The organism is Butyrivibrio sp. TB, assembly GCF_900110805.1.
GTDB classification, from domain to species: Bacteria; Bacillota; Clostridia; order Lachnospirales; family Lachnospiraceae; genus Butyrivibrio; species Butyrivibrio fibrisolvens_C.
In genome coordinates, this window is record NZ_FOER01000002.1 from 173015 (window position 1) to 230685 (window position 57671).

At 40.4% G+C, this 57671-nt stretch carries 41 protein-coding genes, 3 tRNA genes, 1 pseudogene and 1 other annotated feature (2 of these 46 running past the window's edge); of the genes and pseudogenes, 31 read left to right on the top strand and 14 right to left on the bottom strand.

Translation table 11 applies throughout. The features are described from left to right. A protein-coding gene (locus tag BMX21_RS02080; RefSeq protein ID WP_092040742.1) for a glycoside hydrolase family 31 protein crosses the window boundary here: on the top strand, positions 1-117 show its 3' portion. Its footprint begins 1842 nt before the window's first position; the window shows 117 of its 1959 coding nt (coding positions 1843-1959); its start codon lies off the left edge, out of view; its stop codon occupies positions 115-117. Positions 118-209: 92 nt separating this feature from the next. After that, entirely contained in the window at positions 210-557 is a 348-nt protein-coding gene (locus BMX21_RS02085) for a hypothetical protein (protein WP_092040745.1), read from the top strand. A gap of 170 nt (positions 558-727) precedes the next feature. Here BMX21_RS02085 and BMX21_RS02090 read toward each other — a convergent pair whose 3' ends face one another. Further along, entirely contained in the window at positions 728-2353 is a 1626-nt protein-coding gene (locus tag BMX21_RS02090; RefSeq protein WP_177173890.1) for a sigma-70 family RNA polymerase sigma factor, read from the bottom strand. Between the two features lie 151 nt (positions 2354-2504). After that, entirely contained in the window at positions 2505-3134 is a 630-nt protein-coding gene (locus BMX21_RS02095) for a PBECR4 domain-containing protein (protein WP_092040751.1), read from the bottom strand. Between the two features lie 475 nt (positions 3135-3609). Here BMX21_RS02095 and BMX21_RS02100 point away from each other — a divergent pair, with 475 nt between their 5' ends. Next, positions 3610-4113 carry an RNA polymerase sigma factor gene (locus BMX21_RS02100; protein WP_092040754.1) on the top strand — a complete coding sequence of 168 codons (504 nt, stop codon included), beginning with the start codon at positions 3610-3612 and terminating at the stop codon, positions 4111-4113. Further along, the gene (locus BMX21_RS02105) at positions 4106-4900 is read left to right on the top strand and encodes a DUF4179 domain-containing protein (RefSeq protein ID WP_073390579.1); all 795 of its coding nucleotides are present in this window, start codon (positions 4106-4108) and stop codon (positions 4898-4900) included. The genes BMX21_RS02100 and BMX21_RS02105 overlap by 8 nt, the downstream gene beginning before the upstream one ends. Positions 4901-5124: 224 nt before the next feature. Here the strand turns inward: BMX21_RS02105 and BMX21_RS02110 are convergent, their stop codons facing one another. The 4 genes from BMX21_RS02110 to nudC all read right to left on the bottom strand — a co-directional run bounded on the left by BMX21_RS02110 (position 5125) and on the right by nudC (position 7553). After that, positions 5125-5799 (bottom strand): zinc dependent phospholipase C family protein, encoded by a 675-nt coding sequence (locus tag BMX21_RS02110; RefSeq protein ID WP_092040758.1) that lies wholly within the window; start codon positions 5797-5799, stop codon positions 5125-5127. 596 nt (positions 5800-6395) lie between these two features. Further along, a tRNA-Gly gene (locus BMX21_RS02115) sits at positions 6396-6468 on the bottom strand. A gap of 43 nt (positions 6469-6511) precedes the next feature. Continuing rightward, positions 6512-6584, bottom strand: a tRNA-Gly gene (locus tag BMX21_RS02120). A 150-nt stretch (positions 6585-6734) separates the two neighbouring features. Next, positions 6735-7553, bottom strand: a complete 819-nt coding sequence (gene nudC, locus BMX21_RS02125) for an NAD(+) diphosphatase (RefSeq protein WP_092040761.1) — start codon at positions 7551-7553, stop codon at positions 6735-6737. Between the two features lie 195 nt (positions 7554-7748). On the opposite strand from nudC, the gene BMX21_RS02130 reads away from it, so the two are divergent. Both BMX21_RS02130 and BMX21_RS02140 read left to right on the top strand, forming a co-directional pair. After that, the gene (locus BMX21_RS02130) at positions 7749-9050 is read left to right on the top strand and encodes a class I SAM-dependent rRNA methyltransferase (protein ID WP_092040764.1); all 1302 of its coding nucleotides are present in this window, start codon (positions 7749-7751) and stop codon (positions 9048-9050) included. 415 nt (positions 9051-9465) lie between these two features. Beyond that, a tRNA-Pro gene (locus BMX21_RS02140) sits at positions 9466-9539 on the top strand. A 209-nt stretch (positions 9540-9748) separates the two neighbouring features. Here BMX21_RS02140 and BMX21_RS02145 read toward each other — a convergent pair. From BMX21_RS02145 to BMX21_RS02155, 3 genes are all read right to left on the bottom strand, one after another. After that, on the bottom strand, positions 9749-11107 hold the full coding sequence (locus BMX21_RS02145) for an MATE family efflux transporter (protein ID WP_022755548.1): 1359 nt from the start codon (positions 11105-11107) through the stop codon (positions 9749-9751). Between the two features lie 172 nt (positions 11108-11279). Beyond that, positions 11280-13340 carry an endo-1,4-beta-xylanase gene (locus BMX21_RS02150; protein WP_092040771.1) on the bottom strand — a complete coding sequence of 687 codons (2061 nt, stop codon included), beginning with the start codon at positions 13338-13340 and terminating at the stop codon, positions 11280-11282. Between the two features lie 500 nt (positions 13341-13840). Then, positions 13841-15157, bottom strand: a complete 1317-nt coding sequence (locus BMX21_RS02155; RefSeq protein WP_092040774.1) for a Mur ligase domain-containing protein — start codon at positions 15155-15157, stop codon at positions 13841-13843. 242 nt (positions 15158-15399) lie between these two features. Between BMX21_RS02155 and BMX21_RS02160 the strand changes: the two genes are divergently transcribed. The 3 genes from BMX21_RS02160 (at position 15400) to BMX21_RS02170 (ending at position 18271) form a co-directional block, all read left to right on the top strand. After that, positions 15400-16263, top strand: a complete 864-nt coding sequence (locus BMX21_RS02160; RefSeq protein WP_034464403.1) for a DegV family protein — start codon at positions 15400-15402, stop codon at positions 16261-16263. 392 nt (positions 16264-16655) lie between these two features. Then, positions 16656-17594, top strand: a complete 939-nt coding sequence (locus BMX21_RS02165; RefSeq protein WP_278303641.1) for a nucleoside hydrolase — start codon at positions 16656-16658, stop codon at positions 17592-17594. 98 nt (positions 17595-17692) lie between these two features. Beyond that, entirely contained in the window at positions 17693-18271 is a 579-nt protein-coding gene (locus BMX21_RS02170) for an ECF transporter S component (RefSeq protein WP_092040783.1), read from the top strand. Positions 18272-18331: 60 nt separating this feature from the next. Here BMX21_RS02170 and BMX21_RS02175 read toward each other — a convergent pair whose 3' ends face one another. Further along, the gene (locus BMX21_RS02175; protein WP_092040787.1) at positions 18332-18976 is read right to left on the bottom strand and encodes an SDR family NAD(P)-dependent oxidoreductase; all 645 of its coding nucleotides are present in this window, start codon (positions 18974-18976) and stop codon (positions 18332-18334) included. A 275-nt stretch (positions 18977-19251) separates the two neighbouring features. Between BMX21_RS02175 and BMX21_RS02180 the strand changes: the two genes are divergently transcribed. Next, on the top strand, positions 19252-20526 hold the full coding sequence (locus BMX21_RS02180; RefSeq protein ID WP_143057194.1) for a hypothetical protein: 1275 nt from the start codon (positions 19252-19254) through the stop codon (positions 20524-20526). A 115-nt stretch (positions 20527-20641) separates the two neighbouring features. Here BMX21_RS02180 and BMX21_RS02185 read toward each other — a convergent pair whose 3' ends face one another. Continuing rightward, positions 20642-21682: a DUF3089 domain-containing protein gene (locus BMX21_RS02185; RefSeq protein WP_022755540.1), complete on the bottom strand. Its 1041-nt coding sequence runs from the start codon at positions 21680-21682 to the stop codon at positions 20642-20644. 200 nt (positions 21683-21882) lie between these two features. On the opposite strand from BMX21_RS02185, the gene BMX21_RS02190 reads away from it, so the two are divergent. Beyond that, positions 21883-22893, top strand: a complete 1011-nt coding sequence (locus BMX21_RS02190) for a GTP-binding protein (RefSeq protein ID WP_092040794.1) — start codon at positions 21883-21885, stop codon at positions 22891-22893. 257 nt (positions 22894-23150) lie between these two features. Next, complete coding sequence (locus tag BMX21_RS02195) at positions 23151-24347, top strand: glycosyltransferase family 4 protein (RefSeq protein WP_092040798.1); 1197 nt, start codon at positions 23151-23153, stop codon at positions 24345-24347. Between the two features lie 296 nt (positions 24348-24643). Here BMX21_RS02195 and BMX21_RS02200 read toward each other — a convergent pair whose 3' ends face one another. Further along, positions 24644-25600 (bottom strand): helix-turn-helix domain-containing protein, encoded by a 957-nt coding sequence (locus BMX21_RS02200; RefSeq protein WP_022755537.1) that lies wholly within the window; start codon positions 25598-25600, stop codon positions 24644-24646. A gap of 406 nt (positions 25601-26006) precedes the next feature. Between BMX21_RS02200 and BMX21_RS02205 the strand changes: the two genes are divergently transcribed. The 11 genes from BMX21_RS02205 to pgeF all read left to right on the top strand — a co-directional run bounded on the left by BMX21_RS02205 (position 26007) and on the right by pgeF (position 43355). Further along, positions 26007-26972 carry an ABC transporter permease gene (locus tag BMX21_RS02205; RefSeq protein ID WP_092040802.1) on the top strand — a complete coding sequence of 322 codons (966 nt, stop codon included), beginning with the start codon at positions 26007-26009 and terminating at the stop codon, positions 26970-26972. Positions 26973-26984: 12 nt separating this feature from the next. Beyond that, on the top strand, positions 26985-27941 hold the full coding sequence (locus tag BMX21_RS02210; RefSeq protein WP_022755535.1) for a carbohydrate ABC transporter permease: 957 nt from the start codon (positions 26985-26987) through the stop codon (positions 27939-27941). Positions 27942-28061: 120 nt separating this feature from the next. After that, the gene (locus BMX21_RS02215; RefSeq protein WP_092040805.1) at positions 28062-29810 is read left to right on the top strand and encodes a type 2 periplasmic-binding domain-containing protein; all 1749 of its coding nucleotides are present in this window, start codon (positions 28062-28064) and stop codon (positions 29808-29810) included. Positions 29811-30316: 506 nt separating this feature from the next. After that, positions 30317-31372, top strand: coding sequence for a glycoside hydrolase family 88 protein (locus BMX21_RS02220; protein ID WP_022755980.1), 1056 nt, complete (start codon positions 30317-30319; stop codon positions 31370-31372). Between the two features lie 68 nt (positions 31373-31440). Then, on the top strand, positions 31441-33369 hold the full coding sequence (locus tag BMX21_RS02225; protein WP_092040809.1) for a 1,3-beta-galactosyl-N-acetylhexosamine phosphorylase N-terminal domain-containing protein: 1929 nt from the start codon (positions 31441-31443) through the stop codon (positions 33367-33369). A 109-nt stretch (positions 33370-33478) separates the two neighbouring features. Continuing rightward, positions 33479-34111, top strand: a complete 633-nt coding sequence (locus tag BMX21_RS02230) for an L-rhamnose mutarotase (protein WP_092040813.1) — start codon at positions 33479-33481, stop codon at positions 34109-34111. 201 nt (positions 34112-34312) lie between these two features. Beyond that, a complete protein-coding gene (locus tag BMX21_RS02235; RefSeq protein WP_092040816.1) occupies positions 34313-35233 on the top strand; it encodes an alpha/beta hydrolase in 921 nt (306 codons plus the stop codon). Positions 35234-35266: 33 nt separating this feature from the next. Continuing rightward, positions 35267-36796, top strand: a complete 1530-nt coding sequence (locus tag BMX21_RS02240; protein WP_092040819.1) for a glycosyl hydrolase family 28 protein — start codon at positions 35267-35269, stop codon at positions 36794-36796. Positions 36797-37062: 266 nt separating this feature from the next. After that, complete coding sequence (locus BMX21_RS02245) at positions 37063-38691, top strand: zinc ribbon domain-containing protein (RefSeq protein ID WP_092040823.1); 1629 nt, start codon at positions 37063-37065, stop codon at positions 38689-38691. Between the two features lie 71 nt (positions 38692-38762). Next, positions 38763-39004 (top strand) — a binding site (T-box leader). Positions 39005-39051: 47 nt separating this feature from the next. Then, positions 39052-42273: an isoleucine--tRNA ligase gene (gene ileS, locus BMX21_RS02250; protein ID WP_092040827.1), complete on the top strand. Its 3222-nt coding sequence runs from the start codon at positions 39052-39054 to the stop codon at positions 42271-42273. Positions 42274-42470: 197 nt separating this feature from the next. Beyond that, positions 42471-43355 (top strand): peptidoglycan editing factor PgeF, encoded by an 885-nt coding sequence (pgeF, locus tag BMX21_RS02255; protein ID WP_092040831.1) that lies wholly within the window; start codon positions 42471-42473, stop codon positions 43353-43355. Between the two features lie 193 nt (positions 43356-43548). Here pgeF and BMX21_RS02260 read toward each other — a convergent pair whose 3' ends face one another. Further along, positions 43549-44688, bottom strand: coding sequence for an RNA-guided endonuclease TnpB family protein (locus BMX21_RS02260; RefSeq protein ID WP_092040834.1), 1140 nt, complete (start codon positions 44686-44688; stop codon positions 43549-43551). Between the two features lie 253 nt (positions 44689-44941). On the opposite strand from BMX21_RS02260, the pseudogene BMX21_RS20000 reads away from it, so the two are divergent. From BMX21_RS20000 to BMX21_RS02285, 5 genes and pseudogenes are all read left to right on the top strand, one after another. After that, positions 44942-45097: pseudogene (locus tag BMX21_RS20000) on the top strand (transposase); the annotation flags it as partial. Between the two features lie 165 nt (positions 45098-45262). Then, positions 45263-46651, top strand: coding sequence for an SGNH/GDSL hydrolase family protein (locus tag BMX21_RS02270; protein ID WP_092040837.1), 1389 nt, complete (start codon positions 45263-45265; stop codon positions 46649-46651). Between the two features lie 146 nt (positions 46652-46797). Beyond that, positions 46798-49278: a glycogen/starch/alpha-glucan phosphorylase gene (locus BMX21_RS02275; RefSeq protein ID WP_022753722.1), complete on the top strand. Its 2481-nt coding sequence runs from the start codon at positions 46798-46800 to the stop codon at positions 49276-49278. A gap of 336 nt (positions 49279-49614) precedes the next feature. Beyond that, on the top strand, positions 49615-51909 hold the full coding sequence (locus BMX21_RS02280; RefSeq protein WP_092040840.1) for a hydratase: 2295 nt from the start codon (positions 49615-49617) through the stop codon (positions 51907-51909). A gap of 118 nt (positions 51910-52027) precedes the next feature. Continuing rightward, positions 52028-53611, top strand: a complete 1584-nt coding sequence (locus BMX21_RS02285; protein WP_092040844.1) for a glycoside hydrolase family 9 protein — start codon at positions 52028-52030, stop codon at positions 53609-53611. Positions 53612-53947: 336 nt separating this feature from the next. Here the strand turns inward: BMX21_RS02285 and BMX21_RS02290 are convergent, their stop codons facing one another. Further along, a complete protein-coding gene (locus BMX21_RS02290; RefSeq protein WP_092040848.1) occupies positions 53948-54682 on the bottom strand; it encodes a lysophospholipid acyltransferase family protein in 735 nt (244 codons plus the stop codon). 224 nt (positions 54683-54906) lie between these two features. Here BMX21_RS02290 and BMX21_RS02295 point away from each other — a divergent pair, with 224 nt between their 5' ends. The 3 genes from BMX21_RS02295 to BMX21_RS02305 all read left to right on the top strand — a co-directional run. After that, positions 54907-56241, top strand: coding sequence for a dihydroorotase (locus BMX21_RS02295; RefSeq protein WP_092040852.1), 1335 nt, complete (start codon positions 54907-54909; stop codon positions 56239-56241). 107 nt (positions 56242-56348) lie between these two features. Next, positions 56349-57146, top strand: a complete 798-nt coding sequence (locus tag BMX21_RS02300) for a dihydroorotate dehydrogenase electron transfer subunit (RefSeq protein WP_092040855.1) — start codon at positions 56349-56351, stop codon at positions 57144-57146. 148 nt (positions 57147-57294) lie between these two features. Continuing rightward, on the top strand, positions 57295-57671 hold the start of the coding sequence (locus BMX21_RS02305) for a dihydroorotate dehydrogenase (protein WP_022753716.1). The gene runs 529 nt beyond the window's last position; the window shows 377 of its 906 coding nt (coding positions 1-377); it begins with the start codon at positions 57295-57297; the stop codon falls past the right edge of the window.

The window sequence follows — 57671 nt, forward strand, 5'->3', positions numbered from 1 at the left end:
CTTGCTGTTCCTGCAGAGCGAACAGAAAAGATAGACTATACTGACTTAAAATACGAATGCTTCGAATGTGAAAAAGGTGATTATGAGCTGTTTGCGGATGACGGTATTTCAAGGTAAAATACTCTTTGGAGAATGGAAATGGAAAAAACTAAGATAGGCAATATCAGAAAAATAGTTCTTTCTGTGCTTTTAATTTTTGTATATTTGGCATGATCACTTATAGTAAGGAAGCCTTTGGAAATACAAAGATCATTTCGCAGGAAGTGGTTATTATTGACAAGTATGAAACCGGAAATGGTGGAAAAACCGGAAATTCCTATTATATGAAAGGTATCAATGATAATGGGGAATATAAAATTCCGGGAGATAAGTATGATATCGGAGATACTGTGACTGTATATCAGAATCCGAATTCTGCAAACGCAAAAGGCAGTGATCCTCAATGGTATACTTCAGCTGAGTATGCCAAAGGAACATCAACTGCCGGATTTGTTTTCTTTACGGTGCTGGCGATAATCGATGCTGCATTTCTCTATTACAATAAAAAGGCAAAATAGAGCGTAGTTTTTTGAAAAATTGAAAAGGAAGATGTTCAGATGCACATCTTCCTTTATTCATCACTTGTCCTGAGACGCTTTTCTTTCTTTTTTCATAGCAAGGTATTTATCCTTGATATCCACGGGAACATCTAAATCAAGCCGGGTACGTTGACTTTGGTGTTCTGTATTTACTGAGGAAGTCTATCCGAAAATACAAGCAGATTTGCTGTTGCCTTCTCTGTTTGAGTGAGAGGTTTGTACTCGCCGGAATCATACAATTTATCTAATACAATCATAGCAATAGTATTATCAACATACCATTTTACAAATTCAAATACTATGAAGTCCTGCATCTGTGGCGGATAATTCTTGGCAAGCATAACAGCCTGCTCTATAGCAATCTTTGCAAATTCATCAAGTTGTTCCTTCTCGGGAAATGGGATTAAGGCATCAAACTCTTCCATGGTTTTCTTGACAACCAGCACATTTAGTCTGCCATCATCTGTTATAAAACCTCTCTCACGAAGACGCTTGAACTTTTCTTCATTTGCCTTGTTGTCCTCGATGTCACCGCAGATTACTTCATATATGGCATCGTAATCCGTATTGAGGTTGTTTTGCCACATTCCTTTACGAGTAGAAAATCTGCTGTCGTATGACCAAGCTTTGACCATTGGATATTTCCAGGAATTCCGCGTCATTGAACCGCAGCCCGAGTAATCTCTGGTACTTTCTTCTAGGATTGGTTTAAAGTCAGGATCAATAATCTCCGACTTAAGATTTACAGTAACATAGTATTCACCGCCATCAAGCGTTTTAATAAGGTATGGAGACACGTTTTTTACAATAGGCAAGTCGAATTTATTAACGATGGCATAAAATATGGCTGTAGCTTCAAAAAGCTCTGGGTTGCCACCTGGAATATAAACATCTGAAAGCTTTTTAATTGCTTCCTTTACTTTTGGAACATAGCTTTTCAGTATGCTATTTGCAACTTTTATCTTGCTCTTTAGTATCTCTTCTTCCTGCTTCAGACTGCGCTCCCTTGGAGTGAATTTCACATATGTGGTATATCTTTTCCCGCTTGTTTCTACCAGGAAGCCATTCTTTGCAAGGAATGCAATTCTATCTTCCAAATATACAGGTGTCATGCCCATCTCTTCTGCAATTCCTTCCTTGGTTTTGGGGCTGTCATAAACGCTGTATACAATATTAAGGTTTATCTTGTCGTCCAAATAAACCTCTGGGCCACCTTTACTACCCGGTTGTCCATTATGATCAAAACAGATAGCCTCGATTGGTGAGATTCCCAAACTTCCTACTTTTCGTTCCATAGAAAAATTCTCCTTCAAATCGTTTCTAGCCTTATTCAAGTGCCATTTTATTGTTCCTTCCGAAAGATCCTCTTCAGTTGCTATTTTCTGAATAGATTTTCCTTCGTAATAAAATGAATAAATGATCTGTCGTCTTTTTTCAGAAAGAAAGCCAATCTCCTGGCGGAGTTTCTTGAGATCTTCATCTTTTTCTCCGAGATTGTAGTTGTCGTAATAAGGAATCTCCATTCCGTCCAAAGAAATGCCTTGGTGCTTTTTGGTGCTATTTACATATTTCGCATATGTATGCTCGCAAATGCGCCAAACATAGCCTTCCACGTTGAATACTTCATTAGCCTCAAGTAATGATAAATACACTTCTTTTACCATCTCTGCCGCAAGTTCTTCCGATTCCTCAAGGGAAAATGCTTTCTTTACTGCAAATCCGTAGATTTTTGGAGAGTATTCTATTATAAGTTTGTCTGCGTTTTCCTTGATCATACTCATTCCCCAACATATCATTTATCCGTACCAGCGCTGTACGGATATATAGTGTAAGAAAAATAAAAAAGGTTGGTGAAAAAAATAAAAAAATTTCAATTAAGTGCAAAGAATATTAGTGAAAATCATAACCACAACAGAATTTAAATCTTTATTCAGAGAAGCTCTTTGCTCTGAATAATTCCACTACTTCTCCGGAAGAGATGTATTTTTTCTGAGCACATAATAATGTCCATTGCGTCTGATATTTAGTAAAGTCCCTTTTATCTTCAGGAAATGCTGTAACATTCACATATACTTCAGCCATATCTTTGTTTTTAAAGAAAATAAACAAGCGAATAGGCTTTTCCAAAGAGCTTTCAACCAATAAATTTGCATCGATAGTTGTATAAAACTCTTTTACTAATTTCCATCTATCAAAATCATACCAACGTTGATTTTCAAAATGTTCAATATGGTCCTTTAAGCTTATACATCCATCTAATCTGGCATCTACATGATTACCTTCAAAAAATAGCGATTTTGAAATATGATCATATGTATAGATTGTCTCTTGGGGATTATTGTTGTCTATAGATTTCAGTACTGAATTAAAAATATCTTTATGCCTTACTGGAAAAGCTATATCTTCCAACTTATGCAATCCACAAATATGAAACCAATTATCTTCTGAAAAGATAATCCTTATTTTCCTTGTCTTTCCCTTACGACCTAAAACAACTATGTACTCATAGCCTAACAATTCTGAGTACTTTAATGCGCTCAATGCTAACTTATCCATTTTCCTCCCAAAAAAAATCAGAGCCCATACATAAGCATGGGCTCCGATTTAATGACATTTTCTTTCGATAGTAAACTATCTAGCTGGATTGTGGCCTGAATGTCAAACCCTTCAGTAAGGCTCCTGTTATCACCCTTTTCCAGCGGGGCTATAACTTTCATCACCTGAACGGGGTCTCATGTACCTCGTTTTCTTTGATTTATATATATCATTTTTTTTTCGGTTTGTCTATGATAAATCAATAAATACACTTAAATTCTCATCCATTGAAATGTGAGCATTTTGCGTTGCAAACGCACTGTTTCCAATTGTCAAGATAATTACAGTAAATTTTCTATAATTTTAATGCAAAAGCTATACGATGTGCACAAGATAGTATTTTTTGAAAAATTTTTTGATGAGTGATAGGTTTTTTAGATGTAAATCGTATTATAGTTAGAAGGCCTTCTAAAAAATACAGAAAGAGAGTTTTGTCATGGAGGAAAAAGAAGCAAGGCGGATATTGGAAACATATGCTGACATGATACTTAGGATCAGCTACAGCTACCTACGTAGGACGGTAGATGCAGAGGACATCTGTCAGAATGTAATACTGAAATACCTGTCCTCCCACCAAAGATTTGATAGCCGTGAGCATGAGAAAGCCTGGATAATCAGGACTACAATCAATGCCTGCAAGGACGTGAGAAAGAGCACTTTCTTCGGAAAGATTATCGGACTTGATGCGGTGCCGGAAAGGGCTATACCGGAGGAACCGGTATCTGTACTCACAGAAGAGCTTAAGAAGCTCCCGGCAAATTACAGGATAAGCATCCATCTCTTTTACTATGAAGGGTATACCATCAAAGAGATCGCTCAGATTCTTGGAAAAAGAGAAAATGTCGTAGCAAACTATCTCTCAAGAGGCAGAAGAAGACTTAAAGAAGCGTTATCAAAGGATTCTCGTTTTTCTCCAAAGGAAGGTGAAGCATATGAATGATCAGATTAAAGAAATCTACAACAGCTCCATGAATGAACTCCATTTCTCAGGACATACAAAAGAAAAGATGTTTCGCAATATAAGCGAACAATATTCAAGACAAAGTGGAGGAATGATTATGAAGGCAAGTTTCAGACTAAAGTCAGCAGCTATCGTTGCTGCAGCATGTGTATTGCTTGTCGGAGGTACTGCGCTGGCAGCAAGTGGAATAGTTTCGAGCATAGTAAGCCATAACAGGATTGGTAGTGAAACCACAACATATGTGGACATCTCAAAACTCGAGAATGATATAAATATGGATGTGCTTACAGTTGAGCGTTTTGATAATGGCTTCACCTTCAGAAGCGCTGAAATATTCGATATGTCAGATTACAGTGAAGATGGAGCCAAAATGGCTGATGCTTCCGGCCTAGACATCACATATTCAAAGGATGGACTACCGGATATCTACCTGGACATTGAGCCTGTCAGCACCATAAGGAATGATGAAGACACCTCAATGGAAACAAGAATGGTTGGAGATGTTGCTGTAAAATACAGCCTGGATGAATATCTTTTCCTTCCGCCTAACATGGAAGGACAGGTATCACAGGAACTCCTTGACAGGATGGAAAACGATGATCATTTCTTTATTAGCTATGGTTCAGATCAGGAAGAAACACAGATGATTACAAACCTTATATTTGATGTTAATGGCGTTCACTACTGTCTCATGACTTTCGATACAACTCTTACTGTTGATGAGCTATTCGATATGGCTGAAGAGCTTATAACTGAAGGAAAATAAAAACATAACTTCTATAGGAGAGCTGCCTGTAATGGGTGGCTCTCTTTGAAAGAGTACTGGAAGAAAAAGAGAATGACAAGGACACTTCCTCTCTTACAGTCACAAGGTATAGACAGGTTTGGGAACATGCGGGTTTCCAGCCGTCTGCATAGGCTTATCACACACTTATACACACAATTGAATAGTGACGAGCAAGAATTGCAAGTATTCCATGATATAATTTATTATCTACGATAGAAGTCATCAATAAATATCTTTTTTATCACTGTTGGAGCTTTTTCAATTAGAGCTATAGTATTCTCAATCGTACAGATGCTATTCTTCTCAATTGTATCTATATCCCATTTCTTAAATTCAAAATCAAATAATTGATTAATTCTGTTTTCGAATATAGAATCATCATAAATATTGGGAATTGAGTAAGAACGACCTTTTTTAAGAGTATCCACTAAACGTTTGTCTTTGGAATATTCCCGGAACAAATAGTAATTCACACAATAGCTTTCATATGAAAACTGCTTTTTCTTCTCTGCTATTTCATCTTGCGCTAAGGATTTATAAAAAGGAGCATATATCTCGCTATTGGAACATATATCTGTAAGAACATGAACTATGTATCCTAGAAAAAAATCTCTATCATACTTAAAATAATTGTTAAAATAAAATTCTTTTATGCTATCAAGCCATTCGTCATATTCCTTTTCGCTTGCTACCTCACCCCATTTTAATCCGTCAGCAAAAAGATGACTTTTTTCTTTCAACTCTGGTGAATAATTAGGGTTTGCATGCACGGCATCAGGTGCGATAGAACCAACTATATATGTATCATAGTCTATTGGACAATCAAAAAATCCTAATACCTTTTCCGCTATCAAAATATGCGTCATAGTGTAGGCCATAGGTTAAATCTTCCTCCATATTAATCCGATGATTCCTATAACTCTTCATCCATGTTCGCTACATCATCAATCCTATTTTCAATCATATCTATCTCATTATTCAGCTCGTCTATCCTGCTCTCTATATCGTCTAACTGACCATCCGCTGTGTCTATATCACCTGGAATCATTGTTCCTATAGGGCAATTGTTTTGTTTAATATCGCATCCATCACCAAAGCACAAGTTTTGCTATGCTTGGTATTGTAGTAGTATAATTAGCCCTTTATTAGTAGACAGGTGCTGTATCTGCTGAGTGTAAGTAAGGAAAGGCTTTATTGGTTTCATGTGTCGTCCTTAAAAAGTGTTATAAAAACAGAAAAGAAGGGCCCGTGGGTCCTTCTTCCGATCGCAGGCATCGCGAGTTTCTGCGACCTGATCACTAATATTATAATATCCGTTTAGAACTTGAATTACAATATCGTAATTTTTGACAATGTCAAATATATTGTCAAAAAAACAGATAGTTTTAGACCTGTTTTGTCAAAAATACAAAAAATAGTGTGAGCATACGATTCGATAAAAAAAGAGATGATCATGTGATCATCTCTTTACACGAGCGATAGACGGGGCTCGAACCCGCGGTCTCGACCTTGGCAAGGTCGCGCGTTACCAACTACGCCACTATCGCGTTTATTAAGTTGAACAAACAAAAGATAAGCTTTTATTTGAAGAGCGATAGACGGGGCTCGAACCCGCGGTCTCGACCTTGGCAAGGTCGCGCGTTACCAACTACGCCACTATCGCATTTATTAAGTTTTGTCGGCTGCGTGTTTCGCAGCGACAAAAAGTATATTACCGCAATTGGAATTGAGTGTCAACACTAAAATTTAAAAAATCCAGATTTTTTAAATTTTTTATCAGCCCCCTTATGGAAGCCTGTAGCTTGCTGAAATGTCAAAAGAGTTTATGCTTAAAAGCCATCATCATTTCAGCAGTAAGACTTACGTGCTCTTTGTCTTCTTCAAGGTCATCCCTATGTACCCACTCGGCGGTCTTAAGTTCGGAAGCATCCATCGTAATAGTACCGTCGCCATCAAGCTGGCAGTAGTAGCCAAGCAGAAGATCTGATTCAAAGCCCCAGGGCTGGCTTTTGTAATAGCGGATATTCTTGACTTTAAGTCCGACTTCTTCCATGACTTCACGAGCTACAGTTTCCTCTGCGGTTTCGCCGATCTCGCAGAAACCTGCTATAAGAGCAAGGCCTTTATATTCACGTCCTGCATATCTTGTGACAACTATCTTGTCACCATCTGTTACAGCTATGATGACAGCAGGAGATATGCGGGGATATATGATGTTACCACAATCAGGGCATTTTAGAGCTCTTTCTTTGTTATATATAATAGTCTTAGAGCCGCATCTTCCGCAGAAGCGGTTATTGGTATACCAGGTATGAAGGTGATAAGCTGTCATGCCGGCGAAGGCAAAGAGCTTATTATCAGTACGCCTGAGACTTTTTAAATCTGTATAGTAGAAGCCTTTCGGAGAGATATCTTCATCACCAAGATACAGGTAGTTGTATTTATTGTTGATAGTGAAGAGAAACTGAAGCTTGTCATTCCCGATATCGGATACTTTGGGGCATGTAATACTATCTCCATCATCTCTTACAAGGATCTGCCTGTTTTTGAAAATAAAGACGTAATCATCCGACGAAGGCTCTCTAACTACATATTCATTATGAAAAATTGATGGTGCTATATCCTGTATCATATATTAACCTCATGTCGCGAGCATAGAAAGTGGCTGATAGTTCAAATTGGTGGAGCTCGCGGCGCCAATTCGTTTTGATAAGTTTGAAAATGGACTATCCGATAAAAAGTTAGTAGAATAGTTGTGTAAAAAAGAAGTTTGAGTATAGTATTATAGTCCAATTCTTTTGTTTAATATAGCACAGAAAGGTTTAACATGAGTAATACAATTTCCATATCAAATGCAAAGATTATTTTGAAAAAAGGCGAGGGCCGCACTATTAAAGCAGGAGGCCTTTGGGTTTTTGATAATGAGATAGCCAAGGTTACAGGAAGTTATGAAAATGGTGATATTGTTGAAGTTCACGATTTTGATGATTTCTTCCTTGGATATGGTTTTATCAATGATATATCCAAGATAAGAGTCCGCGTGATGTCAAGAAAGAAGGACAACAAGGTTGATGAAGCTCTTATAAGAACCAGGGTTCAGAATGCATGGGATTATAGAAAGGCCATATACGGATTTGATGGCAAGCTCTTCAGATACGAAGGTGTAACTTCTGATTCCTGCCGTCTTATATTTGGCGAGGCAGATTTCCTTCCCGGGATCACAATTGATAAGTTTAACGATTGTCTTGTTATAGAGTCTCTTGCACTTGGTACTGACAAGATGAAAGAGATGATAATAGATCTGTGCAAAGAAGTTCTTGAAAAAGACGGCATCAAGATCCGCGGAGTATATGAAAGAAGTGATGCCAAGGTTAGAGAACTTGAGGGACTTGAGCGTACCAAGGGTTTTATCGGAGCTGAGTTTGATACAAATGTTGAGATAGTAGAGAATGATATCAAATACATAGTTGATGTTAAAGACGGCCAGAAGACAGGATTTTTCCTTGACCAGAAGCTCAATCGTATGTCTATAAGACCTCTTTGTAAGAATGCAAGGGTTCTTGACTGCTTCACTCATACAGGTTCATTTGGCCTTAATGCTATGGCAGGAGGAGCTAAGTCTATATTATCAGTAGATGCCTCAGACCTTGCCATAGATCAGGCTATGGAGAATGCGCGTCTTAACGGATTTGATGCAAGAAAGTATGAAGGTGACAGCGTCCCTTTAAAAGACGAAAGCGGCGTTGCAGGATACAAGTGCGCAGATATATTTGACCTTCTGCCTTCTCTTGAAAGAAGCGGAGAGCTCTATGACGTAGTAATCCTTGATCCTCCTGCATTTACCAAGTCACGTGCTTCTATCAAAAAGGCTGTAACAGGATACAGAGAGATCAATATAAGAGGTATGCGCCTTGTAAGAAATGGTGGATATCTTGCAACATGTTCCTGTTCTCACTTCATGGACGAAGACCTGTTCCTTAAGACTATCAAGGAAGCAGCTAGAGATGCACACAAGCGCCTTCGCCAGATAGAGTTCCGCCAGCAGGGACCTGACCATCCGATACTGTGGGCTAATGATACATCATATTATCTTAAGTTCGTGATCTTCCAGGTTGTGGATGACATGTGAGAAGTATCTTCTAAAAACGATTCCGGGTATGTCATCTGATTTTGTGTATAAATCAGATGACATACCCGGAATGAGCATATGTATTAAATTGGATAATCATAATAACTTTCAAAAGATTTTATATCCACTTTTAGTCAAAAAAGTGCTTGACACTGCATACATACTTGTTGTATGATTCTAAATGCTGTTGAGATGGATGTTTTTTGAATTGCATATGATTTTTATTTGATTTATTGATGTCTCAGCAATACCGAAAGGATTTCAAAGCGGGCTTCATGTACTTCGGATGATTTACAGATGCGCTGCAGCACGATTTATATTGTTCCACCCTTTCAGTGCAGTATCCTTTCGTTTATATATAGCGTGGTATCGCTCGTATATCAGAGCGTTGTATATAAATCTATATTTTATCTATCGGGGTGTGGCTCAGTTTGGTAGAGCGCTACGTTCGGGACGTAGAGGCCGCAGGTTCGAATCCTGTCACCCCGATTTTTTCATGCTCAAATTTCTCTTTTTTATCATTTCCCATAAAACACTTACCGCATAATTTTGGCAATATAATAGAAGCCTTGACATAAGATTATTGGATACTTGGGGGATGATTTATTCACAGGTTGATTTAAGCTTTAAATCGCTGACATATTGATAAAGACTGTAATATGTACATTGTAGGTATATATTACAGTCTTTTGTGTTTCTTACATTTTCTTTACAGTTGAGCTATATACAATTTTGAAAAATACCAAAGATAGGATAAATGAGACTACTTCAGATATAGGGAAGGCGAGCCATACTGCATTAAGATTGCCTGTAAGTGATAGCAGATATGCAACAGGTATAAGTACCGCCAGCTGTCTGCCTATGGATACGAACAGTGAATAAATGCTCTTGGCAAAGGCTTGGAATATGGAGCCCATAACAATTGAGGCAGCAGCAACCGGGAAGTGTACGGCTATGATCCTAAGTGCCGGTATTCCTATTGCAAGCATATCATCTGATGCATCAAACATTTTTAGTAGTGCCCCCGGGATGAGCTCAAATACTATGGTTCCGACAAGCATGATAGTAATAGCAAGAGCAAATGCAAATTTTAAAGAATCATCAATTCTCTTTTTGTTCCTGGCTCCATAGTTATAAGCAAGAACAGGTATGACACCATTGTTCATACCAAAGATAGGCATGAAGAAGAAACTCTGAAGTTTGAAATATACGCCAAATACAGCAGCTGCGGTTGTTGAAAATGCGATCAGGATCTGATTCATAAGATAAGTCATGATTGATCCTATTGACATCATGAGGATGGAAGGAACTCCTACCATATAAATCTGTCCTATGATTTCAGCTTTGGGTTTAAATATATTAGAAAGTCTGATCTTGATATCATGGTTGTATTTGATATTAAGTATAAGTCCTACAACAGCTGCTATGCTTTGACCCAGTACTGTTGCATATGCTGCACCTGCAACTCCGAGCTTGGGACATCCAAGAAGACCGAAGATCATGATAGGGTCGAAGATGATGTTGATAACAGCGCCGGTCAGCTGAGAGATCATACTATATACTGTTCTTCCTGTTGATTGAAGGAGCCTTTCAAATGTAACCTGACAGAAGAGTCCAAGTGACAGGGTAGCAACTATTCCAAGGTATGCTGCGCCGTCTTCGATGATGGCAGTGTCGCTTGTCTGTGAAGCGATAAAAGCTCTGGAACCGAAAATACCTATAATAAGGAATACAACGAAGTTCATGATAGTAAGTAGTATTCCGGTATTAGCGGCAGCATCAGATCTGTCATATTTTTTTTCACCAAGTGATCTTGATAATAATGAATTGATACCAACACCTGTTCCTGATGCAAGTGCTATCATCAGGTTCTGCATAGGGAATGCAAGTGTTACAGCTGTAAGAGCATTCTCACTGATCTTAGCAACGAAGATGCTGTCTACAACATTGTAAAGAGCCTGCACCAGCATAGATACCATCATGGGCAGGGACATTGAGATAATGAGCTGTTTGACAGGCATTACGCCCATCTTGTTTTCTTTTCTTTGTTCTGACATGTTTTTTACTCTCCTTAATAACCTAGACAGTATAACATGATTTTGTTCAGATGGCATATAAAGAATCGATATAAAACAAAAAACATTCTTAGTGGAAATAATAAAAGGACGGAGTTAGCGGATTTCTTGCAATGCAAGAAATGAACCGCTGACTCCGTCCTTTACTTTTATTTTAGTGTACTGAAGTTTCTATTGTTGTTCCGATAGATCCGCTACCCTGAATGCCGAATTCTATGCTACTTCCTTCCGGAATAGTGGAATTCCATTCTACAGGAGTGATCACATAGTAGTCACCTTGTTCTTCGATGTTGACATTCCAGCTTGCTGTGATATTAACATCGCTCTTTTTTACAGCTACTGTCCATGTATTAACTGTGCTTCCTGTGTTAGATACCTTGAAGTTAACCTGATATCCGCTGCCCCAGTTGTTGATGGAATATTCAACGCTAAGGCCTGTAGATGCAGGCTGTTCCTGCTCCGGAACTGCAGGAGTTTCGGAAGGAGTTTCTGCAGGAGTTTCTGAAGGTGTTTCGGCTGGTGTCTGAGAGCTGCCGTTATTTACCTTCTCAAACTGCCACTGCTGATTGGATCCGCCGTTGTATGTCCACTGGCATACATTTGTGCCATCATCTGTTTTCTTTTCGTATACATCAAGATATTTTGCAGCATCAGAACACTTGGTTCCGATTGTATATACGCCGCTTACATCAGTGTTCTTGACTATAAACTGCTGAGCTGTTCCGCCGTATGCACTGTAGATACCTACATTGGTTCCGTCATCGTTCTCGCCATTAGCTACGTCCAGCATTACATTGCCAAGCTTGTTTGTAAGGGTGATATATCCGTCTGAAGTATTAGTAACATACCATTTCTGACCATCAACTCCTGAACCTGTCTTGATGACAACGTTCTTCCAGCCATCTGCGTTATCAGCATCTACTGTAAGATATTTCTGGGAAAGTGTGTTTTTGATATAGTACCATCCGTCTTCAATAGTAGCTGTCTGGTTGTTGTTTGAAGGTGTAGGTGTTGGAGTTGGAGTAGGGGATGGCGTTGAAGATCCCTGTCCTATTACTTCTTTATATGCCTGGATAACCTTGGAGTATGCAGGCTTAGCATTACCTGGTGTGTAGAAAAGAAGAGGAGCTGCATTGCTTATCCATGTTGTCTTGTCGGAAAGTCCCCACCATGTAACACCGGAGATATTACCACCGCTTTTCTTGATGCTGTTGATGTTCTTGAAAAGGTTGTATGCGTAGTTTGCAAGATCTGTATCACCTTTGTTGGTGATATCAAGCTCTGTTATCTGAACTTCAAAACCTGCATTAACAAAAGACTTAAGTGCAGCTGTATAGTAATCAACTGATGGGAAATTAGTTCCCAGGTGAGACTGCATTCCGACACCTGCGCAGACTTTTCTGCCATCATTGATATAGTTAACAAGTTTGATTACGTCGTTGACTTCCATGTACGTATTGTAATCATTATAAAAAAGCTTAACTGAATCTGTAAGTTTGAAGTATGAAAGTGTGTCATAAGCATAATTGAAAGCTTTCTTGACATAAGAAGCGTTGGTCTTGTTGCTGCCATAGACTGCTTCCCATCCTGAGTTAGAAGCGTGAAGGATCTCGTTGGCAACGTCCCATGCATATACAACGCTTCCGTACTGGTTTGTATATACGTGATTCATTACTGTCTTAACATACATCTCAAGACGGGCATCCATTGTGGATGAGTTAACAAAACCAGATCCTGCATTGAAACCATTTCTGAAGAACCATGAAGGAGTCTGGGAGTGCCATACAAGAGTATGAGCTCTCATCTTAAGACCATTGTTGTAGCAGATCTTCATAACTTCATCTACTGTATTGAAGTTGATCCTTGGAACATAGCTTTCTTTGTAGTTGTCAGGGATGTAGTAACCCTGGCTTTTGGCCTGTGATACTGAGATAAGAGTAGGTGATCCGCCAAGAAGAGCATCCGGCTTCATCTCGTTTTCAAGAGTGATACTGTTATAATCTTTTTTTAATGTAGCAAGTGTATTCGCATCCTTGAGCTGGTAGAGATTGATACATGTTCCGGAATAACCGTAAGTGGCTCCGTAAGTGCTTAAAAGAGAATCCTGTGCTGCATATGCACTTATCGTGGATACAGAAGCTGTCGCACATACCAGAATCAGCATGAGCATGATCTTTGCAACGATGCTGTATAACTTATTAGCTGCTTTTTGCATTTTGTAATCCCCCTCCTGTTTGATTTGGAGTTGTAAAAAGAAGTGTCAGGCGTATATAACAGATGCATCTGTAATAAGGCCTGAATTTAGAATGTTACTGTGCTCGAGCACCCTCATTCTAGCAACAATCAATGCTTCGAACTTCCTAAAAATTGCGCTCTTGTTTCTATATATTGCGATTAATGTAATATAGATATTGACAATTTGAACATTTACAACAAAACGTGTAATATTATTTTGAATATGTTGCACAAAAGCATTTGAGAATATGGGGTAAAACGGTGTGAAATAAGGGATTTTGCGCTATTGTGGAAGTATACTAAAAATATACATGGCTGTTTGTGAAAAAGCGACAATATTAAGAACGATGTAAAAGTTTGTAAAAACAAATCGATTTATGTATGGTTGCAAGAGCAAAATGACCTCCGGTGACGGAGGTAAGAAACCATTTTTGTGTCCTAAAATGGTCTCTTACCTCCGTCACCAGGGGGCATCGTAGCTTAAGAGAACTCTTTTCTTAGCCACAGATCTGCAGGACCTGCGGTCATAAGTATTATAAGATAACCTTCACTTAGATGAGTTTTGATATTTGCTGACAGGTCATCATCAAGCTCGGCTATTTGTGCTTTATCTTTGACGTTAAGATCATCTATGAATTCGCCTGGGGTTATTATCCTTAAGGATTCATCCTCTCTTGTGAGATATGTCGGGAGCCAGTAAACTTTATCTGCCCCGTCAAAAGCGTCCTTGTACAGATGGCGAACTTCATGCTGACGGGTATTCTGGTGAGGCTGATATACTACTACAACGCCTTTTTTGCCGGTTTTAGCAGCTTCCTCTATGGCTATCTGAACTGTTGACTTAACTTCTTCAGGATGATGAGCATAGTCTGTATATATACCATCTGTAATACGTTCGAAACGTCTTCCAACGCCCGGGAAGCTATTTAGTACATCAGCAATCTTCTCATCAGGAACATTTTTGCCAGTAGTTTTAAGCATTCTCTTTATTGCTTCAAAAGCTGTTGTAGCATCCTCACGTCTCGCACTTCCGGATATAGTTATATTTTTATTAATGCCTTTGATGATATTTAATGCTTTGCTTGCTTTCTCAAAATGATCAATAGCATGTCTTGCAGCATCCGGCGTTCCAAAGATGACTTCAGATGACTGATCTTCAAATCTTAAAAAAGCATCTTCGTAGTCTTCTCTTGTCTTGTAGATGTCAGGATGATCATATGAAACGAATGTTATAAGAGACAGCCATGGATCAAAGTTAAGGAAATTCCTGTCATATTCATCAGCTTCATATATAAAGAATTTATCCCCTTCCTTATAAGAACCTGAGGGAGCAAATCCCAGTGTTGTTCCCACAAGGTATGAAGATGGAAGGATAGGGTGGTTATTGTCATCTACAAGCTTGTTAACAGCCCATATAAGCATTGATGTAGTAGTAGTTTTGCCATGTGTTCCGGCAACGGCTACCATTTTAAGACCAAGGTCATTGACGAGTTTTGCGATAAGTTCATCTCTTTTGGATACTTTTATGCCGCTTTCTATAGCAGCAACAAGTTCCGGGTGATCTTTGGGAAGTGCAGAAGTATAGATGAACCAGTCGATTCCCACTTCATTCATCTTTTGTTTAAAATATGTTCCATCCTGCTCACCGACATAGTATTCTATGTTTGCTTTTTCAAGTTCGGGTGCAATAGCACCATAGCTTCTATCTGAGCCATAGACATTAATACCGGCTCTGCGGGCCATAAGTGCAAGAGGTCCCATACCTGTTCCGGAGATTCCGGCTATATATATATTCATAAAGATATCCTTCTTTCGAAATATTATTGCGTATATGAAAATATCGCTTCAAAAATCATATCATATCTGGAAAGTTTGTCCACCATCTGACCTGATACGTATCATAACGCCGGTAAGTCTATCACCTGGAAAACGTTAGTTGCATCAGACCTTTATAAGGCAAAAAATTTGAAGCAAGCTTGAATTAAAGAATAGAGTCTTTTATGATAAAAAGAAAAAGATTAATAAAGGAGTGTATAACCTTGGCTTTTTTAACATTTGTCGATGGCAGTGCCAATCTTCCTAAGGAATTACTTGAGGGCATAAATGTCCTGCCCTGTGACTATCTTGTTAACGGAGAATCCAAAACATATACAGGAGATCTGGAATCTTTTGATGCACATGCATACTATGAGGGATTAAAAAAAGGCGATAAGATTCAGACCAGCCTTCTTAATACAGCAACTTTCCTTGATCACTTCACACCTCTTGTCAAAGAGGGCCACGATATCATATATATCAGCATGAGCTCCGGAATAAGCGGAACTTATAACGCTGCTATAAATGCCGCTGATGAACTTATGGAGGAGTATCCGGAGAGATTCGTTCATATTGTTGACTCCCAGGGATGCGGTTTTGGTAGTGGAATTCTAGCCATGAAAGCGGCGGATTTGAGCCGTCAGGGCGTGGATGTAAGGGAAGCTGCCAGGATAGTTGACGAGGCTGTGCCTCATGCCTGTCAGTATTTTACTGTGGATGATCTTAACTTCCTCAAAAATACCGGACGTGTCAGCGGTGTAACAGCAAGTATCGGAACTGTTCTTAATATCAAGCCTATCCTCTTTGGAGACAAGACAGGACATATCATATCCTGTTCCAAAGTTCGAGGCCGCAACAGTTCTATATCTGCAATTGCCAAAAAATATCAGGAAAAGAGAATGGATACTCCCGATCAGACTGTATGTATCTCTCATGGTGACTGCCTTGAAGATGCCAAGACTCTCGAAAGACTTGTTAAGGAAATAAATCCTGCTGCAAAAGTTACTATAGCATCACACGAACCATTCTCAGGCGCTCATGTAGGCCCGGGAATGCTGGGACTTTTCTTCTGGGGCACAGAGAGATAAGATGACGGAGTTGCCAAAGGACAGCAAAACCTTAAAAAGCCGTCCAAGTGGGAAGTCTGAGTTAGAACTTATAAAAACATAGTATAAAAAACTCTTGTATTAATTAACGAATTGTTGTAGAATACAATCCGCAACAACGACAGTTCATTTGTACCTTCCTGTCGATAAACAAAACCAGGACTACGTTAGGATAAGTTGGAAATAAAGCCGTTTTTATAGCATGTTTTAATAAGAGTTATGACTTACTCTTATATTAGAACAAAGATGCGATAATATATGTCCTATAAGTGGTTCTGCATATATGCAGGGCCACTTTTTTAGTGCGCCTAGCGGCGCACGCTTTTTTTCCAAAATAGTTTTATGCGTTATCCAAGCGCGATGAGAGGTTTATTTTGAAGAAGATTATTATTGACTGCGATCCCGGAATTGATGATTCACTTGCTATAATGCTGGCTTTGCAAAGCCCTGAGGTAGAAGTTGTCGGTATTACGATAGTTGCCGGTAACGCTCCTTCAAAGATGGGATTTGAGAATGCCAAGAAAGTATTGAACTTCCTTGGAAGGCTGGATGTGCCTGTGTATGTAGGCGCCGACAAGCCTAGAGTCAGAGACTATGTCAATGCTCTTGATACTCACGGAAGTGACGGACTTGGCGAGAGTTTCCTGCCGGAAGTTGAAGGACAGTCTATTCCTTCTAAGAGCGCAGTAGATTTTCTTAAAGAGACCTTGAGAAAAGGGAATGTATCTGTTGTGGCACTTGGTCCTCTGACCAATCTGGCACAGCTGATCGATGAAGATCTTGATGCTTTTCTTGCTATAGAAAGACTTGTGTCTATGGGAGGCAATTTTAGAAGCCATGGCAATTGCTCTCCTGTTGCGGAGTACAACTATTGGGAAGACCCTGACAGTGCTAAGGTTGTGTATAACACTCTCTATGAAAATGGACGCATGATCGAAATGGTCGGTCTTGATGTTACAAGGAAGATAGTGCTGACACCAAATATCCTTGAAGATATGAAAAAGGCAAATCCTAAAGTCGGAGACTTTATAGAGAAGATTACCTGGTTTTATTTTAAATTCCACTGGGAATGGGAGCACATTAGGGGATGTGTGATAAATGATCCTTTGGCTGTTGCGCAGTTTATAGATCCCGGAATTTTAAAAGGTATTGAAGCTTATACAGATGTAGAGACCGGTGGCATAAGCCTTGGACAGACTGTAGTGGATTCTATGGGCTTTTATCGCAAGACAAGCAATGCACTTGTCTATACAGATGTGGACGTTGATGCTTTCTGGGATATGTTTTTTAACAGGATACTTTCTTTATATTAAAGTTTGAAAGTGTTCCACTTTCAAACCCAAATTGATGGCGCGAGCTCCATCAATTTGAACCATTAGCCACTCGCTTAGCTCGTGACATGAGGTTAAAAATGGAGCGTATGAAAATGAAATACAACGTAAAAAAACTGACAATTATCGCTGCAGCTGTAGCAATCAACATCGTAGGAAGCAAGATAGCTCTTGTGCTAAGCCTTCCTATATTCCTTGACAGCATAGGAACAATGCTTGCAGCATTTACACTTGGACCAGTAGCAGGCGGTCTTACAGCACTTGTAGGAGGACTTATATGCGGCGTTACAGGAGATGTATATGCTATATACTTCTCACTTAGCGGTGTGCTTATGGGTGTGATCGCAGGATTTTTGTTCAGAAACAAGAAAAAAGATCCGGTTTCGATTCTTTGGAAGACTTTTCTTGTAGTGCTGCCTGCATCTATGCTTTCAGCATGCATTGAGACATTTCTTTTTGGCGGAATTACATCAGCTGTATTCACTACATTTGTAGTACAGGTTCTGTCACAGACAGCACTCAAACTATTTGGAGGTGCATTCCTTACACAGCTTGTAACTGACTATGTAGATAAACTTGTTGCTAATTTCCTTGTAGCTGCATGTGTAAAAGTACTCCCAAGCGGATTTATAGATTACAAAACAAGAACAGCAGAATAAGAGAAGGTTTTTATAAGTATATCGGCACATCCATAAATGTAGATGGATGTGCCGATTTTTTTACCAGATAAAATTAGATTTTAGCTGTTCACCGTTGTCGATAAGAAGGTCCTGACCTGTCATACTTTTGTTGACATTGGTGAGATAGTAAGCAAGTTCTGCAATCTCGTCAGCCGATGCCCAGCGGTGCAGGAGAGTCTCATTAAGGCACTGCTCCATAAGATCCGGATCATCCATGATATGAGAATTGAGTGGAGTATATACTCCTCCCGCGGATATACTGTTAGATGTAGCTCCGTACTTGGCCAGTCTTAGTGCGGTATTTTTCATGTAAGTAACCACGCCGCCTTTACTGGCAGCATATTCAGGGAATTCCGCACCGTTTGATGCACTTGATGAAGCCATGAATAGGACAGAATGTATGCTGTTTGTAAAAGCATATTTTTCTGTAACTGCTATCGTAGCTTTCAGATTGGTATCAATCACACCTGGGCCGTCCTGAATTCCAGCGTTATTGATAAGAACCTCCACATTGTCTATGTCAGGAAGTTCGCTTGTGATATCAACTATCATATGAGTATAAGAGCTGTCCTTAAAATCTGTATCCTGTATGTCAAAACCTATAACTTCATGTCCCATTGAAACATACTTCCTGGCACATGCAAGGCCTATTCCCTGACTGGTTCCCGTAATCAGTATTCTCATAAATTAACCTCATGTCGCGAGCAAAGCAAGTGATTGATTTGCTTCTATTATTACAATCTTTGTCTTCTTGATTTATAAGCAGAAAGACTGAGTTATATATTTTATAATAAGTAAAAAATGATCCGGAAGCAATTGCTATAAGATATCAGGAGGTTTCAAACTGATAGGTATACTATTTTTGGCTAAAAAATTGTATGGGTATATAATGAGGTAGGTGTCAAAAGTTCCTTTGGACCCTTACAAATACTTTAATATAGAAAGGATGGAATTAGTATATGAAAAAGAAAATGTTAAGTAGTATTGCAATGTGTCTGTCAATGGCACTCGTCCTTCCGGGGTGCTCTGGTTCTAAAGGTCAAGAGGATGCTAGTGTTTTGGCTTCTGAAAATGCCGTGACTGATAATTCTGCTGAAGATAAGAATTCATCTGCAAGCGACGCTACTAATGAAACTGTTGATAGCTCTTATGATCCTTCATCGTTCAATGTATCTGATGTATATGAGGCTCCTTCACAGGAATCTTCCGTGGATATATCAGGCTGTGATACCTTCACTCAGATAGTAGATAAGCTTGAAGATGGTAAGGGATATGCTAATGTAACTATAGGTGATGCTGATGTACTACTTGTGTCGAGCGGAACTTATGAATGGGAAGAGGGAATTTATGCTGCTATAGACGCAGACATTTTTATCTATAAAGATGGAGCCCCTCAATATCTTGGAAGTGTATGCGCAGGTGGAACTGCATATCCGTTAGAAGTAGCGGATGGCAATCTGTACGTTGGCGGCAACCATTTTATGACCAAGTATACAATTGATAGCGAAAATATGGTCGAGCTTGAAGAGGCATATGTCAGCTATGACACAGATGGCAATGACACATATTATTATAAGACCTGCAACAGTCAGTTTGAGGATTATGATGAGGAAACTGCCAAGAGCCGCTTTGACGAACTTTTTGCAGAACTTGATAATGTAGAGGTTATAGAATTCCAGCCTGTAGGAGGCGCGTCTTCAAGCAGCCAAGTGCCGGCTTATGAATATCCGGGACCGGAACTTTTTTATACTGTACTGTATGATTATATGATCGATGAACTGTCTAAGAACTATTCAGATTATGACGTATGCATCCCTTGCCCTGTTATCATATCAGAAGATGAATCTGATAAGGATGATATCAAGGTTTATGGCAACTTCTGGATCTTCAATTATAATCTTAATGGAGACGTGCTTGAGTGTACATCAGGTGGTTCATATCCGGGATGTATACATCTTAAGAGCACCGATGAAGGTTATGAAGTTATATCTATGGATATAGTAGAAGACGGCGCTGACTTTGATGAGAGTGCCAAGAAGATATTTGGCGATCTGTATGATACATTTATAAAAGACGGCGAAGATGAAAATGTAAGAGAAGAGATAAGAGCTCAGATAATCGCTAACTATGTGGCTGCAAATGGCCTTAATATCACATCTTATCAGGATTACGGATGGGATCCGGTAGCGCTTCCTGAAGAAAACATAGATTCATTTTATAGTACTCTGGACTAAGCTTTGATAAAGAAATAAAAACTTCCCACTTGCCAAACTGACTCCATCTTCTGGAGCTGTTTTTGTCATAGTGGGAAGTTTTTGATTTAGGAAAAATATTTATGGCTTAATGAACTTATGCAGCATTATCTGTAGCTTTTTTCTGAAGAAAAGCCTCTGTACGCTTTTGGACATTCTCCTGAAGATTTACAAAAAATAGGAAATTGTCATATAGGTGAAGACTTCCTTCCGGGAAAATAGAAAGTACCGGAGGATATTCATTTACATCTATATCAGTTACAATAAGAGTCCCCCTTACAGGATCGATGTAAGCCCCGTATCTGCCTTGATCTACTGAGAGGATAGCACCTGTTTTACTGTCCTGAGTTACGCTGCCCTTATTGAGTGATCTGTCGGCAGGAGCTGTATCTGTGCTCCAGGTAAGAGGATTTATAGAGATTGCTTTTGTGCCATTAGGGACTATTATAGTATCTGTAACGCCGAATGCTTCGCAGTCATAGCTTACTACAACGCCGGTATCTGTCTCGCCTGTAGCGGGGACTATCTGAGGATACTTTAAGATCATATCCTCTGTCATGCACCAGCCGATAGCGTATACAGCTATAAGGTTATCTCTAAGATAGGATGCTCTTTCACCTGATCCGCCGTAATACTCTTCAAGTATCCTGTAACACATGTCTGCACCTTGAGAGAAACCGGCCAGAATCAGTGGACGTCCGTTGTTTTTGTGCTCCAGATAGTATCTGAATGCTGCAGAGACATCCATGTAAGCATTGTTCATAACTGTATCTCTTGCAGCGCTATCCTCCATAGAATATACATTTATAGAAGCCTGCCTGTAATAAGGAGCATAGATTCTTGCAGTATTAGCATATATGGCTTGTTGCTGATTCATTGCATTTCTGAAGATCTTTTTAAAAGCCGGAGTGATCGCAGAATTGGTCTCACTTTTGGTATCAACAGTAGGAGCAACTATGAATACATCTACGCTGTTTTCGGGATAGGCTCCATCGTATAGCCAGTTATCCTGTCTGGAATAGTCAAGAGAACTTGTAAATGGAAGGACATTGACGGCATATGCGTTGATAGCTATGTGCGGATAGATAGTAAATAATACGATCAGTGATAACAGAATCAGTGATATTTTTTTCTTCATAGAGATACCTGCCTTTCGTATATTTGAAAGATAAAAAGTATACTAACTAAAAAACATACTGATAATATAAAGTGTACCATATTTTGAATATAAAATATCAATAAGCAAACAATATAATGACAACTATTTAGATGCCGATAATCATTGCATTATGATATCATTAGCAGTAGTGAGTTGTTGATAAATTGCGAGGAAAGATAATGATTAAAGTTGATCTCATAACCGGATTCCTTGGTTCGGGCAAAACAACATTTATAAAAAAGTATGTCAGATTTTTGAATGATCAGGGGATCAAGATATGCATACTTGAAAATGATTACGGTGCTGTCAATGTAGACGTAGCGCTGCTTGAAGACATAAGAAGCGACATGTGCGGCGTTGAGATGATAGTCGGAGGTGACGGACGAGAAGCCCACCAAAGAAGACTTAAGACCAAACTCATAACGCTTGCTATGTCAGGATATCAAAGAGTTATCATTGAGCCTTCCGGGATATTTGATATGGATGAATTTTTTGATACCCTTTATGAATCCCCCCTTGATAACTGGTATGAGATAGGCAGTGTCATAGCGATAGCATCAGCAGATCTTGAAGATAACCTCTCTGAAGATGCAGATTATGTCCTTGCATCTGAAATAGCTGATGCGGGAATAGTAGTATTGTCCAAAACAGAAGATGTATCGGATGAGCAGATCACAAAAGTCAAAGAGCATATCAGAACTGCCTTACTTGGAATAGGCGTTAAGAGGCAGGATATATTCAGATCAGCAGAAGCTTTTGATAACTTTTTTATTAATAAAAAGGCAGATGGGCTATTAGATGATGACTTTAGAAGGATAGCTTCGGCAGGCTATGTACATGGAGATTATGAAAAAAAGCAGCTGTCCATGACAGGCTCCGGTGCTTTAGGAAATGATGGCGGTTCATTTTCAAATCTGTATCTGTTTGGAGTCACGCTTACAAAAGATGAGCTTATAAGTAGTATTGATAAAGCTATTAATGATCCCAAATGCGGACACATCATCAGGATCAAAGGCTTCGCCAAAGATGGTGCTGAAGGATATATAGAAGTTAACGCAACAAGAGAAAAGCTAAGCATAAATCATATCTCTAATGCCCAGGAAGTAATCATAGTCATAGGAGAGAATCTAAGCTCTGATAAGATAAACAATTACTTTCCTACAGCAGATTTTGAAAATTTGCTAAAATAAGTGCGAAGTTTGAATGTCTAATTTAATAATCGCTTCTTCTACTTACAAAAAATACACCAGCCCTTGCGGCCTTGGAGATTCAGAAAAAACTATATGTTTTTTGAATCGCCATGGCTGCAAGGGTTTCTACACATTTTTTTATGAAATTTTGGCCTATATAGCAGATGTGATACAATATAATATAGGACTTTGACATAAATGCAAGTTGCACATGTCGGCTCTATCCTAAATACAACTTGGGAGACGCTCTATATATTATGAAATTCCTATTTGTTTCGAATTATATCAATCATCATCAGATCCCTCTGTGCGAAGCTATTATGAGGATAATTGGTGATGAGAATTTTATATTTGTTCAGACCCAGCCTATGGAAGAGGAAAGAGTTCGCATGGGATGGGGTGTTGATGTGTCATCTCTGACCTATCTTAAGATCTATGATAATGACAAGATATTCACTCTCAATGCAATTAATGATTTTGATGTAGTAATGCTTGGATGGACTGAGAATGATGAAGTAAGGGAAGCTTGTCTTAAAAGAGCTGATAGCGGAAAGCTCCTACTTCGGATGAGCGAAAGGATATATAGAGAAGGTCAGTGGAAGGCAATATCCCCTAAAGGCCTTATCTCAAAATACAAAGAACATATCAGATTTAGAAATAAAAAAGTATATATGCTTTGTAATGGAGCCTATGTTGCCTCTGATTTTGCTCTTATAGGTGCATATCCTAATAAGATGTTTAGATGGGGATATTTTCCTGAATACAGAGAATATACCAAAGAGCAGATGAGGAATATGAAAAGGATGGAGGACAACAAGACACCACGTATCCTGTGGGCCGGAAGGTTCATGGACGGTGTCAAGCATCCGGAATTTGCCCTTGAACTTGCTGCATATTTAAAGGAGAAAAACTATTCATTTCATATAGATGTGGTTGGAGACGGAGAGATGGGGGATGATCTTCACTACTATGTCGATGAGAACAGACTTACTGATGTTGTGACCTTCCACGGCTTTCTCCCTCCGAGCAGAGTAAGACAGATGATGGAAGAGGCTCATATATATCTGTTTACAAGTAACAACCTTGAGGGCTGGGGCGCTGTTGTTAATGAAGCTATGAATGCAGGCTGTGCTGTTGTAGCAGGCTCCATGGCAGGCGCAGTCCCATATCTTATCAAAGATGGAGAGAACGGCTACATCTACAATGCAGAAGACCTCCAAAGCTTCCTGAATAAGGCAGAAGATCTGGTCAGACACCCATCCAAGCAGCAGAAGTTTGGCAACAATGCCTACGATACCATCACAAGCCTGTGGAATAGCAACATTGCCGCTAGACGTCTTATAGACTTCTGCACAGCTATGCTCAAAGATAAAGAATACATAGCCCCAAACGACGGCCCCATGAGCTACGCCCCAATAATAAAACCATACATCAATCCTGAAAAGCCGCTATAGCTATACAAACTTTTCGCTGGGACGGATCAGTATCCCGATAGCATTTGTAATGGGTGGGCAGTATATAAAACGTTGCCACACTTTTTAATCGTTTTATAAAATTCATGAGCGTGATAGATGGAGCCTTTTATTCTGCCCGGGGTCCGCATGCCCCCGCGAAGCGAGTTTCGGACCCCAGAATAAAAGGTTCCAGATATCATGCCATGAATTATAAAACGATTAACAGTGTGGCAACGTTTTATATACTGCCCACCCATTACAAATGCTATCGGGATACTGATCTATCTATACAAGCCTTACCTGGTCCCCTGCCTTACTGATGGAGGAACCATCCAGCCGGCAAACTTCATGATGGAACGGCTCTGAGTTGCAACAACTTTCTTGCGCCAGTCTCTTGGCGCTTCTCCAAAATCTTCCAGAAAATGACGATTAAAACTTGATAATGAGTGAAAACCTACTTCATCAGAAATGTTGAGAATAGGCATCTCTGTTGTGCGTAGAAGAACAGATGCCTTCTGAACTCTGATGTGATTAAGGTATCTAAGTGGTCCGTCCCCAACTATAGCAGTGAACAAGCGCCTGAAGTGAGTTGGTGACAAGGAACACATGGCTGCCAGATCTTCCATTACAAAATCTTCCATGTAATGCTCCTGGATATAGTCGATAGCAGGTGCGATAACAAGGGCATTCTCGTGAGGATGCTCGCTTGCTGTTAGTTCATACTCTTTGTATATAGGGAAAAGCTTGACTATGAGCGCCATAAGTAAACCTCTTACTGAGAACTCATAGTTGCTGCCTTTTCTTCTAAGTTCGCAGATCGCGGCTGTTACAAGGTTGTAGATATCGGGATATTCTGACCTTGGAAGTATCCCATAATAGTTGTGGATCATCTTGTTGAGCTCTGCTGAGTGCTCCAGAGCGCTTAAAGGGAATAAAGGCTCAAGAAGAGACTGTATATCAACAAATATATAGGACCATTTGCTGGCACATCCCGGATCTGAATATGTGGTATGGGATATGTTGTTGGCTACGATGGTGACATCTCCCGCGTGAAATGAACGCTTCTCACCCATAAATTCCATGGTACCGCTGTCTGTCTCGCATAGTCCTATTTCAAGGCAGTTATGAAAATGAAGAGTACCTGAAGGAATATCAGAGATCCTCCACTGTTCTCCTGAAAGAAGTAATACCGGAAAATATTCCGGTAGATCATAGCTTCTGAATTCTATTGTTTGCTGCTTTGATTTGGGCATATTGTCTAATACCTCCATGTGAATTCACTATCAAGTATATAATATGACGGAAAATAAAGTAAAGTTTTGATAATGCATTTCTGACCGAAAAAATGAACGAAAATCAAAATAATTTATTGTATATTAAATTAAAAATGCAGGTAAAAACATGATAATCAACAAAAATCACTAACAAATTTAGTAAATAATAGACAATAGTTGGTGATTTTGATTTTATTATGGTTGAAAATGCATAGTTTTTGTGGATGAAATGAAGTGAATAAATGACCATATAACCATACAATTGAAAATGTAATAAATGTTCGTCTGATCCGGCATGATCTAGCTGGAATTATATAATAGCTATTTGATATAAATTTATACAATTAGTATATTGGTTTCTGATATTCTTGGAGGAGGTTTCATAATGGGTAAAGGTAATAAGGCGGTAGCAAAGACTGTACCGCAAGTAAAGACAAGCTGGAAAAAAGCGTTTAAAAGAGACTGGCAGCTATATCTGCTATTGATTTTTCCGCTTGCCATGGTTTTTCTATTCAACTATGCAGCGTATCCGGGGCTGAGAATGGTATTCATGAACTACAAAGTCATGAAGGGTTACAGCGGAAGTGACTGGGTAGGCATGAAGAACTTCGTGGATCTGTTCACCGGAACTTCAAGTGCAAGGTTCTTCATGGCTCTTAGGAATTCAATAGTATTTAACCTTCTGGATCTTGCTCTTGGATTCCCGATGCCAATAATACTTGCAGTCATGCTCAACGAGCTAAGATTTCCAAAATACAAAAAGGTAACACAGACAATTCTCTATCTGCCACATTTCCTTTCATGGGCAGTTATCGGTTCCATCGCACTTACGATGTTCCGTACCAATACAGGTCTTATCAACATGACACTTACAAGTCTTGGTTGGATAGACCAGGGTATTCCTTTCCTTACTGAGAAGTTTCACTGGGCTGTAACTTATCTGCTCATCGGTGTATGGCAGGGAATGGGATGGGGATCTATCCTATATCTTGCAGCAATAACAGGTATAAGCGGTGACTTGTATGAAGCAGCTATGATCGATGGCGCAAACCGCTGGCAGAGAATATGGCATATCACACTTCCCGGAATCCGTCCTACAATCGTAACTCTTCTTATCATGAACCTTGGACGTCTTATGGGATCAAACCTTGAAAGACTTGTAGCACTTGACAATGCTCTTGTAAGAGATTTCCAGTATCAGCTGGCGGTATACATATATGATTACGGTTTTTCCGGTCAGCACTATTCTATAGGTACTGCAGCTAATCTGTTCCAGTCACTTGTCGGTCTTGCAATGGTACTGATCGCAGACAGAGTTGCCAAAGCTCTTGGCGAAACAGGGCTTTTATAAAGGAGGACCAAGATGGATACAGCGGTTTTTAAGGGAGGCAAGGTAATGGCCGGCAAAAGAAAAGATAAAGAAAATGATATCTCTGCAGGTGGAAGCAGGGCTATCAGCAAGCTTCACATAAGTGATGTTGTAATAGTACTGATAATAGGAATCTTATCACTCACATGTCTGCTTCCATTCTGGCATGTAGCAGTAAAGTCTATATCATCCAATGCTGCGGTTGCTGCAAAGTCTGTATATCTGTGGCCCATAGATGTAACTTTAGATGCATACAGATCCATCATTGAAGATGGAAGTATGACTCATTCAATGATCTATAGTGTAGAAGTTACTGCAATCTTTACACTTCTTGGTATGATCGTATGTACCTGCGCAGCATATCCTCTTTCCAAGAAGAGACTTAAGGGAAGAGCAGTTATAACATTTTTACTGATGGTTCCTATGTACTTTGGTGCAGGTAATCTTCCTACATACCTTTTGTATAGTGACCTTCATCTTCTTAACACAATGTGGGTTCTTATATGGCCACTTATATACTCAGCTTACAATATGCTGATCATGAAGAACTATTTTATATCAAATATACCGGATGAGCTTGAGGAGTCAGCATTCCTGGATGGAGCTTCAAACTTACAGATCCTGTTCAAGATAGTGCTTCCTCTTTCTAAGCCAATCCTTGCAACACTGACTCTCTTCTATGCAGTAGGTCGTTGGAATGCTTACGGCGACAACATGTACTATATCAGAAGTAATGAACTTAAGATGGCTCAGTACAAGCTCTACGAGATGATCTTAAATGCTCAGGAAGCAGCTTCTACAGCTCTTACAGAGGCAACCAATGTGACATCTACACCTGAAGTACTTCAGGCAGCATCAGTTATGTTCGTAACAATACCGATCATCATCATCTATCCTTTCGTTCAGAAATACTTCGTAAAAGGAACTATGGTTGGTGCGGTAAAAGGTTGATTTTTGACAATATCCTTGCCGTCCATGGCAAGGATGGACAATTGTCAAAAAGTCAACTGTGCTCCAAGCACGAGGCTAAAAAAGTAAATAATAAAGTCTTTATTAAAAGGAGGATTTTATATGAAAAAGAAAATGCTAAACAGAAGCCTTGCTATTGCAATGAGTAGTGCAATGGTAATGGGCGCGCTTGTTGGATGTTCCAGTTCAACAGGGGAGAGCGGAACAGACACACAGACATCACAGGACACGACTCAGAAGGAAGCTGATAATTCAGCTACTGTAACTGAAAGCGGAGAGCAGGCAGCAGAAGGCACAGGTATTGACTCCTGGCAGCCATTTGCAGATAACGTAACTATTCAGATCCCTGTATATGACAGAGGCGGCGAAGTAGATGTTACCAACAACTACTGGACACAGTGGGTACAGACCAATTTTGGTGACAAGTACAACATCACAGTTGAGTTCGTAGCAATCCCTCGTGGAGACGTTCTCAATGCATATGCTAACCTTGCTAACGCTCAGGATCTTCCTACAATCCTTATGGAATACGACTTCCCTAAGCAGGCACAGTGGGCTGATGATGGATATCTTCAGGAACTTGATCTTGAGAAGTTCAAGACTGTAGCTCCTAACTACTATGCAATGATGGAAGAGCAGGGCAACCTTGACTACACAGATCTTAACGACACAACATATTTTGCTCTTGCAGAAAGACCTTATTCACAGAACACATACAACTACGTAACATTCTATCGTCAGGACTGGCTTGATCAGATCGGCATGGAATATCCTACAACTTGGGATGATACTCTTAAAGTTTACGAAGCTATCAAGGAAGCTGGACTTTCTGAATATCCTGCAGGCGGAACCAAGATCTCTGGTGCAGGTGTAGACCAGAATTATGGCTATAGAAAGAACCCTCAGGATGAATATGAGTGGGCTACAACAGGTGATTATGCTATCCCTGCTCTTTCTACAGAGGCTCAGAAGAACCTTCTTAAGAGAAGAAACGAACTTTACAACCTTGGATATTTCAATCCTGACTTTACACAGAGAGAAGCTACAGATGGCGAAGCTGACTTCATCGCAGGCAATGCATTTACATACTCAGCTTATATCGCTCCTTCAATCTCAGTTCTTGATTCCTTCTATGAGACCAATCCTGACGCACACCTTTCAATCGCTGTATGTCCTGGTCTTATCGAGGATACAGGCTCTGATGGAATCTCAACAACCAATGCATATCGTCCTAACAACAACTTCGGTATGATGATCGGCTTCTCAGCCCTTGCTTCTGAAGATCAGATCACAGCAGCTATGATGTACATGGAATGGATGCTCGCAGGTGAAGTTGATGGTACAAGTGCTCTTTTCACAATGCAGTATGGTATCGAAGGTGAGACTTTCGAATATGATGAGAACGGATATCCTGTAATTACTAACAACACAGAAGGCGAGTATGCTATGGCCAATAACAACAAGGATTACTGGTGCGTAGCAGTTGAGTCCAAGACACTTGGTTCTATCGAAGATGATATCAAGCTCAACATGCCAGTTAACTATCCTGATTCTGATGAGTGGTATCAGCAGATCCTTGATAACTACAACGGAATGGAAGCAATGGTTGATAGCGGTGTCATCCAGCCTGACTGTAACTTCGCTGTAACTCTTACATCTGTAACAGATAACCAGGAGACACTCCTTGGCCTTTATGAAGAGTTTGCTTCTAAGCTTGTAGTTGCATCAGAAGATGAGTTCGATACTCTCTATGAGCAGTTCAAGCAGGAGTACCTTGATGCCGGATATCAGGCTATCATCGATGAAAGAGGTGAAGCTTACAATAACGGCATGACCTCCAAGATGAAATAATATGTTTTCATACTTACCCTTTCTTAAATAAATAAACAGCTCCATCTTTGTGACAATCACATTTCAAAAAAGAAGATCCTCGGGCTAAATCTTGGAGTGGCCCGGGGATCACTTTAAAAAGAGTAAACGAAGTGTAAATGCTAAGTGTGTGAATTTAATTGTTATGATATATCTTTTCTTTATGTTTTAAATAATGACTATAAATACAAAATCAAATAATAGCGTTAAGTAATAAGTGTAAAGTTTGAAAGTGTTCCACTTTCAAACCCAAATTGATGACGCGAGCTCCATCAATTTGAACCATTAGTCACTCGCTTTGCTCGCGACATGAGGTTAATGATGAATAAAAACAGTGATTTTCAGCTGGTTAATGGAACCTACAGCTGAATGTGCTGCAAAAGGTAACTTTCGGAATCTTCTTTTTTATAGTCATTATTTAAAAAATAAAAAAAATGATATTTGATTCAGAATTACATATAGCGGTATTACTACCTGAGAGGAGAATGATGACATCACTTGAATTCGACCAAAAGATCGTAGAGGATACGATCGATCATATAGTTGACAAAACAATGAGCATGGACCTTACATGGGACTGGCCTTGCGGAGTAGCATATTACGGAATTGCCAAAGCCTATGAAGTTACTAAGAAAAAAGAATATCTTGATGTATTAAAAGACAGAATAGATGAATATGTAGATGAGCTTGGACTTCCTAAGGTATGGACAGTCAATACCTGTGCTATGGGACACTGCCTTATAACGTTATACGATGCGACAGGTGATAAGAGATACTGGGACATCGTAATGAGTAAGGTAGATTATCTCGAAAATGAAGCTCTTAGATTTGGTGATAATGTTCTTCAGCATACAGTATCAGCCAATAATGATTTCCCGGAGCAGTGCTGGGCAGATACTCTTTTCATGGCAGCTTTTTTCTTATTAAGAGTCGGAGTTCATGAAAAGGATGAAGATCTTATAAATGATGCGCTGAATCAGTACTACTGGCATATAAAGTATCTGCAGGACAAGGATACAGGCTTTTATTATCACGGATATAACAATATCACCAAGGATCATATGTCAGGATTCTATTGGGGAAGGGCCAATGCCTGGGCTGCATTTACTATGTCGCAGGTAGGTCATATCCTTCCGGAAGCATATCTGTATCCGCAGTTTCTGGACATAGTAGGATCACTCAATGAACAGTTATCAGCTCTTAAAACGGTTCAGACTGAGAACGGTCTATGGCGTACTATCTTGGATGATCCTGAGTCATATGAAGAGATATCAGCATCTGCCGGAATAGCTGCAGCAATGCTTTCTAAAGGTAATCCACTTCATATCAAATATATAAATAAATCGATCAAAGGTATACTTGCAAACATATCACCTCAGGGCCGTGTTATGAATGTGTCCGGTGGAACAGCTGTGATGAAAGACAGGGATGGATATAGGAATATAAGCCGCGATTGGATGCAGGGCTGGGGGCAGGGACTGGCACTTGCATTTCTGGCAGGCCTTCTTGAATACGGCAATCTTAGAAGCGACGGAGCACTTTGATCTTAAAACCGGAAGTTTCTGCTGCAAGGGAGAGACTTATCATCATAAAACGACGAGGATAGATAGTTATGACCAATAAGCTGAAGGGGAGTTTTACATTACCGGGTGAATCCGGATACGAAGATCTTACTCTTAAGATGGCAGAAAAATGGGGAGCAGATGTTATAAGAGACAGTGATGGAACGCAGCTGTCCCCGGAAATATTAGAAGCAGGATATGACATATATTCTACAGTTTGTATCATAAGAGACCATAACGACTGGATCAGAAAACATCCATCCAACATGCAGCAGACTTTTTTGCAGAGTATGCCCAAGATCGCCGAGGGTGATTTTCTGTCAATACATCTTCTTGACGGCTATTTTACACAGCAGTTTGAAGTCAACCAGAGTAAGGAATCTGTAGAGCTGTGGCAGGTTTTTGACAGGACTACGAATATGGAAGTCCCAAAGCGGTTGTGGAATTATGAGAAGGAGCTTGATCATGTGGTGATCAAGACTACAGAGCCTTTTCATGAATATACAGTTAACTTCCTTGCATATCGTAAGTGGGAAGAGATCAACATGTACAATCATGTGACCAATAACTGGACATCAGAGCATCTTATACCTGTTGACCCAAGATCTGATGAAGCGCAGGAATACCTCTACAAGTGGATGGACAACTGGTGCAAAGAGCATCCGCTTACCAATGTAGTCCGTTTCACCTCTATGTTCTATAACTTTGTATGGATCTGGGGATCTGATGAAAGAAACAGAAACCTCTATACTGACTGGGGCAGCTATGACTTCACTGTAAGTCCTCTTGCACTTGAGCAGTTCAAGAAGCAGTATGGATATGAACTTACATCAGAAGATTTTATCAATAAGGGCAGCAATCACCCGACTCATATGCCACCTACAAAAAAGCTTCTCGATTACATGGATTTTACCAATCAGTTTGTAGTATCTTATGGCAAAAAACTCGTAGACCTGGTTCACTCTTATGGCAAAAAAGCCTACGTCTTCTATGATGACAGCTGGATAGGAGTTGAGCCCTATTCTAAGAGATTTGAAGAATTCGGATTTGACGGACTTATCAAGTGTGTCTTTAACGGATATGAGGCAAGACTTTGTGCAGGAGCTAAGGCTAATACTCATGAGCTTCGCCTGCATCCATATCTTTTCCCGACAGGTCTTGGCGGAGCACCTACATTCTCAGAAGGCGGTGATCCTGCAAGGGATGCTGCAGTGTACTGGAACAGGGTAAGGCGTGCACTTCTACGTGAACCTGTAGACAGGATAGGTCTTGGAGGGTACCTGCATCTTGTAGAAGATCAGCCTGAGTTTAATGATTACATAGAGAAGGTTGCAGATGAATTCAGACTTATAAAGTCTTTCCATGCAGAGGGAAAACCTTATACTCTTCCCTACAAGGTTGCTGTGCTTCATAGCTGGGGACATCTTCGCAGCTGGACTTTGTCAGGACATTTCCATGAGACATATATGCATGACCTTATCCATATCAATGAGGCCTTAGCGGGGCTTCCTGTGGATGTTAAGTTTATAAACTTTGATGATGTTATTGATGGAGCTTTAGATGATGTTGATATCCTTATCAATGCAGGTCGGGCCGGAGATGCCTGGAGCGGTGGTGACAACTGGGAAGATGACAGAGTGATATCACTTATATTCAGATGGGCAGGCGAAGGCGGACTTCCCACTATATCAATACATGATTTTGGTAAAGGAAAAGGCATCTACCTTTCAAGTTTCCAGGTAAATAATGAAAATACAAGACTTCTTCTAAATCTCATGCTCTATGCCAAGGGAGATCTTGGAAAAGCTCTGTATCTTACAGATACTGCAGATACAGAATGCGCATACTATCCAAATGCTAAGAGACTTGTAGTAATGAATGAGACTGACAGGGATGCCGAAACCAGTATTAAGACAAGTGATGGCGATATCCATGTGGCTTTAAAGCCTTTTGAAACACAGATACATGAGCTTTCTTGATGAAGTTAAAGTTTTAATAGCCAGCCCGGCAGTGGTATATGTAGTAAACGATTTAAGAAAATCCACGCTTGAGGCTGGCTTTTTTTCATTAAAATAATAGGAGGCGGGTATGGAAAGACATAGTTTTTCTTTTGAGATCAAAGAAGGCAAGGTTGGAGACTTCCTTAAAATATTTGGAAGTAACTGGGACAGCGTGCGCGCAGAAATTAAAGAAAGCGGAGTAACTAATTTTAGTCTATGGAACTGTGATACTTTTTTCTTTGGGTATTATGAGTCTGGTGACAAAGAGCCTTCAACTTTGAAAATCCTGGGGCCTGTGCTTGATACCTTAGAAGATCTTATTAAGTGGAAGAGTGATTTTGAAAAAGGCATGGCTCTTATGTATGAAGATTTTGGCATTGTAAGAGAAGATAAATCCATGATAAGGCACAGGGTCTTTATGACTCACCTGTTAAAAGGAGATACAGCAGAATACAAGCGCCGCCATGATGAACTTGCAAGTGCCAGAACTAGTGTTACAAAAGGCCCTGATTCCAATTTTTCAATATGGAACGCAGGCGACTTCATATTTGGCTATGACGAGATAGATACCTCTATGGAACATGAGATGACAGCAGATGAAAAGGAGTCTACAATTAGATGGGAAAAGCATATGCTGGATATCATGGAATGGATAACAGATGATGTAGACTGGATCACGGATATGCATCACAGCCATGTTAAGAGAATCGCATATAAATGAAGGAATAAGTTTGAAAGTGTTCCACTTTCAAAACCAAATTGGTGTCGCGAGCTCCACCAATTTGAACCATTAGTCACTCGCTTTGCTCGCGACATGAGGTTAAGTTTGAAAATGTTCCATTTTCAAACCCAAATTGATGACGCGAGCTCCATCAATTTGAACCATTAGTCACTCGCTTTGCTCGCGACATGAGGTTAAAAAATGAAAACAATATTTACAGCAGTTGGTGGAACAAAGCATGGAATGGAGGCTATACTGCATATTCACTTGCAGGATCTTAGCGACAATTTTGCCTGGAGAGTAAGACCTATGGTAATAGTATGTCCCGGCGGGGCATATGCTTATACTTCAGACAGAGAGGCAGATCCTGTAGCTATGCAGTTTCTGGCTATGGGATATAATGCAGCGGTTCTTCGCTATTCATGTGCACCTGCAAGATATCCTGATGCTCTGATACAGCTTGGAAGAGCTCATCTGTATCTTAGAAGACATGCTAAGGAGTTCAAGATAGATCCTGATGCTATATATACAGTAGGATTCTCTGCAGGTGGTCACCTTGTATGTAATTATTGCGAGAGATGGTCGGAAGACTTTGTAAGGCAACAGCTTGAATATGATATAGCTCATAGTATGGCCAAGGAAGATAAGCATGTTGATGTAGAAGAGCTTCGCCCAAACGGAATGATGCTGGGCTATCCTGTTATCACATCCGGTGAATATGCACACACTGGATCTATTGAAAATCTCATAGGGACTGCAGCAGATTATGAATCAGAAGATAGGTACAGGCAGATGCTTGATGATATATCTTTGGAGAAACATGTTAATAAGGATGTCCCACCTGCATTTATCTGGGGAACTGCAGAAGATGGTAGTGTTCACCCTATGAACTCGGTGCTTCTTGTAGAGGCTTTGATGAGGGAAAATATCCCCGTAGAATATCATCTCTTCCGTAAGGGAGGACATGGACTTTCACTTGGAGATGAGAGGACTATATCGGCGATGCCGGAAAGTGCTATAAATGATGGCGGCAATATCAATTTCCAGGCAGCCAAGGAATACGTGCCCTCGACATCGGCATGGGTATCCATGGCAGCTACATGGATACGCGGACTCCACTGAAAACATAAAATAAGTAGAGAGGATAAAGGTGATATGGAATTGCATAGTCTGGTTACAGATAGTGATATAACCATATGGTGGGATAAGGAGGGTGTGAACGTCTCTGAATACGAAGTCAGTATAAATGGGGAGACTTCTAATACTGCTAAGACTCATTATACATGGGAGGATTTAGAACCTGATACAGAATACCATGTTGAAGTTAAAGCTTTATTGGCGGATAGCAATATAGTAGACACAGCAAATGAAGAAAACAAAGCAAAAACCTCTATAGCTAAAGTCAGAACACTTAAGACCAAACGAAGAATTGATGTTACCAAAGCTCCATACAATGCCGTTGGCGATGGTAAGACCATGAATACAGCAGTGATCCAGAAGGCTTTCGATGACTGTGGTAAAGGCGATCAGATCTTTTTCCCAAAAGGGGATTATATGACTGGGGCACTGCATCTTCATTCGGATATGGAGATATATCTTGATGAGGGTGCTATACTCCATGGAACAGCAGACTTTCATGACTATCTTCCTATGATAAAAAGCAGGTTCGAAGGAATTGAGAATATGAGCTATTCATCACTTCTAAATGCCGGAGAGCTCGATCATAACAGCGGGCCTAACTGTAGTAATATCCTCATAAGAGGTAAGGGCGAGATACGATCCGGTGGTCAGATACTGGGAATGGCCATTATAGAAGATGAAACTCATAAACAGAAAGAATATCTTGAATCTCTTGGAGATAAGATCAAGGAATATGAGACAGATCATACTATTCAGGGAAGAGTACGTCCGCGTCTTATAAATCTTAGTAACTGTTCTAATGTAAGAATCACAGGAGTGACCTTAAGTGATGGTGCATGCTGGAATGTGCACATGATATATTGCGATGATATAGTCACAGATCATGTTACTATTAATTCATATGGCGTGTGGAATGGGGATGGCTGGGATCCTGACTCATCTACTAACTGCACGCTTTTTGCTACTGTATTTAATACAGGGGATGACGGCGTTGCCATAAAATCCGGCAAAAATCCTGAGGGTAATATAGTGAATCGTCCCTCGGAGCATATCAGAGTATTTGACTGCGTATCCAAGATGGGACACGGCATATGTATAGGTTCTGAGATGAGCGGCGGCGTATCTGATGTCAGGATATGGGACTGCGACCTGTCAGATTCATGGTGCGGAATTGAGATCAAGGGTACTAAGAAAAGAGGCGCATATGTAAGAGATATTCATGTATCAGACTGCCATACTTCTAGAATTCTTATGCATTCTGTACTCTACAATGATGATGGAGAGAGGGTATCACCTCATCCTCCTGTTTTTGAAAACTGCTTATTCGAAAGAGTATACATTCAGGGACATTATACAGATCAGCATGATTTTGAAGGTGGCGGTATCAAGGAATCACCTGCAATAGAACTGTATGGATTCGATGAAGAGGGATATGAGATCAAGAATCTTAAATTCAAGGATATAGTGATAGAAGACCGTAAGGTTCAGTCGATCTGCATGCAGCACTGCAAGGGCATCAGTTTTGAGAATATAAGTTTTGAATGATTGACAGACTTTGCATATGAACTATTGACCGTCTATGTAATTTGCATGGCGGGGTGAAAAAAGTTGTACTGTCATTTCAGAAAAATATACAAGGGCTGAATTCTGACAGAACGCCATTTTTGTACGATGAAACGTCAAAATGACGGGTTTTCAATATTATATTACTATGATATAATGTCAAGCGTCTGTGGATAACAAGGATATTCAGTAACTTTTTATTACAGAGTATAAACTATTTAACGTAGCATTTTAGGGAGGGAATTTTTATGAAATGCACTAATTGCGGCGCAGAGATACAAGAGGGTACTCTCTTTTGTAGCGAATGCGGAACCAAAGTAATTCTTCCTGAAAGCCAGGCTCCTGCAGCAAATGAATTTGCGCAGAACGGTGCTCAGGATAATTTCCAGAACAATTTTGGACAGCCGGCAGACGGCGCACAGTTCCAGAATGCTAATTTCCAGCAGTCTGAGAACATCTATGCAGGAGTACCTGATCCGGCAGCTTCTGTAAACGATGGCAAAAAGGGTGGAAAGGGTGTTAAGAAGATCCTTATTCCTATCATCATCCTTCTTGTTTTAGTAGTAGCTGCTGTAGGTGGAGTAGTATTCTACCTTAAGTCTCGTCCTATCGAAGTAGACCTTAACGAATATGTAAAGGTTTCATTCGACGGTTATGACACACTTGGTACAGCTACTGTTGATTTTGATGAAAAAAAGTTCAAAAAAGACTATGGCGACAAGATCAAGTACCACGGCGATGACAAGGATATGAAGGACGAGAGCTCTAAGAAGCTCATCGCTGAGTACCTTGACAAAGCTGTATCTCTTGATAAGACAGAGAAGCTTACTAACGGTGATAAGGTTACTGTTAAGTTCAAATATGATGCTGATGCCCTTTTAGAAGATCTCAACATCAAGACAACAACAGACGGTATGTCATTTAGCGTAAAGGGTCTTGAGGAAGTTCCTACATTCGATCCTTTCGAAGGTCTTGAGATCACATATTATGGTACAGCTCCTGATGCATACGCATCACTTGATGATGCTAATGTTAATAATGAGTATTACAATTCTAATGACTATTTCTTTGATTATGATTATGATCAGCTTCAGGATCTTTCTAATGGAGATGTGATCACTATCACAATCAAATATGATGAAACTCAGTCTGACGAAGAGTACATTGCAGACTTTGTAGAGAACTATGGTGCTATGCCTACTCAGATCACTAAGGACTTCACAGTAGAAGGACTTCAGGTAGCTGTTACAACTAAGGATCAGATTACAGAAGATATTCTTAGCCAGCTTAAAACAGAGGTTGAAGATCAGGACAGCATGTTCACTACAGATGACATTGGAACTTCAGTAACAGATGATGTTACAGTTTCTAATGTTGAGTATTATGGAATGTATGTTGGTGAGCCTAAGAAAGACAGCTATTATGATTTCGATGCATTCCTTACATACAAAATTACATTCAAGTATAAGAGCGAAGAGTATTCTTATTATCAGGTAGCTGAGGTTGAGGATATCGTACTTGACGGTGACGGAAACGTTGTTACTGAGAAGCTTAACATAAACTTCTATAACTACAATTATCTCTCACATTCTTTCAAAGATGGTTATCGTATTTATGGAATGTATGGATATGAGACTACAACTGATATTGAAGATGATCAGTCTTACTACTCTTCAGACTACAACTTCAGCTGGGTTCTTGCAGGTGAGAATGGATCAAGCGATTCTTCTACAAGCGACTCTTCTACAACAGAGACTTCTACAGATGAAGAGAGCACTGATACAGAAGAGACAACAGATACAGAAGAAACAACAGATACAGAGGAAACTTCAGAAGAAGAGTCTGATTCAGCTTCTGAAGAGGCAAGCGAAGAGTAATCTTTACTACAGTATCACTTAAGCCCTTGACAATTTATGTCATATGGTTTTATAGTAATTGCAAATGAATATTAAAAGCTATGACGAAGACAGTAGCGATTCGCTCAAAGATTCAGAGAGCTGCCGGTTGGTGCAAGGCAGATCGAGTAGGCAATTTGTGAAAATCACTTCCAAGCTGCGAGGCTGAAGGTTATATCAGTAGGCCGAGCCGGTATCTTACCGTTATTAAGAGCCATATTCAACTGTGTTTTTTAACGCGGCGCGTATGTGTAAACAGGTGGTACAACGAGATTTTAATGCTCTCGTCCTTTTTACAGGGACGAGAGCTTATTTTTTTATCAAGAAAGAAGGAGCAAGCAGATGTATAAGAAGGTTGATAACAGCATGAACTTCGTAGAACGTGAAGCACAGGTTGTTGATTTCTGGAAAGACAATGACATCTTTAATAAGAGTGTTTCAGGTAAAGACGGAAACGAGATCTACATGTTCTATGATGGCCCCCCAACAGCTAATGGTAAGCCTCATATCGGACACGTTCTGACACGTGCCATCAAGGATATGATCCCTCGTTACAGAACTATGAAAGGATATCAGGTTCCTCGTAAAGCGGGCTGGGATACTCATGGTCTTCCGGTTGAGCTTGAAGTTGAGAAGGAGATAGGTATCGAAGGCAAGGACCAGATCGAAGAGTATGGTATCGAGCCTTTCATCAAGAAGTGTAAAGAGTCTGTATGGAAATACAAGGGAATGTGGGAGCAGTTCTCCGGCAAAGTCGGATTCTGGGCTGACATGGATAACCCGTATGTAACATATTATGATGATTATATCGAGTCTGAGTGGTGGGCTCTTAAAGAGATCTGGAACAAGGGTCTTCTTTATAAGGGATTCAAGGTTGTTCCTTACTGTCCTTCATGCGGAACACCTCTTTCATCTCACGAGGTTGCTCAGGGATATAAGGTTATCAAGGATCGCACAGCTGTTGTTCGCTTCAAGGTTGCAAATGAAGATGCATATTTCCTTGCATGGACAACAACACCATGGACACTTCCATCTAATATCGGTCTGTGTGTGAACCCTGATGAAGAGTACGCTAAGGTTAAGTGCGTAGATGGCAATACATATTACATGGCATCAGCTCTTCTTGATAAGGTTATAGGATCTCTTGCTAAGGATGAGAAGGTTAATCCTGATGGAAAGCCAGCTTATGAAGTCCTTGAAACCTATAAGGGCAAAGACCTTGAGTACAAGGAATATGAGCCTCTCTATGAGTGTGCTAAGGCAGAAGCAGACAAGCAGCACAAGAAGGCATTCTTCGTGTATTGCGATAACTATGTAACTATGGAAGATGGTACTGGTATCGTACATATCGCTCCTGCATTTGGTGATGATGATGCCAGAGTTGGTCGTAAGTATGATGCTCCATTTGTACAGATGGTAGATGCAAGCGGTCGTCTTAAGCCTGAGACAGGCAAGTTTGCAGGTATGCGCTGCAAGCCTACAGCTAAGGAAGTAGAGCAGGGTGCTGTATCAGCAGATCCTGAAGTACTTAAGGATCTTGCAGAAAGAGGAATCCTCTTCTCATCACCTAAAGCTGAGCATGACTATCCTCACTGCTGGAGATGTGATACTCCTCTTATCTACTATGCTCGTGAGTCATGGTTTATCAAAGTTACAGATATCAAGGATGACCTTGTAAGAAATAATAAAGAGATCAACTGGATCCCTGAGTCAATCGGTGAAGGTAGATTCGGTAAGTGGCTTGAGAACATTCAGGACTGGGCTGTATCTCGTGACAGATATTGGGGAACTCCTCTTAACATCTGGGAATGCCCTGACTGTGGCAAGAAGATCGCCGTAGGTTCTAAGAAGGAGCTTGCTGAGCTTTCAGGAGACGAGTCAGCTCTTACATCTGAGCTTCATCGTCCTTATGTTGATAAGTATCTTATCAAGTGTTCAGAATGCGGCGGCTCTATGAAGCGTGTTCCTGAAGTTATCGACTGCTGGTTCGATTCAGGTGCTGCTCCATATGCTGAGCTTCACTATCCTTTTGAGAACAAGGAGCTTTTTGAAAAACAGTTCCCTGCACAGTTCATCTCCGAAGCAGTAGACCAGACTCGTGGATGGTTCTATTCACTTCATGCAGAGGCTACTCTTCTTTTCAATAAGCCTGCATTTAAGAACGTTATCGTTCTGGGTCTTGTACAGGATGAGAACGGACAGAAGATGAGTAAGTCCAAGGGCAATGCTGTAGATCCTATGGAAGCACTTAATCAGTATGGCGCAGATGCTATCAGATGGTACTTCTATACAAACTCAGCACCATGGCTTCCTTCAAGATTCTATGGCAAGGCAGTTCAGGAAGGACAGCGTAAGTTCCTTGGAACACTTTGGAACACATATGCATTCTTCGTACTGTATGCTAATATTGATGGATTTGATGCTTCTAACTACAAGCTTGAGAAAGATAAGCTTACAGTAATGGATAAGTGGATCCTGTCACGTCTGTATTCAACAATTGCAGAAGCTGACAAGAACCTTGAGAATTATAAGATCCCTGAAGCAGCTAAGGCTCTGGACAAGTTCGTTGACGATCTGTCCAACTGGTATGTTCGCCGTAGCCGTGAGCGTTTCTGGGCTAAGGGCATGGAACAGGACAAGATCTCTGCATATATGACACTTTATACATGTCTTGTTGAGATCTGTAAGGCAGCAGCTCCTATGGTTCCTTTCATGACAGAAGAGATCTATCAGAATCTTGTCAGAGAGAACTTCAAGGATGCACCTGAGTCAATCCACCTGTGCGACTATCCTGTAGTTAATGCAGAGTATGTTGATAAGCAGCTTGAAGAGGATATGGAAGAGGTTCTTGATATAGTAGTACTCGGCCGTGCTTGCAGAAACGCCTGCAACATGAAGAACCGTCAGCCTCTCGGACAGATGTATGTCAAGAATGATAAGGCAGAAGGTAAGACTCTTAGTGATTTCTATCAGGATATCGTAAGAGACGAGCTCAATGTTAAGTCTGTTACATTTACAGATGATGTACGTGACTTCACAAGCTACACATTCAAGCCACAGCTCAAGACAGTAGGTCCTAAGTATGGTAAGATGCTTGGTGGTATCAAGCAGTATCTTGCTGAGCTTGATGGCAATGCTGCTATGGATACACTTAATGCAGAAGGATCTATTAAGTTTGAAGTTTCAGGTGAAGCTGTAGAGCTTACCAAGGAAGATCTCCTTATTGACATGACTCAGAAGGAAGGCTTCATGAGCCAGGAAGACTGGGGTATTACAGTAGTCCTTGATACTAACCTTACAGAGGAACTTGTAAACGAAGGTCTCGTAGCAGAAGTTATCTCTAAGATCCAGACAATGCGTAAGGATTCAGGATTCGAAGTTATGGACAGAATCGTAGTATCTCTTACAGGATCTGAGAAGGTAGCTGCAGCTGTTAAGGCTGACGAAGTTGCTCTTTCAACCAAGGTACTTGCTGATTCACTTTCCTATGATCAGGATCTTGATAGTGCCAAGGATTGGGATATCAACGGCGAAAGCTGCAAGATTGGTGTTAAGAAGGTCTGATGTCATTGACAATTAAATGATTTAGATATTGATTATAATGATAGCTTTAGGATATAACATCTTTTACTAAAAAGAGAAAAGTTATACTAAAGCTATCATTTTTTTGATAAATGAGGTGCCGTAAGGTATAGCTTTCGTAATATAAAGATATTGTGATAAAGTAGTTACAAGTAAGGAGGTAATAAAGGAAAAATAGAATGAATATAGTCAGAAAAGGTACTACCCAAGTAGTACAACAAAATAAACATGAAAACGAAATGGAATATCTCACATTCCCGTCTATAACAGCTACCGGGATAGTAAGCCATGCGTTCAGTACCAGGATAGGCGGAGCTTCTAAGGGATATTTTGGTGAAGCTAATTATAGCTTTACAAGAGGCGATGTTAGAGAAGATGTGGAAGAGAATTACAGGCGCATGGCTCAGATACTGGGATATGGAAGAAGTCTTGAACATTTCGTTACAACTTTTCAGACACATACAAGTAATGTCAGGGTCATTACAGCTGATGATATGGGCAAAGGAGTGATCAAAGAAAGGGACTATGTAGATGTAGACGGTATGATCACGAATATCCCGGGTATCATACTTACAACCTTCCATGCAGATTGCCCTCCCATATATTTCGTAGATCCTGTCAAGAGGGCTATAGGACTGTCTCACTCCGGATGGAAGGGAACAGTCAGCCGTATAGGTAGGAGCACTGTAGAAGCTATGACCAAAGAATATGGAAGCAATCCTTCAGACATTATCTGCGCTGTAGGTCCTTCCATATGCGTAGACTGCTATGAAGTAAGTAGCGACGTTGCTGATAAATTCATAGATGAATTTGGTATAAAAGACGTGCCGGAGTATATACCAGATGGCGATAGCGCAGGGTATATCGTCTATAGAAAATCAGGCGGCAAATATCAGCTTAATTTGTGGGAAGCAATAAGGCTTACTTTGATTGAAGCCGGAGTTAAAACTGAGAATATCGAGATTACAGACATCTGTACCCACTGCAATCCTGATTACCTCTTCTCTCACAGAACTGCCGGAGAGAAGCGTGGGAATCTTGCGGCATTTCTGGTTTTGAAATAAAAATTTAACACGCCGTGAGCAAGTGCAAAGGTTGAGTTAAAATATTATGCTACCTAAGTCAACTACCACGCACCTAAAGGTACGTGGCTTGCGACTCCCCTGTAGTTCGTTGCAATAACTCCTACATTTTGTCGGTGTAACTTCCGTGGGGTCGCATCATGGGACGGTTGACACCGCCCCTTACGACAAAGATTTACTCTGCCGTAACTGTATCAGGTACTTGACTATCTTCAAGATAGTTGATTCCCATGCGGTACAGATTCATAGCTCCAATGCGGTCATCGTTTGATTTATAGCCACAGTTCTTACAAGTAAACAGATGCAATTTCTTATCACGATTGGCTTTTTCAATGTGTCCACATACAGGACAGCACTGACTCGTATAACGAGGGTCAACCTTAATAACAGTAGACTGATTCTGTTTAGCTTTGTAGATAAGTTTCTGTTCAAGGTCATAGAAAGACCACGATACGGAAACGTAGCGGTCTTTGGTTCTGACACGCTCTGTAGCATTACGAACGCCTGACAAATCTTCAAGAACAAAAAGCGTATGCTTCGGGTTGGAGGTGGCGAGTGCCTTTGATACCTGGTGGTTAACATCCTGCATCCAACGGTTTTCTCGCTGACCGATAGCTTTTAATCTACGTCTTGAAGATGGTGTCTGACACATTTGGAGTTCTTTACGAAGCTTAGAATAGTGAGCACGTTTCTGCTTGATGGCTTTACCGCTTACAAATCCAGACTTGTGCTTACTGTCATAAGTAGCAACGACAAAGTTTATACCTCTGTCAATACCAACGACATTACAAATGTCAGAAACATTACTTTCTTCGACATCGTAGGTTACGGGGATATGCAAAAAATACTTACCATGCTTATTTACAAGCTTAGCAGTTCCAAACTTATAGATGTCGTGATCAAAGTATTTTGCCATGCCTTCAGCGAAATAGGGCAACTTAACACGTCCATTCAGTGTATTTACTGAAAAGCAGTTTTGTGTAAGGGAATAATCTCTGTTCCAAACAAGGTCATACTGTGGTTTTTTGAAGGATGGCTGAATCCACTCTTTCTGATTTTCGAGGATGGTCTTATATCTTGCAATGACAGTCTTAAATACGGACTGAGCCATCTGAGATTTGAGTCCAAACATTTCTCGGAGTGTAGAGTACAAAGCCTTGTTAAGTGAGAACTGCTTTAGGTCGTGAGTGCGGAACACATAGTCAGATACATAATTACAGGCATCAGAATAAACAGACATGGTTTCATCAAGAAAAACCTTACTGTCTGCATTAACAGAAATCTGAATTTTAGCTGTAACTGTCATCTGTTCCATAGTGTACCTCATTGTTATTTCACTAAATATATAATACAATATTTATTAGTGAAAATCAATTATTTGTAAGGCGATTTTACAAGGAAAACCAAATTAAATACAAAATAATCAAAGCTTTGCAAGATGCAGGCTATGACGTTGAAATTGATAACAGAATGCTAATAGTAGATGATTACGACACCAATAATGGAGTCGCTGTAAAAATCGAAGCTTTGCCGTAAATACATCCTATGGACAACAGATATAATCATCGCAACAGACCACACACTATCTATGGCAGAAATATCCAAACTTTTTATTTAAGTGTTACTGGAAGCATAAGATATTTTGGTCAGATGGTTATTTTGCTTGCAGTATAGGCGAAGTATCCTCAACAACTATACAAAAATATATCGAGAACCAAGGTTAATAGCTACGAATTTACAAGGCTCCTCCCACCGCCCAAGGGCAGTGGGTTTCCGCCTACGACAACCGAAAGGATTTTATTTATGAAATATATAATATATCCGATATAATTGTTGGTATGTGCGTTTGGCTACGTTCAGCCATACCTCAAACTAATAGAAGGTGATATATGAAAAAAAGAATAATAAACTTGCTGCTCGTGCTTAACATGGTAGTATGTATGTCTAGTTTTGGCATGCAGAAAGCTTATGCAGGATCTGTACCTCATAATGGTAATGCGGCAGGCCCAGCATCTATAGATTATGAGGCTACTGTATTTTATAATACCAGCCTCTACGAAGAAGAGTGGTACATAGAAGCTCTTAAGGCAGGAACTCTTTCGACAGGTACCAATGGAAGATTTGAAAACTTCATAAGAAAACTTCAAAAGGGCAAAAAAGTTACTATAGCATTTATAGGCGGCTCTGTAACAGAGGGCGGCGGAGTCCTTGATCCTGCCCAGTCTTATGGTGATCAGTTTATAGCTTCTCTTGGAGAGAAATATCCTAAAGCCAAGATAGAGTATGTCAATGCCGGAGTAGGCGGGACATCCTCTGCTATCGGAGCCCTAAGATATGACAGGGACGTTACTAAAAAGTGCTCCAAGACTCCTGATCTTGTAGTTGTAGAATTTTCGGTCAATGACCAGGAGGATCCTACAAACGGCCGTGCATATGAAAGCCTTATAAGACAGATCCTTGAAACAGATGATGAGACTGCAGTAGTGCAGATGTTTGCTGTATTTAAGTCAAGGTGGAATACGGAAGATCTCTACAAACCAGTTGGTAATCTGTATGGAACACCTATGGTAAGTGTTAAGGACGGTACTGCAGCAGCCTTTGAAGCAGGGTATCTTAATAATGAATTATACTTTAGTGATGATTATCATCCGACAGCCCTTGGTCATAAGATCATGGCTGATACACTGATGAATCTTGTGAATGAAGTTGATGACGCTGTCGCAGCAGGAACTGCAACAAAGTCTATAGCTCCTGTACCTGCCACATACTTCTATTCACCTGACTTCCTTAATATGAAGCTTGTAAGCAGCAAGGATTCAAATGGTGCCAAGGTTACAAAGGGGAGCTTCTCACAGACTGATACTCAGGTTCATGCTCTCGTTAGAAACGGTGAAGTTACATTCCCTTATAACTGGTCGCATGATGTAAGTAGTAATGAGCCATTTGTATTAGAAGTTACCTGCAAGAATATTCTCTTTGATTATAAGAGATCAATCAGTGATGAATATGGTAAAGCAGAAATCTATGTAGATGGCGAACTTGTGGCTGTCCTTGATGGATACAAGTCAGACGCCTGGAATAACAGCTATATTGAACTTGTTTATGATTCACAGGAAGTGGCCAAGCATAAGCTGGAAATCAGGATGGCTGAAGAAGACAAGGACAAGAAATTTACAATCCTTGGTATAGCTTATTCTGATAAGAAGATGACCTATACTCAGGATCCGATCGTTCTGGAATATACTACAGGAAGTGAGGATACTGCTTCTTACAACTAAGAATTTGCTATTTTTAACAAAAATAAAGTACAATATATATGTAATTTGTACTATAATCTGTATTATCTATATATATATGTATGTCGCTATCAGCATCCGCGGCTTAAGTATTCTACTTGTATTGTTTACTTTTTGGAGGTATACATATGGCTAAGACTACTAAGACCAGAGAATCTTTTGACAAAGAATTATTCAAGCGTAGCGTTTTATATAATATCAAAACTCTCTACAGAAGAACTCTCGAAGAAGCAACTCCCCAACAGATATATCAGGCGGCAAGCCTTGCCATCAAGGATCAGATCATCGATCAGTGGATGGACACGCAGAAAGCCATGGAAGAGCAGGATCCCAAGATCGTGTATTATATGTCTATGGAATTCCTGATGGGGCGAGCATTTGGCAATAACCTCATAAACCTTCGTGCATATGAGGGCGTAGGAGAGGTTATGGATGAACTTGGCGTTGATCTAAACCTCATAGAGGATCAGGAACCGGATCCTGCCCTTGGTAACGGAGGTCTTGGAAGACTTGCTGCATGCTTCCTTGATTCACTTGCATCTCTTAATTATGTGGCATACGGATGCGGAATCCGTTACAAATACGGTATGTTCCGTCAGGAGATACATGACGGATATCAGGTTGAAAAGCCCGATGACTGGCTTGTTAACGGCAATCCATTTGAACTTCGCCGTCAGGAATATGCCAAGGAGATAAAGTTCGGCGGATATGTCAGAATGTATCAGGATGAGAACGGAAGGACTATGTTCAAGCAGGAGGATTATCAGGCTGTAAGAGCTGTTCCTTATGACCTTCCTGTTCTTGGCTATGGCAATGGTGTTGTAGATACTCTGCGTATCTGGGATGCTGAGCCTATTAACAATTTCCAGCTTGACTCTTTTGATAAGGGTGATTATCAGAAGGCTGTAGAGCAGGAGAACCTTGCCAAGCAGATATGTGAAGTATTGTATCCCAATGACAATCATATAGCGGGCAAAGAGCTAAGACTCAAACAGCAGTATTTCTTTATATCTGCATCTGTTCAGACTGCTGTTCAGAAATACCTTAAGAATCATGATGACATCAAAAAGTTCTACGAGAAGAATGTATTCCAGCTCAATGATACTCATCCTACAGTTGCTGTAGCTGAGCTCATGAGAGTTCTTATGGATGACTATTATCTTGAATGGGATGAAGCATGGGATGTTACTACCAAGACCTGCTGTTATACCAACCATACTATCATGGCAGAAGCTCTTGAGAAGTGGCCTCAGGATTTGTTCCAGAGACTTCTTCCTCGTATATATCAGATAGTTGAGGAGATCAATAGAAGATTTAATATAGAAATAGTAAACAGATATTCAAACGATCATAATGCAAGTGTTGACGAGAAGCTTCGTAAGATGGCTATCCTCTATGATAATCAGGTACGTATGGCTCATCTTGCAATAGTTGGAAGCCACTCAGTTAACGGTGTCGCCAAACTTCATACAGAGATCCTTGAAAAGAGAGAACTTAAGGATTTCTATGAGATGATGCCAGAGAAGTTCAACAATAAGACCAATGGTATCACTCAGAGAAGATTCCTGATGCATGCTAATCCTCTTCTTGCAGACTGGTGTACCAAGAAGGTTGGAGACGGCTGGATAACAGATCTTACAGTATTAAAGGGACTTAAGAAGACTGCTGCTACAGCTAAGGCCGGCAAGGAATTCATGGCTATCAAGAAAAAGAATAAAGAAAGACTTGCCAAATATATCCTGCAGCATAACGGCATCCAGATCGATCCTGATTCTATCTATGACTGCCAGGTAAAAAGACTTCATGAGTATAAAAGGCAGCTCCTTAATATACTCCATGTAATATACCTGTATGACAAGATCAAGTCAGATCCTAAGTTCGATATGCCTAAGGAGACCTTTATCTTTGGTGCTAAAGCTGCGGCAGGATACAGGATTGCAAAGCTTACAATTAAGCTCATCAATTCAGTAGCAGATGTAGTTAATAATGATCCTGATGTTAACGGCCGTATCAAGGTTGTCTTCATAGAAGATTACAGGGTATCCAATGCTGAGCTTATCTTTGCGGCAGCAGATGTATCAGAGCAGATATCTACCGCAAGCCGTGAAGCGTCCGGAACAGGTAACATGAAGATGATGCTTAACGGTGCTGTTACCATCGGCACCATGGACGGAGCTAACGTAGAGATAGTAGGAGAAGTTGGCAAGGACAATGCCTTCATCTTCGGTATGTCATCTGATGAAGTCATAGAGCATGAGAGAAAAAATGACTATGATCCTATGAGCATCTATAATAGCGATGCTGTTATAAAAAAGACAGTGGACCATCTCATCGACGGAACCTTCAGTAAGGACAAGGAACTGTTCAGACCACTTTGGAACTCTCTTCTTAATACTAAGGATACAAGTAAGGCAGACACTTATTTTATCCTTAAAGACTTCCATTCCTATGCCGAGGCTCAGGCAAAGGTCAGAAAGGCTTATGAGGACAAGGCCGGCTGGGCCAAGATGGCTATGCTTCAGACAGCATGCTGCGGCAAGTTCTCATCAGACAGGACTATAGAAGAGTATGTTAAGGATATATGGCATCTGGATAAGATCAAGATCTAAGTGATTATGGCATAGTAAGTTTAGGCATTTACAACCTGATCTATATGAATTAGTTTCCCCTTCGCGTTTGCGGAGGGGATTTTTTACATAAAATCGCTACATTAGGGATATTAATTTAGTAACTTGATTATATATAGATAAAATTGTATATTTATAAAAGTAAGATTGTATACACGTATATCACAACTTGGAATTATATAATTTCTTTAATGTTTCTTTTATAATTACGCATATAGCCGGCTATGATTTTTTTATCAAGTATAAGAACAAAGGTTTATGATACGGTGATGTCATTAAGTGATTATATGTTCCTTATATTATTGGCAGGAGGTTCAGATGATAACTACTACAAAAACAGGCGCTTATCTTGTAAACGGCACAGATCTTATAGAAGACAGCGCAGAAGCTTTAGAGGCCGTAGCAGCTAAAACAGGCAAGACCCCGGATAAGGAAGAAGCTAAAAAGGGTACTATAGCCTATAGCATTCTCAAAGCCCACAACACATCGGGCAATATGGACGATCTTCAGATCAAATTCGATAAACTCACTTCCCATGACATTACATATGTTGGTATCATCCAGACAGCACGTGCGTCAGGTCTTACCAAGTTCCCGATTCCTTATGTTCTGACCAACTGCCATAACTCTCTGTGCGCAGTAGGTGGAACTATCAATGAAGATGATCATATGTTCGGTCTTACTGCAGCCAAGAAATACGGCGGAATGTATGTTCCACCTCACCAGGCTGTAATCCATCAGTTTGCAAGAGAGGTTCTTGCTACAGGTGGTGGTATGATCCTTGGATCTGATTCTCATACAAGATACGGCGCTCTTGGAACCATGGCTATGGGAGAAGGCGGACCGGAGCTTGTTAAGCAGCTTCTGTCTCAGACTTATGATATCAAGATGCCGGGCGTTATAGCTATCTATATGACAGGAGAGCCTGTTAAGGGCGTAGGACCTCAGGACGTAGCTCTTGCTATTATAGGTGAAGTATTCAAGTCAGGATATGTCAAGAACAAGGTTATGGAGTTCGTAGGTCCCGGCGTTGCAAGCCTTTCTGCAGACTTCCGTATAGGCGTTGATGTTATGACTACAGAGACCACCTGTCTTTCATCTATCTGGCAGACTGATGATGAGATAGAGTCCTTCTATGAGATCCATGGAAGAAAAGAAGACTATAAGAAGCTCTCACCTTCTGACGTAGCATATTATGACGGCGTAGTTAAGGTGGATCTTAGCACTATAAGACCTATGATCGCTATGCCTTTCCATCCTTCTATGGCATATGAGATTGATTTTGTAAATGCTAACCTTGAGCAGATGCTCCATGAGACAGAAGAAAGAGCCAAGGTTTCATTTGGAGATAAGATAGAGTACTCTCTTAAGGACAAGATAGTAGATGGCAAGTTCCTTGTAGATCAGGGTATCATCGCAGGCTGCGCCGGCGGCGGATTTGAGAATATCTGCGCCGCAGCTGATATCATGAAGGGCCGCTACATAGGAGCTGATAAGTTCACTATGTCTGTATATCCTGCATCTACACCTATTTATATGGAACTTCTCAAAAACGGCGTTGCAGCTTCACTCCTTGAGACAGGAACAGTCCTTAAGACAGCCTTCTGTGGACCATGCTTTGGCGCAGGAGATACACCTGCCAACAATGCATTCTCTATCCGTCACTCAACACGTAACTTCCCTAACAGAGAAGGTTCCAAGGTTCAGAACGGACAGATATCTTCAGTTGCACTTATGGATGCAAGATCTATCGCAGCTACAGCTGCCAATAAGGGCTTCCTTACACCTGCAACTGAGTTTGATGGAGAATACAATCAGTATACATATCACTTTGATGCCAATATTTATAAGAACAGAGTATTTGATTCACACGGCGTTGCTGATCCAGATGCTCAGATTCAGTTCGGACCTAACATCAAGGACTGGCCTAAGATGGAGGCACTTCCCAAGGATCTTGTACTTAAGGTTGTATCTGAGATCCATGATCCTGTTACAACAACTGATGAGCTTATACCTTCCGGTGAGACATCATCTTACAGATCTAATCCTCAGGGACTTGCAGAGTTTACTCTTTCAAGAAAAGATCCTGAGTATGTAGGTCGTGCCAAGGAGATCCAGAAAGCTGAGACAGCCCTTGTTGCAGGAGATGATCCTTTCAAGGCAGTACCGGAACTTGAAAATGTGGTAGAAACTATCAAAAAGTCCGGTGCAGATATCACACTAGATGTTGAAAGCGTTGGATTTGGTTCAACTATTTTTGCAGTTAAGCCGGGCGATGGATCAGCCCGTGAGCAGGCAGCTTCCTGCCAGAAGGTTCTTGGAGGATGGGCTAATGTAGCCAATGAATATGCTACTAAGCGTTATCGTTCCAACCTCATTAACTGGGGTATGCTTCCGCTTATAATCGATAAGGGCGACCTTCCATTTAAGAACCTTGATTATATCTTCCTTCCTGATATAAGAAAAGAAGTTGAGGACAAGGTTGATACTATCAAAGCGGTAGCTGTAAGTGGTGACCAGACCAAAGAGTTTACTATGACTCTTGGTGATCTTACAGATCATGAAAGACAGATCATTCTTGATGGATGTCTTATCAATTTCAACAGACAGTAATATAATATAAGTAACATCATAGGTTTTAAAGTCATAATGCCAGGCTCTATACGGCTGGCATTATGGCTTTATGCATTTCTATATATCAATCTACTGAAATTGGGGGACTTCTTTCGTTATGCTATCACATAAGATAAGAGCTACCAGTACTTTGCTATTGACCTGTGTTTTACTCGTTTCAGGGTGCGCAGAATCTGCGCCTTCTATCAATCCCATCACAGATACTATACAAGAGGATTCGCTTACTACGCCGGATCCGGCCCTTTCTACGGCTATAGCTCTTGAGAGCATATCTCCTAAAATTCTGACCGATCAAAACGGCTATAGAACGGGAGCTTCCAAGACAGTTCTTTTTATAAACAAAGATTTAGATACTTCTAAGCTTCCATCAACATTTGAGATCAGAAAAACAGCGGATGATGCTGTCGTTTTTACAGCTTCAATCACATGGTCTTTGGATAAGGCCGGTGATACAGGCGAATGCATTGGAAGCGGCACGTTTACAGACTATCAGACAGATGGTGACTATTATATCTACGCAGAAGGACTGGGGGACTCCTGCTCTTTTTCCATAGGAGATGGTGTATATGACATGCTGTATGAAAGTGCGCTGAGGCAGTACTACCTTAACAGGTGCGGTGTTGCGCTGACGCAGGAATACGCAGGTGACGATGCCAGAGGTATATGCCACTCTGATCTTGCAACTTATAAAAGTGACAGTTCTAAAACCCTTGATATAACAGGCGGATGGCACCTTGATTCTAATGCGGACAGAGACGTTGAGACGGGATGCCTTATAATAGATAACCTTCTGCTTTCGTATGAGATGAATCCTGAGGTATTTACTAAAGATTGCGGGATTCCAGAAAGCGGGGATGATGTTCCGGATGTCCTTGATGAGATAAGATATGAGGCTGACTGGCTTTTGAAGATGCAGGATAAGAGTACAGGAGGAGTATATGCATCTGCTCTGACCAATGCCAAAGCAGGACAGAACCTGTCTATGGCCCAGGTTATAGTAACAGATGTTACGCCTCAGGCTACTATCAGCTTTGCAGCAACCCTTGGCTGGTGCAGTTATGTTTATGGGGATATCGATCCTGATTTTTCCAAAAAGTGTCTTGATGCTTCCAAGAAGGCTTATGAAGCAGCATCGTCAATGGGAGCTTTGGGAAGTTATGATGCTTCGTTTCTTGCAGCTGCGCAGCTTTACAGATTGACAGGGGACAAGACTTATGAGAATTGTCTTTCGACATATTTTAAGAGTAGCTCATTCGAATCAGATTTTATCATGAATGACTGTATCTTCATGGGAGGCATATGCTATCTTAAGACTACTCAGCCTGTTAACAGAGATGTGTGTTCTAAGATAATGGGAGCGCTGATAGGCGAGGCTGAGACCATAAGTGTTGCATCCAAGAAATCAGATTATATGATATCTACAGGAAGTTATGATGATATCACGACGATCCTTCGCAATATGCGCTGCCTTACAGTGACCAACCATATAATATACAGTCAGGAGTATGTTGAGATAATAGAAAACCATGCACACTTTCTCCTTGGAAGGGGGCCTTCCGGAGCCAATCTGGCTACAGATACCACAGAATATACCTACAAAGAAAACGGCACCAAAACAGGGATTCTGTACGATCCCATCCTGGATGCCGAGTTCCTGATACTGCTTAGTGCGATAATGTAGAGCTTATATAGAGTCCAACATGATCAGTGAGATCCCCTTAGGATTTGCAGGCGGTGGACATTTATAAATAGTTTTCACATCTTGATAGTTTTATATAATTCAAGGCACAATAGCTGTAGCTTTATATTCTATGGTCCGAAACTCGCTTCGCTCAGACATGCGGACCATAAGAAGAATATAAATCTCCATCTATTATGCTCTTGAATTATTATAAAACTCTCAAAGATGCGAAAACTATTTATAAATGTCCACCGTCTGCAAATCCTAAGGGGATCACACTAATCATGTGCTAGCTATTAAAAAGGACACCGCCTGTAAAAGCGATGTCCTTATTTTTTAGTTCTCGTTAAGATTTCTGGTATAAGCTTCCTGCATCATGTTCCTGAAATATTCATGAACCTGCTTCTGGTCTTCCTTGGACAGTTCGCTGAAACGAACCGGTGGAAGATATTCAAGAACAACATGCTGTGATTTAAGAAATGGAAGGTGATTTTCGAATATGTCACGCGTATGAGTTATAACCATAGGAACGATAGGACAGTCGGTACGCTGAGCTGGTTTGAAGCTTCCTTTGTGGAATTCCTGAATTGTAACTTCGTCCTTGTTTCTGGTGCCTTCCGGATATATGCAGATGGAGATGCCGCTTTTGATCTTATCAATTGCTGAGAAGATGATCTGAGCGCTCTGCTTAACATCGCTTCTATCCATAAAGAGGCAGTCGAGGAAGAGCATCCACCAGGATAGGAATGGAACTTTTAAGAATTCCTTCTTGGCTATATAGCCTGTAGGTCTTGGAACTCTGCAATAGGTAAGCACTACGTCGAAGTAGCTTAAGTGGTTACCGATATAAAGAACTGCTTCGTCCTTGGGTACATTCTCTTCGCCCTTAACAGTGAGCTTGACACCGGATAGAAAAGCAACAACTCTAAATGCCCAGGATACGATAGCAAGTGAACTTCTCCTTGATAGATCTTTATTAATAAGACCTATTATAAGTTCGATGATATAGAGCGGAATTGATACTATAAAAAATACAAGTAAAAATATTGCAGTAAGAATGAATCTTATCATTTTGTCTCCTTGTGCTGCGAGTTTGAATTAGTAATAATTAAGTGGTTTTGCAATATATATTGGACAAAACCACAGATGCAGATTTATTATAATTTAGATGTATATTGTAGGTCAAATCCTTTTGGGACGATGATAATACCTTGGTTTTAAAAGGTAAAGGATTCAATTCTTTTCTCACGAAGAGATTATTAGCATAAAGATACAAAGGTATAAGGGAGAGCACGATGCTATTAATAAAAAACGGATATGTGATAGACCCTGAATCCGGCAGGGAAGGTAAAGCTGATATCCTTATCAGCGACGATGGCATTATATCTAAGATAAGCGATGCTACCAATGAAAGTAGTATCAATGAATGTGATATCACTGAATGTAGTGGTATAGAAGGCAGTAATGACACAGCTTCTGGTCTTCAGGTTATTGATGCAGACGGGCTTATAGTCACAGCAGGTCTTATAGATGGTCATGTACACTTTAGAGATCCCGGCCAGACTTACAAGGAAGATATAATAACAGGGGCCAATGCTGCAGCAAAGGGCGGATATACAAGTGTCATCATGATGGGCAATACTATCCCTCATATGGACAATCCCGAGACTCTTAAATATGCTCTTGAAAAAGGTGCTACAACAGGAATCCATACCTACGTATGCGGTAACGTGACTATGGGTATGGAAGGGCGAGAGCTTACTGATATGCCTGCGCTTATAAAGGCAGGGGCAGTTCTATTTACAGATGATGGAAAACCTGTAATCGAAGAAAGCCTTATGAAGACTGCATGTGAAAATGCAGCAAGGCTTAATAAAGTGATAAGTCTTCACGAAGAAAATCCCAAATATATAAAAGAAAATGGAGTAAATTCCGGAAGCGCGGCAGAAAGCCTTGGACTTACAGGATCTGATCGCATGGCAGAAATATCTATGGTTGAACGAGATATAAGGATTGCTGCGGAGACAGGATGCGCGCTTACAATACAGCATATCAGTACTAAAGAGGCAGTCGAACTTATAAGACAGGCAAGGAAAAATGGAGCTAATATCCATGCAGAGGCTACTCCTCATCACTTTACTCTTACAGATGAAGCAGTAAAAGAGCATGGAACCCTTGCCAAGATGAATCCTCCTCTTAGAAAAGAAGATGACAGACTTGCTATAATCAAGGGACTTCAAGATGGGACTATAGATATGATCGCAACAGATCATGCTCCTCATAGTAAGGAAGAAAAGGACAGAGATTTTAAGGATGTTCCAAGTGGAATAATAGGGCTTGAGACAGCTTTTTCCTTAGGACTTAGAGAACTTGTGGAGCCGGGATATCTGACGATAAGAGAGCTTCTTGATCGCATGAGCACTGCTACGGCAAGGCTATACGAACTTCCGGGAGGAGCTGTAAAAGAGGGAGCACCGGCGGATCTTATGATATTTGATAAAGATGAAAAATGGGTTGTTCCGGACAAGTTTGCATCAAAAGCTGTAAATTCTCCATTTATTGGAGAGACAATGCCGGGGGTAATCAAGTATACTATAGCAAGTGGTAAGGTTGTATATAAAACAGTCTAAAGGTAGGTAAGTTTGAAAATGTTCCATTTTCAAACCCAAATTGGTGTCGCGAGCTCCACCAATTTGAACCATTAGTCGCTCGTTTCACTCGCGACATGAGGTTATTTATGGCAAAGAAGAAAGTAAGTGCAAAAGTTATATCTCAGAAGATCCTTGCTGATGGGATATATGATCTAAGACTTGAAACAGAGATTACAGAGGATGCAGTTCCCGGTCAGTTCGTTGGAGTTTATACAGATGATAAGTCATCTCTCCTTCCTCGCCCTATCAGTATCTGCGGTGTAGATAAGGAAAAAAAGGAATTAAGGCTCGTTTACAGAGTTGTGGGTAAGGGAACAGATCTTTTTTCAAAATTATCAGAGGGTGATCAGGTGGATGTACTGGGACCTCTTGGCAATGGCTATCCTATGGAAGAAGCTGCAGGTAAGACTGCAATCCTTATGGGCGGCGGAATCGGTGTTCCTCCGCTTTTGGAGCTTGCAAAAAGGCTCACAAGACTTCCGGAAGATAAGCGTCCTAAAGGTATCAAGATAGTAATGGGATACAGGAATGATCAGACTTTCCTTGCTGATGAATTCAGAAAATATGCTGAGCTGTATATAGCTACAGACGATGGAAGTCTTGGTACGCACGGAACTGTAATAGATGCCCTTAATGAGCAGAACATCGAGGGCGATGTTATCTATACCTGCGGACCTATGCCGATGCTTAGAGGAATCAAAAAGTATGCCGCAGAGCATAACATGAAGGCATATCTTTCTCTTGAAGAGAGGATGGCATGCGGCGTTGGAGCCTGCCTTGGATGCGTTGTAAAGACAAGGGATGTAGATGCACATTCACATGTCAATAACGCAAGGATCTGTACAGATGGGCCTGTATTTGATGCAGAGGATGTAGATATCTGATATTGATTAATTCATGTAAAAATAATGATATCAGTATATAGATATAAATATCTAAATACTACCTATGTAAGGTAAAGGTATATATAGGCATATAATCATAAAGACTATTGTTATTAAAAGTCATGCAGAGCATGAAATAGGAGATAAAGTGAATACTAAGATAAATATCGCAGGGGTAGAATTCAAAAATCCGGTAATGGTTGCATCAGGAACCTTTGGATCCGGCCAGGAGTACGGAGAATTTGTAGATCTTAATAAGCTTGGAGCAGTTGTAACTAAAGGCGTCGCTGATAAGCCATGGCCTGGCAATCCTGTTCCGAGAGTTGCTGAGACTGCAAGCGGAATGCTTAATGCAATAGGTCTTCAGAATCCGGGAATAGATGTTTTTATAGAAAGAGATCTTCCCTTCCTTCAGAAATACGATACAAGGATCATCGTAAATGTCTGCGGACATTCTGAAGAAGAGTACTTAAACGTTGTTGACAGACTTTCTGATCAGAAGGTTGATATGCTTGAGATCAATGT

Bases quoted from the DNA above. Each gene is read 5' to 3' on its own strand.
- ileS (WP_092040827.1), top strand. From the start codon at position 39,052: ATGTATAAGAAGGTTGATAACAGCATGAACTTCGTAGAACGTGAAGCA.
- BMX21_RS02285 (WP_092040844.1), top strand. From the start codon at position 52,028: ATGCTATCACATAAGATAAGAGCTACCAGTACTTTGCTATTGACCTGT.
- BMX21_RS02175 (WP_092040787.1), bottom strand. From the start codon at position 18,976: ATGAGAATACTGATTACGGGAACCAGTCAGGGAATAGGCCTTGCATGT.
- BMX21_RS02185 (WP_022755540.1), bottom strand. From the start codon at position 21,682: ATGAAGAAAAAAATATCACTGATTCTGTTATCACTGATCGTATTATTT.
- BMX21_RS02170 (WP_092040783.1), top strand. From the start codon at position 17,693: ATGGAGCGTATGAAAATGAAATACAACGTAAAAAAACTGACAATTATC.
- BMX21_RS02200 (WP_022755537.1), bottom strand. From the start codon at position 25,600: ATGCCCAAATCAAAGCAGCAAACAATAGAATTCAGAAGCTATGATCTA.
- BMX21_RS02245 (WP_092040823.1), top strand. From the start codon at position 37,063: ATGAAATGCACTAATTGCGGCGCAGAGATACAAGAGGGTACTCTCTTT.
- BMX21_RS02150 (WP_092040771.1), bottom strand. From the start codon at position 13,340: ATGCAAAAAGCAGCTAATAAGTTATACAGCATCGTTGCAAAGATCATG.
- pgeF (WP_092040831.1), top strand. From the start codon at position 42,471: ATGAATATAGTCAGAAAAGGTACTACCCAAGTAGTACAACAAAATAAA.
- BMX21_RS02230 (WP_092040813.1), top strand. From the start codon at position 33,479: ATGGAAAGACATAGTTTTTCTTTTGAGATCAAAGAAGGCAAGGTTGGA.
- BMX21_RS02095 (WP_092040751.1), bottom strand. From the start codon at position 3,134: ATGGATAAGTTAGCATTGAGCGCATTAAAGTACTCAGAATTGTTAGGC.
- BMX21_RS02155 (WP_092040774.1), bottom strand. From the start codon at position 15,157: ATGAATATATATATAGCCGGAATCTCCGGAACAGGTATGGGACCTCTT.
- BMX21_RS02215 (WP_092040805.1), top strand. From the start codon at position 28,062: ATGAAAAAGAAAATGCTAAACAGAAGCCTTGCTATTGCAATGAGTAGT.
- BMX21_RS02100 (WP_092040754.1), top strand. From the start codon at position 3,610: ATGGAGGAAAAAGAAGCAAGGCGGATATTGGAAACATATGCTGACATG.
- BMX21_RS02085 (WP_092040745.1), top strand. From the start codon at position 210: ATGATCACTTATAGTAAGGAAGCCTTTGGAAATACAAAGATCATTTCG.
- BMX21_RS02130 (WP_092040764.1), top strand. From the start codon at position 7,749: ATGAGTAATACAATTTCCATATCAAATGCAAAGATTATTTTGAAAAAA.
- nudC (WP_092040761.1), bottom strand. From the start codon at position 7,553: ATGATACAGGATATAGCACCATCAATTTTTCATAATGAATATGTAGTT.
- BMX21_RS02300 (WP_092040855.1), top strand. From the start codon at position 56,349: ATGGCAAAGAAGAAAGTAAGTGCAAAAGTTATATCTCAGAAGATCCTT.
- BMX21_RS02260 (WP_092040834.1), bottom strand. From the start codon at position 44,688: ATGGAACAGATGACAGTTACAGCTAAAATTCAGATTTCTGTTAATGCA.
- BMX21_RS02295 (WP_092040852.1), top strand. From the start codon at position 54,907: ATGCTATTAATAAAAAACGGATATGTGATAGACCCTGAATCCGGCAGG.
- BMX21_RS02225 (WP_092040809.1), top strand. From the start codon at position 31,441: ATGACCAATAAGCTGAAGGGGAGTTTTACATTACCGGGTGAATCCGGA.
- BMX21_RS02110 (WP_092040758.1), bottom strand. From the start codon at position 5,799: ATGGCCTACACTATGACGCATATTTTGATAGCGGAAAAGGTATTAGGA.
- BMX21_RS02190 (WP_092040794.1), top strand. From the start codon at position 21,883: ATGATTAAAGTTGATCTCATAACCGGATTCCTTGGTTCGGGCAAAACA.
- BMX21_RS02290 (WP_092040848.1), bottom strand. From the start codon at position 54,682: ATGATAAGATTCATTCTTACTGCAATATTTTTACTTGTATTTTTTATA.
- BMX21_RS02145 (WP_022755548.1), bottom strand. From the start codon at position 11,107: ATGTCAGAACAAAGAAAAGAAAACAAGATGGGCGTAATGCCTGTCAAA.
- BMX21_RS02195 (WP_092040798.1), top strand. From the start codon at position 23,151: ATGAAATTCCTATTTGTTTCGAATTATATCAATCATCATCAGATCCCT.
- BMX21_RS02090 (WP_177173890.1), bottom strand. From the start codon at position 2,353: ATGATCAAGGAAAACGCAGACAAACTTATAATAGAATACTCTCCAAAA.
- BMX21_RS02240 (WP_092040819.1), top strand. From the start codon at position 35,267: ATGGAATTGCATAGTCTGGTTACAGATAGTGATATAACCATATGGTGG.
- BMX21_RS02270 (WP_092040837.1), top strand. From the start codon at position 45,263: ATGAAAAAAAGAATAATAAACTTGCTGCTCGTGCTTAACATGGTAGTA.
- BMX21_RS02275 (WP_022753722.1), top strand. From the start codon at position 46,798: ATGGCTAAGACTACTAAGACCAGAGAATCTTTTGACAAAGAATTATTC.
- BMX21_RS02220 (WP_022755980.1), top strand. From the start codon at position 30,317: ATGACATCACTTGAATTCGACCAAAAGATCGTAGAGGATACGATCGAT.
- BMX21_RS02280 (WP_092040840.1), top strand. From the start codon at position 49,615: ATGATAACTACTACAAAAACAGGCGCTTATCTTGTAAACGGCACAGAT.
- BMX21_RS02105 (WP_073390579.1), top strand. From the start codon at position 4,106: ATGAATGATCAGATTAAAGAAATCTACAACAGCTCCATGAATGAACTC.
- BMX21_RS02210 (WP_022755535.1), top strand. From the start codon at position 26,985: ATGGATACAGCGGTTTTTAAGGGAGGCAAGGTAATGGCCGGCAAAAGA.
- BMX21_RS02180 (WP_143057194.1), top strand. From the start codon at position 19,252: ATGAAAAAGAAAATGTTAAGTAGTATTGCAATGTGTCTGTCAATGGCA.
- BMX21_RS02205 (WP_092040802.1), top strand. From the start codon at position 26,007: ATGGGTAAAGGTAATAAGGCGGTAGCAAAGACTGTACCGCAAGTAAAG.
- BMX21_RS02235 (WP_092040816.1), top strand. From the start codon at position 34,313: ATGAAAACAATATTTACAGCAGTTGGTGGAACAAAGCATGGAATGGAG.